Raw genomic sequence first — 57,671 nt, 5'->3', positions numbered from 1 at the left:
ATTATTAGTGACGAAATTACAGTTGATTCGATTGTGGAGGAGAACGATACGACAGTGCAGGCGCAATTACCAACGACAGCAGCTGCTCAGTCAGTTGTCTACGCTCCACCAAGTATTGATGAAGTGCCAGAAGGACCTATGAAAGAGGCAATATTAAACGGCTATGAGCTTGTTAATAATACGCATGTTGCGGCGGACGAATATGTTGGGAATCAATTATCATGCACAAGCTGCCATGCTGGTGCTGGCTATGACGAGCAAGCATCTTCATTAGTAGGAGTAATGGCCAATTATCCACAATATATTGGACGCTCGGGTGGTGTAGTTACAATTGAAGAGCGCATTAACGGCTGTATGGTTCGTAGTATGAATGGTAAAAAATTTGAAATGAATAGTGATGAGCTAGAGGCTATGGTCGCTTATTTTGCATATATTTCTGAAGGTGTTCCAATTGGAGCAAAACGAGAATGGGCAGGTACTAGTGATATGAAGAATGTACCAATTCCAAATGTTGATAATGGTGAGGAGCTTTATGGTCAGTCCTGTATAGCTTGTCATGCGGCTGATGGCTCTGGAACTGGTGCTAATACTGGTCCAGCATTATGGGGAGATAATTCCTTTAACGACGGTGCGGGCATGGCACGTATGTCAAAAATGGCTGGCTATATTCAAAATAATATGCCAGTAGGTGCAGCAGGGACGTTAACAGATCAAGAAGCAGCTGATTTAGCAGCGTTTATTTTATCTCAAGATCGCCCTGAATGGCCAAATCACGATAAAGACTGGCCAAAAGGCGGAAAACCAAATGATATTATGAGTAAAGAAAAACGTGAGCAAGTTAAAAATGGTACTATTGATTGGGAAAAGGTACTATCTACAAAATAACTTAAAAGGGATGCCGTTTTATGGGCATCCCTTTTAAGTTATTTAAAATTATAAGCAGTAACAATTTTATCTCTGTTTGTTGTGATATCTGTAAAATATTCATATAGGCTAATACCGAGAAATGACCCACTTACGTTAAAGACATTAGAGAAACCGCTATTCTGAAGGGCCATAACGGCATTATAGCTACGTTGACCGGATCGGCAATGTACATACACAGGTTGATCCTGCGGTATCTCATGCATTCTTTCTCGAAGTTCACTTAGAGGAATATTGTGTGCATGAAGGAGATGTCCAGATTCAAATTCATTCTTTTCACGTACGTCTAAGAAGTAGGCTTGATTTTCAATAAGTGGTCTCACTTCATCTACTTTTATTTGTTTGAAGTGTCCGTGTAATAGATTTTGAGCTACAAGAGCTGCCAAATTGACAATATCACGGGCAGTGCTAAACATTGGAGAATAGGATAGCTCTAGCTCCTTCAAATCTTCTAAAGTACCACCCATGGAGATGAGGGTTGCTATCACATCAATCCTTTTATCTGCATTGCCTTTACCTATAGCTTGGGCTCCAAGGATTTTACCTGTGGGTGTTTCATAAACGAGCTTAAAATGAAGAGAATGACTATTTGGCATTAAGCCTACTTTATCTGGAGCTATCAAATAAACGCTTTTAGACTGAAAGCCATTTGCTCGAGCTGTTTTTTCGTTCAAACCAGTTGATGCACATACGAGGTCGAAAATTTGTACACTTGAAGATCCAATAACCCCTTTATTGTGTTGAGCGATGTTAAACATATGATTAGCTGCAGCACGTGCCTGTCGCTGAGCGGGACCAGCCAAAGCGAGGCGCGTCTGTTTATGGGTAAGTTGATGGAATACTTCAATCGCATCTCCCACAGCGTATATGGAAGGATCAGATGTCACATAATTAGCATCAACCAGAATGCCCCCTAGTTCACCGATAGTTAGCCCAGCCTCTTTAGCTAAGTGGATTTCAGGACGAACGCCAATCGCTAACACTACTGCTTGTGCTGTCAATTGTTTTCCAGAATTTAGCGTCACATAATCTGGAGTAACCTTTGCAAGACCGTCATTGACAATGACTTGAACCCCCTTATCAATCATTTCCTTGTGCAATATTTGAGCCATATCAACATCAAAAGGAGCCATAATTTGTTGGCCGAATTCAACTAAAGAGACATTATAGCCTGCTAGCTTCAAATTTTCTGCTACCTCTACACCAATGAAGCCCCCGCCGACCACTGCAATGTCCTGTACATGATCTGTTTGTAGATATCGATTTAACCGCTCAATATCAGTCACGTTTCTAATGGTAAAGACGTGCTCAGAATGAATACCCTCTAAGTCGGGGACGATAGGACTTGCTCCTGGAGATAAAATTAACGTATCGTAACTTTCCTCATACTCTCTATTTATTGTTAAATCCTTAATAGTGATGGTTTTTTGCTCTCTGTTAATACGTACAACTTCTTGCTGAACACGAGCCTCGATATTGTATTTTGCTTGAAAGCCTTGAGGCGTCATTAAAATTAATTTGTCACTATTTTCAACAATCCCGCTTAAATGGAAGGGGAGAGAACAATTAGAGAATGAAACATTTGGCCCTTTTTCAAACATAATTATTTCTGCCCTTTCATCGAGACGACGGATACGAGCAGCAGTGGATGCCCCGCCTGCAACGCCACCAACTATTAAAAATTTTTTACTCAATTGTAAACACTCCTTTTAAAATTAATACATAATAGGGTATATAAGTGCTTTTAAATAAAGGTTGAAGTTCTCTAAATAGATAAATTATGCAGTATAAACACTACAATTAAATGATATACCCCTAAAGGTATTTTATCAAGTTAATAACTTAACAAATTTCCTTAGGTGTACCTTGTGACAGCAAGTTGATGTATAAATTTGCTATACTTACAGTAGTAGGAAATGGAACTGATATGGGAGGTGACGCTGTTGATTTTTTTGAAGTTTTTGTTCCAAATCATGATAGTATCGGGTTTGATTTATATTGTGAGCGGACGATTAATTGGCTCAAATATCAATTTTGTGCGAAGAGTGCTTTCAGTCGTTATTAGTGTGACATTAACCTCTTTTGTTTACTGGTACTCTTATTTGCGTCATACAGATTTTTTGTCTGAAACAATGATGCAAACAGTGACAGAGGTCAGCACATTAATTTGGATAGGGAGTATGCTACTCATTTCTATGTTGCTGTATTTGGTTTTTGAGCTCTTTGATCCAAGTGGCATAACAACGGGAGATCGCAGAAATGGCCAAAAATCTTTGCTATTACGACTGCGTAGCTATTGGCGACAGCAGAAACGATTGCGACAAGTTTTAAAAATTGCTGTTACAAACGGTGTCGTACAAACGATTAAATATGCAAGGCAACGTGAAAACGAAAAAGAGCTGGCGATTGCATTGCGAGCAACATTAGAGCAATGTGGTGGGATATTCATTAAATTTGGACAAGTACTATCTACGCGTAAAGAATTATTTTCACCCATCTTTATAGATGAGCTAGAAAGGCTACAGCATCGTGTGAAGCCTTTACCAGTAGAGCAAGTAACAGATATTTTAGAGGGCTCACTTCCTCAACCTATGGATGAAGTATTTAGTCAATTTCAAATGGAGCCCATTGCAGCGGCCTCAATCGGTCAGGTGCACAAGGCCCGACTAAAAAATTATGAAGATGTTGTCGTCAAGCTTCTGCGTCCTGAAGTAAAAGGGATTATGCGCGATGATCTTGAAATATTAGAGGAATTTGCAAATTGGCTTTCATCTAAATCTACATGGGCAGAGTCACTAGGCTTTCGTGAGCTTGCTGGTGGATTTGCAGATGGGCTACGTGAGGAGATTCATTTAGATATTGAGGTACGTAATACGCTACAGGTAAAGAACGCATTAGCTAAAAGTGATTATAAGGTCCGGATTCCAAAAATTTATACAGCTTACAGTAATGAAAATATTATTGTGATGGAATATATTCGTGGACATAGTGTGGCGGATGGGGGAGCTGAATTCAATCGTCTGTCCATTGATCGCAGACAATTTGCTAGAACGGTATTATATTCTTTTTTCGAACAGATGCTTTTTTCAGGTATTTTTCATGCTGATCCTCATCCTGGAAATATTCACATTGATGAGAAGGATGGTACACCCGTATTGCTCGATTTTGGAGCAGTTGGAAGATTGGGGGCCACACAACAAGAGGGTTTAAAGCTATTCTTGATGGGTATTCAGCTCAACGACTCCAGCGTTTTGTACGATGGCTTAACACTATTAGTGGAAAATGCGGATCATGCGGAACGCGCAAGAATGGAACAAGCAATTGATCAAATTTTGCTAAAAATCTCATATGTAGATCGCATACCAACAGAAGAATTAATACATGCTTTATTTACCGTGGTGCGGGATTTTGGACTTGCCTTTTACCCTGCGGTAGGTTTAGCACTCCGCTCATTGGTGACATTAGATGGAACATTAAGGGTAATTGATCCACGTTTTGATATTTTTACGGAAGCTAAAGATTTTTCTGCTACATATATGCGTGCTTCTTTCCTAAAGCCATTTAAAGAACCTATGGCTACAAAAGAACGGTTGCAAGAGGAATTATCCATGCTGATACCAACTTTGCGTAAAATGCCAAGAAGAGTGGATCAACTAATTCAGCGTGTAGAAAGTGGGAAAATTATTTTACATCACGATATATTTTCTGATGAACATAATGCCCGATTCATCACCCATTTGTTTTCACGATTTGTACTGCTTTTAGTAGGGATTACATTTGGAATTATATCTGTTGCCCTTTTGGCAATCTCACAATTTATTCATGATTCTTATGCAGTGTACCTAAACACTGCTGCTTATTTAGGGTTATTTTTATGTGCAATTTTGTTAGTAAGGTTATCAATACAGGCATTGCGTTCCATGAAACAGTAGGTAGGGATCAATTCCCTGCCTCTTTTTTTTTGAAACATTTCTGAGTAATATTACAAAAACATTACAAAGTAGATCGTGGGACTAATGTCGAATTAGCTAAAAACAGATGTATGTAGAATAAATAAGTGCGTTGTAGAATAATTGGTATTTTACGCGAATGTTACAGAAATGTTTCGAGTTTTACTAATGTATTAAATAGATAGGAAATAGTATAAAAGTTATGCTGGAAATGCTAAACTTTAAAAGGCTAAAACAAATATATAAGAACAAATGATTAAATTTAGAATCGTTCAACAGATTACATAGAGTATTCAGAGCGAAATTGATAAATGAAGGGAAATGAAGGTACGTGGGTAAGCGCAATAAATGGCGTAAGTCGATGGTGCTAGCTTTAGCACTAGCAGGCGGCTTATTATTTAATACAATTCAACCAACAGAAGTACATGCTGAAGAAACTTCTCAACAAATGATTGAGAAAAAGGCTGAAATAGATGCACAGGTTAAAAAATTACAAGAAGAACTAACGAAATTACAACAAGAGATCGACGAAAAAGTAAAAGTATTTAAACAAGTACAAGCGGAAATTAAAGAAGTGGATGCTAGTATTGTTGAAACAAAAAAACGTATTGAGCAACGTTCTAAAATCTTAAGTGAACGTATGGCTGCATACCAAGCACAAGACAACACAGTCGGTGTTTATTTAAATGTAGTTCTTGAAGCAAAAAGCTTTGCCGATTTAATGGACCGTGTCGTAGCGGTTAAAACATTAATGGATGCGGACCAAGAATTAGTGGATCAACAAGAAGCTGACAAAGCGAGCTTAGAGCAACAAAAAGCTACATTAGATGAAAAACAAAAAGAGCTTCAAAAACAATTCCAAGAGCTTCAACAAAAAGAAAGCGAAATGGAAGTGAAAAAGGCTGAAAATGAAGCAAAATCATTAGCCTTAAAAGCTCAAATTGCTACAAAACAGGAAGAAGAGCGTTTAGAAGCAGAACGTAAGGCAGCAGAAGAGGAGGCGGCTCGTTTACGTGCTCTTCAAGCAGCAACACCAGTAGTACAAGCTACTCAAAATAACGGTGATGGTGAACAACCACAAAAAATTATCGTTGGTTCAGGCGCTGGTACTGCCTCTTCAGGTGATGCAATTTCTACAGCAAAACAATTCCTTGGTCGTCCATATGTATGGGGTGGTAATAATCCAACTTCAGGGTTTGACTGTTCTGGTCTTGTACAATGGTCTTACAAACAAGCAGGCGTTTCTTTACCACGTACTGCATCTCAACAATATTTAGCAACACAACGTATTTCTGCTGGTGAAGCACGTGTTGGTGACTTAGTATTCTTTAGCTATGGCTCAGGTGTAGCGCATGTAGGTATCTACTTAGGTAACAACACAATGATTGATGCTCAAAATAATGGTGTTGTCATTGAATCACTTGATTGGTGGAATCAATATTTAGTAGGCTTTGGTCGAATTCAATAAGCCACCATATTATATAGACGATTAACTTGATAAAAAGGTCATCTTTGTAAAGAAAAAATACAAAGATGACCTTTTTTATTGGGATTAAATTTTAAAGTTCACTTTAATGATGCCTGTTTCCTTCAAGGCGATAAAGAAAATAATGACAAAGGGTCCAATAAGCAAACCGATAATTCCAAATAACTGTAGACCAATAAACATAGCAATTAATGTTGGTAAAGTTGATAAACCGATATGTTCTCCCATCAGTTTAGGCTCGACTACACGACGAATAATGAGTAAAATAGCAGCTAAGATGAATAATTTTACAGCAATAGCTGTGTTTCCCATTAAAAGGTGATAAAACCCCCACGGTGCTAGAATAATGATGGAGCCTAAAAAAGGGACTATATCTATCAGCCAAATAATAATAGTCATCGTTATGGCGTATTTCGGCTGGATTAATAAAAGTCCAACAAGTGTAACGCCTCCAATAATGAAGCTTACAAATAAATGTGCTTTCATATAGCCTAATGTTGCATCCTTTAAACGGTTTAAAATAATTTTTATTTTCTTTGCTGTATTAGGCTTTAAATACTTATAAGTAATGCGCTTCAATTTTGGCAGATCAAGCATAAATAGGAATAGGGCAATCATATAGACGAGAAGACTGATAAATAGCCTTGGAATCTCTGAAAAGAAGGCTGAAACTTTGCTATAATTAAAGAAACTTAAAAAAGTTTCTTCAATTTTCTTTATGAAATCCATTGTGGTTTTTTGAAGCGAAGTACTAACTTCAGGTGGAAAGTCTTCAGTGTATTTAGAAATATTTTCTTGCATATGAAGCCACATATCTGATAGCTTGGAAATATAATAGGGAGCTTGCTTAGACAATAAAATTATTTGCGTCATGATCTGTGTAATTGAAATATAGCAAATAATAGAAATTATAATGACACTCACTATGTATATAAAGGCAACTGCAATTTTTCGAGACATTTTCCAGCGCCTTTTAAAGAACATGACGATCGGTTCAAGGAAAAATGCGCTAATAGCTGCTAATATTAACGGCATAGATACAGGAATAATAAAATAAGCAGCTATAATTAGTGACAGAATCACTAGCAATCGAAAAATCAATTTCCTAGCATTAAATTTATTCATAAACTCACCTTCTTTGCGAAAAAAATTAAGTTAAGTGTACCATAAATAAAGTTTAATGACGTTCTGAAACAATAAAGGTAGGGATAAATTATGGAAAAAGAGATTTTGCAACTTTTTAATAATCTAACAGAGCGTAATCGAGATATACAATATGAATCTTACGAGGAACTGATGAAAATTCTGCAGGAGCCCGTAGATTGGACATATGCAGTGTGGGAACAGCTTGTACAAGCACTTACATATAAAAATGGCCATGCCCGTGCACTTGCCGCGCAAATTTTATGTGCTTTAGCTGCAAACAGTGATCCCGAAGAAAGAGTATTGGAAGATTTTTTAAAGATTTGGGCTGTGACCTATGATGATAAGCCTGTCACGGCAAGGCATACATTACAAGCTATTTGGAAAATTGGTTTAGCAGGCCAAGTACAAAGCGATTTAGTTGTATCTTTTTTAGCCAAGAGATTTCAAACTTGTTTAGATGAGAAGCATCCTACTCTCATTCGCTATGATATTATTGTATCCTTAAAAAAATTATATGATCATACGAGTGATTCTAAATTATTAGACATAGCACATCGATTAATTAATGAAGAGCAAAATGTTAAATATAAAAAGAAATATAAGTCAGCCATCCGTTCCTAGTAACGAGATGGTGTTTTTTGTGCAAACTCTTTGGTTATTGGAGAATAGTCAATTATAATATATGAAAAAAACAAAAGGGGTTAGGGAATGAGCATTTATAATTATTTAGTACGAAAGCCGAATGGTGAAATTTTATCAATGGAAACATTTCGCGGAAAAACATTGCTAATAGTTAATACAGCTAATCAGTGCCGATTTACATATCAATTTGAAGACTTACAAAAAATGTACGATAAATATGGAAAAAATAATTTTGTCGTTCTAGGTTTTCCTTGTGATCAATTTGGCCACCAAAATCCAGAAGATGGAGAGGAAACTGCGCATCTTTGTAAAGTAAACTACGGAGTTACGTTCCCCATTTTTGAGCTTATCCAAGTAAATGGTGAGACGACACATCCTTTATTTAATTATTTAAAACATGAAGTCGATTTCCGTGAATTCGGGAAAGCAAGCATGCAGGAGAAAATGCTGGCTGAGGCGATCGTTCAATTTGCTCCAAGTTTTTTAGATGGTCGAAATATTCGCTGGAATTTTACTAAATTTTTAGTAGATGCAAGCGGAAAAACCGTAGCTCGCTTTGAGCCTACAGACTCACAGCTTGATATTGAGCAAGCAATTGAAAAAGTATTATAGTCGAGTAACTTTAATGCTATGATATCGCCTATAAAACGAGTATACTTTTTGTACGTAACTATTTTTTCCTATCAATCTATGATAAACTGCATTACAAGTGAATTATTCTTGCAGAATAAAGGTGCTTGCTAGCATAATCGGGAATTCGGTAAAAGCCGAAGCTGTTTCCGCAACTGTAAGTACAGCCATTATAAAGATTAGCCACTGTTTCGTAGGAAATGGGAAGGTTCTTTATAGCTATTATATATTTCATATAATAGCATTGTACAAGCCAGGAGACCGACCTTTATTTGAACGTATAACAACTCTTCGGAAGCTAGGAGGATATACGGCAAATACATAGGCAGTGTCGTGTTTGTATGACAATCATTATGTTATTTTCGTCGTTCCTTTGCGTGAGGAGCGACGTTTTTTTATGTACTGAACAAGCGAGAATTTTCATTTGGAAAAATGGGGGGATAGTAGATTGAAAAAAGATGCACGTTATTCTTGTTATCCTTTTATGCGTGAGAGGGCTTCAACTGTCGATTTTGAGATTCGCACAGATAGTTTAACAACGCATATAGGGGTTGCACTAGCTGTAGTGAAGAAAGAGGATGTCCAGGCTGTTGCAGATGATTTAATGCAGATTTTACCTATGGCTTATCATGTTAATGGCTCTGTTCGTGGAAAGCTAGCAGTTACAGATGAAGATCTATCCTGGTTAAGTGCGCGCTATGATTTTTATGTTCGTCATGTGAAGGATGAGATTCAAAATTTTGTTTTACCTCAAGGAACAGAGGCGGCGGCTGCTCTACATCTTTGCCGTAGTGAGGCGAAAAAATCGTATCGAACTTTACACAAGGTTTCAGAAGAACAAGAGGTGCCGTCTATTCTCTTTGATTATTTAGGCTTATTAGCCAATGTATGTTTTGTAATGGCTGTCTATATGAATCAACAAGCCGGAATAGCTGAAATTCCGTTTATGAGTAAATCCTATCCAATGAAAAAGAAAAAGGTGAATAATAATGAAGAAACTATTTAATTTACACTGGCTATCGGTCTTATTGCTAGCGCTCGTTTTAGCAGGTTGTGGTACCGCGGGAGATACAAAAAATAAGGATGTGTCTCAAGATGAACAAAAGATTGAGCAAACAAGTTATAAAGTAACCGATGATCGTGGTGTGGAAATAGAGTTTAAGGAAGTGCCAAAAACAGTTGTGTCTTTACAACCTAGTAACACAGAAATTCTATTTGCACTAGGGGTTGGCGATAAAATTGTAGGTGCCACTGAATATGATACTTATCCAGAAGCAGCTCAAAAAATCGAACGTGTTTCTGATACTGTGAATTATAACAGTGAGCGAATTATAGCGTTAAAGCCAGATGTTGTGATTGCGTATACGATTGGTAAGAAGGATGCACTTAAGCCACTCGAAGATGCAGGAATTAAAGTGTTTGTTATTCAATCAGCGGCTACATTCGATGATGTATATGGAGATATCGAACAAATTGCTGCCGTTATGGATGTGAAGGAAAAAGGAAAGGCATTAAACGAAGAAATTAAAGCAAAAATCGCTGATGTGAAAACAAAGGTTAAAGAAGTAAAAACACCCAAAAATGTTTATTTAGAGATTAGTCCAAAGCCTGAAATATATACAGCAGGCTCTAGCACTTTCCAACAAGAAATATTAAATACGGCAAATGTAAAGAATGTGTTTGCAGATTTAAATGGCTGGAAGCTAGTATCTGAGGAAGATGTTATTGCGAGAAATCCAGACGTCATTTTAACAACAGTCAACTATACAGAAAATCCAATTGGAGAAATCCTTGCTCGTGATGGGTGGAATACGGTATCAGCTATTCAAAATAAGGCAGTTCAACCCCTTGACACAGATATCTCAAATCGCCCAGGTCCGCGTATCGGTGAAGCAGTTGAGCTAGTTGCTAAAGCTGTGTATCCAGAGTTATATAAATAAGATCGTAGAAAATGCTAGTTGTTTATTACAGCTAGCATTTTTTATTTTATTACCTAGTGTGAAAATTGGTATTCATGTAGTTTGTTCGATAGAATAAAGATAAGAACACTTATTAATATAGGGAGGTGTAGTTCAGTGAAGCAAGTACAAAAAAATATTTCGTTTGAGGCCGTTTATAATTTCCGAGATATGGGGGGGTATCAAACGAGAGATGGGCGTGTTATAAGGGAGGGCTTATTTTATCGCTCCGCCGCACTTGGTAAAATGACATCTACAGATAAAGAATTATTTGAAACATTAGGTATTAAAACAATTTTTGATTATCGTGACACGAATGAAGTACAACATAACCCTAATCCTGTATTTCCACAAACTCGATATATTCAAATCCCGGCGAAGGGAAAGCATGCTTTTGAAATGCCAACAAATACAGGTGGTAGAGAGTTTTATAAAGTAGTTAACGCTGATATGTTCAAGGACTTTTATGCACAAATGCCTTTCCATAATCCCTCTTTTAAGGAATTAATGTTGACGATACAAAACCCTGATAATTTAGGACTAGTCCATCATTGCGCAGTTGGAAAAGACCGAACAGGAATTGGCGGAGCTCTTATTCTATTGGCTTTAGATGTACCTGAGGAAACCATTATGGAAGACTATTTAGATACGAATATCCATTTGCGTCCCATGGTAGAAAGAATGGCTCAAACGATTGAGCACCAATATAACGAACAAGAATTACAGCAATTTTATGCTTTAATGTCTGCTCGTGAAGACTACTTACAGGCAGCACTTGACGCTATGGATCATCGTTATGGCTCAAAGACAGCCTTTTTGGAGCAGGAGTTTGGCCTAACAGCCGATAAGCGTGAGCAATTACAGTCCTTTTGCTTAATTTAAATAAAAACCCTTTCACAAATTTAGTGAGAGGGATTTTTTATGTGGAAGCGCTGTCTTCCTATAAATCTCTTTACAGTCTGAAATTTTATGATAAGATACAATAGATTTTTAAGAAAAGTGTAGGAGAAGTGAAGGTATTGGCAGACACAATGAAAGGAACGAATAAGTTAAGTCTATTCCATTTAACATGGCCTATCTTTTTAGAAGTATTTTTATTTATGTTAATGGGACTAGCCGATACTTTTATGCTTAGTGCTCTATCAGATAATGCTGTATCAGGGGTTGGTGCAGCAAATCAATATATTCATATCGCTATTTTAATTCTTGAGGTAGTCGGCAATGGTGCGTCCATCGTTGTATCACAATATTTAGGTTCAAAACGTTTTTTTGAGGCAGCGAAAATATCCGCTCTAGCAGTCACAATGAATTTGGCAGTTGGACTTATAATGAGTGTTCTATTTTTCTTCTTTGCTAGTCATTTAATGTCGATGATGAACTTGCAAGGTGAAGTACTCCATTATGCTCAAAGTTATTTAGTTATTATTGGGAGTTTTATTTTCCTTCAAGCAATCATTAATGCCCTTGCAGCAATTATTCGTGTTCATGGTTGGACGAAGCAGACGATGTATGTATCACTTGGCATGAATGTACTGCATGTTGTACTTAATTACGGCTTAATCTTTGGAAATTTCGGATTACCAGAGCTTGGTGTAAAAGGTGCAGCCATATCCTCAGTGATTAGTAGAGGATTAGCGATGCTCGTATTTTTCTGGTTGCTTTATCAAGTGATGGAAGTACGAGTAAAGCTACATTACTACTTCGAATATTCTAAGGAATATGTAAGAAAAATTTTAAACATTGGTTTACCGTCTGCCTTTGAGCAGGTTCTTTATCAGTTTTGCCAGATCATATTTTTATATTATGCCACATATTTAGGGGCAGAAACTTTGGCGGCGAGACAATATGCTATGAACATATCTATGTTCACCTATTTATTCGCTATTGCCATTGGGACAGGAACGGCCATCATTATCGGCAGGCATGTAGGTGCTGGAGAAAAGGACGAGGCTTATCATCAACTATGGAAAAGTGTCCGAGCAGCATTTATTTTTACCATTATTATGGTTGGTGTAGTGACCATTTTCCGCAAGCAGCTTATGCATATTTTTACAGATAACCCTGAGGTCATAGCTATCGGAGCATCTGTTTTGGCGTTAAGTATAGTGCTAGAGACTGGTCGAACGATGAATATAGTCGTCATTAACTCCTTACGTGCCTCAGGAGACGCAAGGTTCCCTGTTAAAATCGGTTTTTTGTCGATGGTTTGCATGAGCCTCCCATTAGGTTACTTTTTTGTATTCGTCCTCGATTGGGGTTTGGTAGGTATTTGGTTAGCTATCTCTGCAGATGAATGGGTAAGGGCAATTATTGTATACTTTAGATGGAAAAGCCGAAAATGGGAGCGTTTCGCCCTCATTTCACCGAATGAACAGAAGGAGGAGTAGCAATGGGAGCACTATCAAAACGTGCAATAGGAGCAGCATTGATAGATCAACATATCACACTTTTTGCATGCCCTTTATGTCAGCAATCCATGCACGTCTATGAGCAGGGGAGACTCGTTTGTTCTGCCAATCACTCGTTTGATATTGCCAAGCAGGGCTATATCAACATGCTGACACAGGGCTCTACTTCTAAATATAGTAAGGATCTTTTTGAATCTCGTAAGGCTGTTATTGATAGCGGGGTTTATGATATTGTAGAAGCAAAGATTGGGGAGCTTATTAATTCTGCGAATACAGTGCTCGATACAGGTTGTGGAGAGGGATCGCATTTAGCCCGTATTATGAATGAGAAAAAGAATGGAGTAGGCATTGGTATTGATATAGCTAAAGAGGGAATTTTGGCTGCGGCACGTCATTATCCACAGCAAATTTGGTCTGTTGGCGATTTAGCGAAGAGTCCTTTTTCGCAAGGCAGCTTTGACGCTATTTTAAATATTTTATCGCCAGCAAATTATCAAGAATTTAAAAGGCTTCTTGCGCCTAATGGCTGTATTGTAAAGGTGGTGCCACAAAGCGGCTATTTACAGGAGCTGCGTGCTCAATTATATGCAGATTCGAGCAAGGAAACATATTCTAATGAACAAATTGTTGCTCGTTTCCAAGATAGTTTTGGAGAAGTGAATGTAGAACGTGTCACCTACACGTTGCCACTTGCTAAGGAGCTTGTACCTGCACTACTGGAGATGACACCGATGGGCTGGCATAAAAAAAATGAGACAGATATAGTTTTAAATGAAATTACGATTGATGTAGATCTATTGGTTGGAAAGATGTAAGATGGTCACCTACAATTGCAGTATACGGATCTTTTCGATTACAATGGGAATAACTATTGAATAAGGTAGGAATGTAACAGTGTATAAATTAGTAGCAAATATTGTTAAAGTAATATTAAAACTAATGGGTTCGAAAGCTCGTGTATATGGAGAAGAAAACTTGCCAAAAGAAGGTGGATATATTATAGCTTGTACGCATACAGGCTATGTAGATATTTTAAACCTCGGCGTTGCCATGTACCCTCAGGAAATTCACTTTATGGCAAAGAAGCAATTATTTGAAATGAAGGGTCTTGGTTGGCTTATTGAACATTTAAATGCCTTCCCAGTGGACCGTGATAATCCTGGTCCAAGTGTTATTAAAATTCCTTCACAGTTATTGAAGGAGGGAAAAGTAGTTGGGATATTCCCATCTGGAACACGAAATGCGGAGGGAACGGACTTAAAGCAAGGAGCCATTACAATTGCTCAACTGGCAAAGGCGCAAATTGTTCCAGCTGCTTACGTTGGTGCACGTAATATAGGAGATGTCATGAAGCGTAATAAAGGCTATTTAATTTATGGCGAGCCGTTTTATGTAACAGGTAAAGGAAAAGAAGGGCGCGAGCAATTCACTCAACACCTGGAACGTGAACTGGTCGCTTTAACAGAAGAATTACAAAATCGTATTGCAGTAAAATAAAATGAAATGGCACTCAGAATCACATTGATTTTGGGTGCTTTGTTGTAGGAGGATAATCGTAATGATACAAGTACTTTTTGTTTGCTTAGGCAATATTTGTCGTTCGCCAATGGCGGAGGCAGTTATGCGAGAGCTAGTGAGGAAAGAATGTTTAGACGATATAATCGTTGTGGACTCTGCGGCTACAAGCTCATGGCATATTGATGAACCTCCTCACCAAGGCACACAGGATAAGCTTAGAGAATACGGTATTTCTACAACGGGAATGCTAGGTAGACAGCTACAAAAGTCTGATTTAGAAAAATTCACATACATTATTGGTATGGATGAAAGTAATATTCGTAATATCTGGACGATATTGGGGAATCCGTCTTCACCAAAGGTTTTTCGTTTTTTAGATTTAACAGAACATCGAAAAGATGTTCCTGATCCTTATTACACAGGGGATTTTCAAGAAACCTATGATTTAGTGCTAGAAGGCTGTACGGCATTGCTAGAAAAAATTAAAGAGGAATTGTTATAGAAGGATGCTAAATAGCGTAAATTTTTACAGCAATTGCTACAGAAAAAATAAGCATAAACATTGGTATATCTAGCTTTGTAAGCATCATTATGTTATTATTTGCAGAGTAAAGATACGATAAGTATTTAATTACCATTTTAAGATGTGCAACTGCATATCTATCATTTTTATAAATCTATCCTTTGAAAGAGAGTGGAAACAATGGGTCGTAAGTGGAATAACATTAAAGAAAAGAAAGCGTCTAAAGATCAAAGCACTAGCCGTATCAATGCTAAATTCGGGCGAGAAATTTATGTGGCAGCTAAATCAGGCGAACCAGATCCAGAGTCAAACCGTGCACTTAAAGTGGTGCTTGAACGTGCAAAAACATATAGTGTTCCTAAACATATTATAGAAAAAGCCATCGATAAAGCAAAAGGTGGCGGTGACGAAAATTTTGATGAATTACGTTATGAAGGTTTTGGTCCAGCCGGCACAATGATTATCGTAGATGCTTTAACAAACAATGTAAATCGTACAGCATCTGATGTACGCGCAGCATTTGGTAAGAATAACGGGAATATGGGTGTTAGTGGATCTGTCGCTTATATGTTCGATTCTACTGCAGTTATCGGTTTAGAAGGTAAAACAGCTGATGAAGTACTAGAAATTTTAATGGAAGCAGATGTAGATGCTCGTGATATTCTGGAAGAAGAGGAAGCGGTTATTATTTATGCAGAACCGGACCAATTTTTTGCCACACAAGAAGCATTAAAGGCTGCTGGCATACAAGAATTCACTGTAGCTGAGCTTTCTATGCTACCACAAACGGAAGTAACATTAACTGGCGATGATGTTGCAAAATTTGAAAAACTAATCGATGCATTAGAAGATTTAGAAGATGTACAAAATGTCTTCCATAATGCTGATTTAGGCGAATAATCCAATATATTTATTTATCGAGTAAACCAGTAGCACATAAAGCTACTGGTTTTTATTTAGGGGGTAAAACCATGCAGACTGCATTAGCGATTATTTTGTTTTTAGTGACTTTATTTTTTGTTATTGTACAGCCACGTAAAATATCAATTGGTTGGTCAGCCTGTATAGGAGCTGCCATTGCACTGATAATTGGGGTAGTTACATGGCAGGATGTTCTAGAAGTAACAGGAATTGTTTGGAATGCAACATTATCATTCATTGGTATTATTTTAATTTCACTTATTTTAGATGAAATTGGCTTTTTTGAATGGGCTGCACTTCATATGGCACAACTTGCTAAAGGGAGTGGTTTACGTTTATTTGTTTATATTGCTTGCTTAGGTGCAATAGTATCAGCGCTATTCGCGAACGATGGGGCGGCATTAATATTAACACCCATTGTTTTAGCGATGGTTAGAAAACTGAATTTGACTGAAAAAATGATTTTTCCATTTATTATTGCTAGTGGCTTTATAGCAGATACAACATCCTTACCTTTTGTTATTAGTAATTTAACAAATATTGTATCAGCAGATTTTTTTGAGATAGGCTTTAAGGATTATGCAATTCATATGGTGGTACCTAATTTCATTTCTTTAATAGCAAGTATAGCTGTACTTTATTTAGTTTTTCGTCGTTCTATACCACAGTTCTATTCTCTTGAGGCAGTTGAACAACCAAAACAGGCGATTAGAGACACGAAATTATTTTCGATATCTTGGTATGTAATAGTAATTTTACTAGTGGGATTTGTAATCGGCGAAATGTTCCACGTTCCAGTGTCATTTATTTTATGTAGTGTAGCAGCTGTTTTTTTATGGTTGGCAAACCGTAGTGCTTTTGTAGATACAAAGAGAGTTATCAAAGGGGCGCCGTGGAATATAGTGTTCTTTTCCATTGGCATGTATGTGGTAGTCTATGGCCTGAAAAATGTGGGGATGACAGGTATGCTAGCTAGTTTACTAGAACATGCTGTACAGCAAGGATTTGTACTAGCGACCATTACTATGGGTTTTGTAGCAGCCGTTTTATCAGCAGTCATGAACAATCTTCCAACTGTCATGATTAATGCACTAGCGATTTCTGAAACTAGCGCAACAGGCATGATGAAGGAGGGACTCATTTATGCCAATATAATTGGCACTAATTTAGGCCCAAAGATGACGCCAATCGGCTCACTTGCGACATTAATATGGCTTCATATTTTAGCTCAAAAAGGGATTAAAATTAGCTGGGGGCAGTATTTTAAATTCGGCATGATTCTTACCATTCCAACATTATTCGCTGCTTTAATTGCTTTAGTCATTTGGTTATCGTTATTAGCATAGTTTTATTGTCGAAATAGTGAAAATAATAGTACAATAGTAAATAGATTAACTTAGTAGTATGTTAAAGGAGGTAACTATGCGAGCAACAGGTAAATTAAGTAATAGAATTGTGTTAATGTCATTTGTGATGTTAGTAGCTTTGTTAGCATTTTTTATTGTCACAACAATCTATACAGCGAAATCATCTGTCAATAAAACAATGGGGGCACAGGCTGTCGCAGTAGCAGAAAACATTGCGAAACATTTAAACCCAGAGGAGTACGAACAATTATCTAAGGACCCAAGGGAATCCAAATTATATTGGCAGCTAAGAGAAGAACTAAATGAATTACGTGAAGTAAATGGGGTCCTGTATGCCTATACTTTCGCTGTTCCACAGGAAGATAAAAAAGTTCGATTTTTAGTCGATGGTATGCCAGCGGACGACGAAGAAAATGCGGGGGTTATAGGAGAGGAGTCTGCTTCGACATTATATAAAGATATTGAAAAAGTAATGGATGCAGGGAGTTATTATTCTGATATTTTACATAGCGGTTTTGGGGATTATTTGTCTGGTACAGTACCATTAAAGGATGCATCAGGAAACATTGTGGCGTTTATAGGGGTAGATATAGAGGCTAACGAGGTAAGTGGTGTAGCAAATGCTGTACTGACAGCCATTTTGCCAGCATTAATTATAGTAATTTTAATTTTAACCGGAATTGTCATGCTTATAATGTACCGTTACATAAATCGAGCGCTTAAGCCATTAGCGAAATTAGGAGACGCAGTGACAAGTTTTGCACAAGGAGATATAGCGAAGGCAACAATGGAGGTTGAAAAAATCCAACTCAAAGGGAAAAATGAAATCTCTATTTTTGCCCAAGCCTTTCAGGAGGCCCTGCAAAAATTAAAAGAAACATTCCAAACCATTCAGCAACAAACATTCACCTTACAAAATGTGGTGAAAAAGATTGATGAAACTACACAACATGTTGAAACATCAAATGCTCAAATTGCTGATCGTATTGTTGAAATCGCTGCTGGCAGTGAGCAACAACAGCAAAATAATCAAGAAGTTGTATTAACGATGAATGAAATGTCGATTGGTATACAACGACTGGCCGATACAACTTCTGAGATTGCTGAGTCATCTTCAACAATGACAGGTCTAGTGGAAACAAGCGTGAATCATTCTCAAGAGGTCGTATCTCAAATTCAAAATGTGGAATCCTCTGTTTTACGAACGGCTAAACATGTTGAGGAAATGGGGGATAGATTCGGTTCAATTGAAGAGATGGTAACGATTATTACGAGCATTGCAGACCAAACCAACTTATTGGCATTAAATGCGGCGATAGAAGCGGCAAGAGCTGGAGAAGCGGGTAAGGGGTTTGCAGTTGTTGCAGATGAAGTGCGTAAGCTAGCTGAACTGTCTAAAGCATCTGCGGATGAAATACATACACATTTGAACAGCTTTAAGACCATTACAGAACGAGCATTACATGAAATGTCTGGAAGTTCCATAGATGTACAAGCAGGTAATAGGGCTGTACAACGTATCGGTGAAAGCCTAGAAAAAATATTAAAATCAGTTGTTGAGGTAAACAATAAAATTCAAGATGATTCTGCTGTTATTGAAGAAATGTCGGCAGGCTCTGAAGAAATATTAGCTACTACAGAGCAGATGAATGATATCGCTCAGCATAGTGTGCAAGGAACAAAAGAAGTAGCAATGGCTTCCGACTTACAAGTAACAATGGTTTCCGAACTAAATGAGGTTGTAGCAATGTTAGATCAAACATTTAAAGAGGTTACTAAAACAATTAATACGTTCAAATTATGATTATTATAAACTATTTTTCTATGAGGAAAAGTCTTGTAGATAAATAGTTTTTTTATGGTATTTAATAGAAGAATAAAAAAATATAAAGACGAAATAAACCAAATAAGAAGAATTAATTTGCGTTTTATCCATTGCGGAAACTTCCAAATCATAACATAATATAAGTTAATATACTCTTTGGAGGAGAAGAATTTGGGGGTCTAAAGTATGAAGTTTTTACGTTCAATACAGGGGAAACTAGTCGCTATTTCATTGGCACTACTAATTATTCCAAGTTTAATAATTGGCGTTGTTAGTTATAGTAAGGCGAAGAATGGTATGGAGGATATTGGGGAGCAGGTCATTTATAATAGTGTTCAATCTGCTTTGCAAATAATCGAACTCGCCAATGAAAGTGTTGAAAAGGGAGATATACCTTTAGATGTAGCACAGGAACGGGTACGCGAGGCTTTCTTGGGCCCGAAGGATAGTGAAGGAAAGCGGCCCATCAATTATCCAGGTGACTTGGGGGAATATGGTTATATCTATGTATTAGATAATAAGGGAACACTAACAACACACCCTACTCGGGAAGGTGATAATCTGTGGAACGATCAAGATAGTAGTGGAAATTACTTTATTCGAGAAGTAACTGATAGAGCATTGGATGGTGGTGGTTTTACGGAATACGAATTTGAGCTACCAGGTCAGAATGTATTGGCGGATAAAATAATTTATTCAGCAAAAGATCCACATTGGGGATGGATTATTGCATCAGGTACATATATGCAGGATTTTAATGCCGAGGCAAACTCGTTACTATTAGTCATTGGATTGACGTTAGCGGGTGCCGTTATCATAGGTGTCATTGTTGTCATCTTAGTATCTAGGCATTTGGCATTACCAGTCAAAAAATTATCGCAGCGCGTTCGCGAAGTAGCCAAAGGGAATTTAACTGTAGATATTGAACATTTACAGCGTTCGGATGAAATTGGTCAGTTAAATGAGGGCTTCAATGAAATGGTTGATCAACTAAAAACACTAATTTCAGATGTAGAAGAAGCAATAGTAGAAATTCAATCGACATCTGCGAATTTAACAGCAGTTGCTGAAGAAACAAATGCTTATGGCGATGAAATCGTTAAAGCTATTAATGAAGTTTCGATTGGCGCCGTAAAACAAGCATCAGAGGCGGAAGATACAAATCGAACAGCTACTGAGTTTGCTCAGCAAATTGAAGGATTACATGATAAAAATGAATTAATATTAGATGCATCACAACATATGCAAAAGTCAAATGAAGAGGGTATCGTTAATATTGCTAGCTTAAAAGATAAATCACAGGAATCTTCAATGCTTATTCAGAATATTCGATCTGTTTTTGCGAGTTTAATAGTGAAGGTACGAGAAATTGAAGGGATTGTAGGGACCATTACGGAGATTTCTGAACAAACCAATCTACTGGCTTTAAATGCATCTATTGAGGCCGCTCGAGCAGGTGAACATGGCAAAGGATTTGCTGTGGTTGCCGAGGAAGTACGAAAGCTAGCTGATCAAACATCCGTAGCAACAGAGCTAGTTCGTACTACCCTGAAGGGGATTGAAAGTGAAACAAACTTAGTCAATGATGAAATGCAAAAAACTCACGTCATTGTAGGTCAACAAAATGATTCTGTCATGGTAACAGAATCATCCTTCAAAGAAATCAAATTGGCTGTCGAAAAAATCATTTCAATTATTGGAGACATGACTGATGGCGTAGAATATGTAAACAGCGCTAAGAATGATATGATGAAATCCATTGAGAGTATTGCTATGATCAGTGAAAAAAATGCGGCTGCTTCTGAAGAGGTGACAGCGTCGGTAGATGAGCAGCAACGCGCGATTCAGCTTGTTAGTGAATCTTCCAATGATTTAACAGATGAGATTACTGCGCTGCAGGAATCTATTAAACGCTTTATTTTAAGATAAAATTATGGAGGGTGCTTGATATGCGAGCATCCTTTTTTCTGTATTCACGTTAATAAAAGGTAAGGGAGGGTTTATTTGTGAAGAAATGGATAATTAGAGTGAGTGTTGTTCTAATCGTGATAGCCATTGTCCTCTATATTTGGTTGGGGAAAGAAATCGAACGTGGAGTGGAAGCAAATGCAGATGGCTCTGCGAATTATATGATTATACTGGGAGCAAAAGTAAAACCAGGAGGTATACCATCACTTTCATTAAAAAGTAGACTAGAGGTAGCTGTTCAATATTTAACAAAGTATCCGCAAGTGAAGGTCGTTGTGTCAGGGGGACAAGGACCAGATGAAGATCGAACGGAGGCATCTGTTATGAGGGATTATCTCGAGCAAAATGGCATTGATGCTTCGAGAATCATCATGGAGGATCAATCTACTTCCACTTATGAAAATTTAGTATTCTCTAAAGAACTTTTACCAAAGGAAACAAAGAAGATTACGATTGTTTCTAATGACTTCCATTTAAAACGTGCGAAATATCTAGCTGAATCTTTAGATTTTGAGGTAGATGTAGTGTCAGCTAAGACACCAAAGTCAGTAGAAGCTAAACTAAAAATAAGAGAGCGAGCGGCATTGCTAAAAACATATATTATAGGTTATTAAAAAATTGTTTCTTAATAGCTAAGATTTGACATATAATAGAAATATCACGGGGTATATGACAGAAAGAGGGGACTTCAATGAAAACATTTAAAGACTATGAGTACAACCGTCCAAATGTTGCAGGGATGAAAGAGCAACAATTAGCACTCGTCGACCAATTTCAGAAGGCGCAATCGATGGACGAACAAAGTAGCATCATTGAAAAATTAAATGGTATCAGTAATGACTTTGCTACAATGGCTAACCTAGTGTATATTAGGGCATCTATCGATACAAACGATGAATTTTATCAAGCAGAGCGCGACTATTTTGATGAAGTTAGTCCTGAGCTAGAAGAAGTAACAACAGAATATTATAAAGCATTGATTGCCTCACCTTTCCGTGAGCAACTAGAAGACAAATGGGGTCAACAATTATTCGATCTAGCTAACTATCAAATTAAAGGGTTCTCACCAGAAGTCATTGATTTGATGCAAAAGGAAAATAAGCTAGCTTCTGAGTATAATAAGCTTGTAGCATCTGCACAAATTGAATTTAATGGTGAGACTTTAACACTTGCTCAGCTTGGACCATTTGCGGAATCTACTGATAGAGCTACGCGTAAAGAAGCAACAAATGCACGATTTGGTTTCTTTGCCGAGCATGAAGGTGAATTTGATCGCTTATATGATGAACTTGTAAAAGTACGTCATGAAATTGCTGTAAAACTTGGCTATAAAAACTATGTTGAGCTTGGTTATATTCGAATGAATCGTATTGATTACAACGCAGAAATGGTAAAGAAATTCCGTGATCAAGTTCGCGATTTAATTGTTCCTGTTGCGACAAAGCTTTATGAGCGTCAGGCGAAGCGTATTGGGATTGACGATTTAAAATTCTATGATGAAGCGCTGAACTTTTTATCAGGTAATGCAACGCCAAAGGGTGATCCAGAATGGATTGTGGCGAATGGTAAAAAGATGTATGAGGAGCTATCGCCTGAAACGGGAGAATTTTTCAATTTCATGATCGATCATGACCTTATGGACCTAGTGGCGAAGAAAGGGAAAGAAAGTGGCGGGTATTGTACATTTATCGAAAACTATCATTCACCGTACATTTTCTCGAACTTTAACGGTACTTCAGGAGATATCGATGTGTTAACACATGAGGCTGGACATGCCTTCCAAGTGTATTCAAGCCGTAACATCGGCATTCCTGAATACTTATGGCCAACTTACGAATCTTGTGAAATCCACTCGATGAGTATGGAATTTTTCACATGGCCATGGATGGAGCTATTCTTTAAAGAAGATACAGAAAAATATAAATTTACACATTTAAGTAGTGGTCTTTTATTCTTACCATATGGTGTTGCAGTTGATGAATTCCAACATGTTATTTATGAAAATCCTACAATGACACCAGCAGAGCGTAAGGCAGCATGGAAGAAAATTGAGGAAACATATCTGCCACATCGTGACTATGATCACAATAGCTACCTCGAAGCAGGGGGCATTTGGCAACGTCAGGGTCATATTTATGCTAGTCCGTTCTACTATATTGATTACACGCTAGCACAAATTTGTGCCTTCCAGTTCTGGAAGCGTTCACGTGAAGAGTTTGAAGCGGCTTGGAAAGACTATATTCATCTATGTGGTTTAGGTGGCTCCATGTCATTTACAAAGCTTGTGAAAGAGGCAGGCTTAATTTCACCATTTGAAGATGGCTGTGTTGAATCAGTTATTGGGGAGATTGAGGCATACCTCAATTCTGTAGATGATTCGTCGTTATAACAGATACTGAAATTCGCTACACTTCCACGATTAGTATAGTGGAAGTGAGCGAATTTTTTAGTTTGTCTGAAGGCGGCTTTTTAAGTAAACGCAAAAAATCTGATGATAAATTCGCTCAGAGAAAATTGATTGAGTCAAAACATACTAGGATACTTGCGAAATGGTTAATATATCAGTAGTATCTTGAGTAACGGCGATAAAAGGAAGTGAATGAAAGTGACGAGAAAGGTTTGGTTTCAGGTAGGTGTAGGGATACTGCTTACACTATTAATCATTAAATATTTTATAGAGATTCATTGGATTTTTTCACCACTAGTCATCATATTAAAAGCCATTTTTATCCCTTTATTACTGGGAGGGGTCTTTTATTATGTGACTGAACCGATTCAGAGATTTTTAGAAAAACGTAAATTTCCTAGATGGGCAAGTATATTGACAATTGTGTTTGGCCTAATAGGAATTGCAGGGATTTTTGGCTGGATTATTGGCAACCCGATTGCTGAACAGGTCAATAAATTAGTGAAGAATGCCCCGATGATTAGTTCTAGTATTAGTACGAGTATTCAGCAATTAACCGACTATGTACTGCTCAATAAAGATAACTTCCCACAGCAGGTAAATGATGTAATCGAAAAAATGGCGAATTCAGTGCAAGATGTTGCGATGGTGGCGAGTAAAGGGTTTATATCCTTTTTACAATCCATTGTATCAGTATCATTATTAGCTGTTTTAATACCATTCTTCTTTATTTTTATGTTGAAGGACCATGAGAAATTTGCACCATCTATTTATAAATATTTCAGTGGCGAACGTCAGCAATGGGTAAAGAAAACATTAAGTGAAATTGATGATGTATTACGTAGTTATATTCAGGGTCAACTGCAAATTAGCTTTTTATTAGCACTTATTATGTATGTTGGTTATTTAATTATTGGATTAGAGTATTCATTACTATTAGTAATCTTTGCGTTCTTTATGAATATGATTCCATTTATTGGGCCTTGGATTGCATTTACGCCAGCCCTAATCGTAGCGGTTATTCAGGATCCTATTTTAGTTGTTTGGGTATCCGTCGTGACGCTTGTTGCGCAGCAAATTGATAGTAATTTTATTACACCTAATGTTATGGGGAAATCGCTCGATATCCATCCACTAACTGTTATTACAATTATTCTAGCAGCAGGTAATATAGCAGGCTTTATAGGAATTATTATTGCTGTACCATTTTATGCAGTATTGAAAGTTATCGTATCCAATATTTATGATCAACGTAATGCGATTAAGAAAAAAGCAACGAAATCAGTATAGGAGTCGAAACAATGGAACAAGAAATTGTAAAGGTATTTAATGAACGGCATGAGGAAATTGGGACAGCTACAAGGTCGGAGGTGCATGAAAAAGGTCTTTGGCATGAGACATTTCATTGCTGGCTAGTTAACGAGGACTATATTTATTTTCAAGTACGAAGCTCTCAGAAAAAGGATTATCCAGGTTTACTCGATATTACAGCAGCAGGCCATCTTTTAGCTGTTGAAACAGTGGAGTCAGGTATACGGGAAGTAAAAGAAGAATTAGGGCTCCAAATAGATGTTGAAGATGTTGTCAAAATGGGCATGACCTCTTGCAGTATTGTTTCTGAAAATATGATTGATAATGAATTTTGCCATGTCTACATATATCCTTTCGAGCACGATTGGAATTCCTTTACTTTACAATATGAGGAAGTATCAGGTGTAGTGAGAGCAAGACTAAATGAGGCCGAAGCTTTCTTCTTGGGTAAAACGACGACACTTAATATTGAAGGATACGAATATTTCCCTGATGGTCAACGTGTCAAAATCGTCAGACCAGTTGGAACGGCACAATTTGTTCCTTATCGAGAACTATATGTCGCACATGTTATCAAATTTGCACGTGAAAAAATATTTAATCAAACATCCTAATTTGGGTAGGATAAGCTAGAACATAGCTTATCCTATTTTCTTTGTAAAAATGATGAGAATGTACACAATATAACAGGAAAAAATAAGTTATACTGTTAGATAGATTGTAAAGAAAAGGAGCATTTTTTATATGCTAACATTTGAACAAAAACAAGCAATTATTGAATCATTTTCTGAACTAACGAAAAAGGAAATATCATTAAAACGCTTAAATTATCACTTTATGGACAGTCTTTATGAAAAGACAATTGTAGTTGAAAAGCTCCATCCGAATGGCAATGGCTTTATCTTTGTTGGAGATTTATTGCGCTATGAGCAAGAGGCTAACAAAGGATTAGTAAATATCCGTGATTATGATGAGCAACAACTTCGTGAGATTATTGCGGATGCTATTCAATATCTATCTGAAGAGATAGAGACGGAAGAACCGATTATCGAGATTTGGCATAGTCGAGAGGGTGATCAATTACAGCTAGTATTTGAACAACGTTCTTGGAATGTCTACCATGGGGAAAATCTTGAAGAGGCGTTTGGTACGTATGATACAGCAAAAGAATATTTGCTAGAAGAAGGCTTTCGTAAAAAGAAATAATAAATACGGGGGATTATCATAAAATGAACGGGAAAAAACTAGTGGGAATTGTTATTGTTGTTGTGATTGTGGCGTGTTTACTATCAGTTTTTACTATAACTAATTTTTATAAAAACCATGAGGAACAACCAAATCGTGAAAATCGCGAAATTAATAAGTCGAAGAGCTTGAATTTAATTTTGCCACAGGCTACAATTATCTCGAATTCAAGATAATTGAGAGGTGGACTGTTAATGAAGCATATTTTTTATAAAGGTACGGATGAAACTAAACCCACTCTATTGTTGTTACACGGCACGGGCGGTAATGAAGAAAGCTTAATTGGACTTGCCAAGGAAATTGATGATACAGCCAATATATTAAGTGTACGAGGCAATGTACTAGAGCATGGAATGCCAAGGTTTTTCCGCCGATTAGCGGAAGGTGTCTTTGATATAGAGGATTTAATCATTCGTACAAAGGAACTGAACGATTTTTTGCACGAGGCATCACAGCAATATGGCTTTGATCGTCAACGAATTGTAGCTATCGGTTATTCAAATGGTGCTAATATTGCGGCTAGCCTATTATTCCACTACGAGGATGTTTTAGCAGGGGCAATATTACACCATCCAATGGTGCCAAGACGTGGGATTGAGCTACCGAAGCTTTCTGCAACCCCTGTTTTTATAGGGGCAGGTACGAATGATCCGATGTGTACAGCACAAGAATCAGAGGAGTTAGAGGTCCTTTTAAGTTCGGCCGGTGCGATGGTGACGACGAAGTGGTTTGATTTTGGACATCAGCTAACGATTCCTGAAGTACACGCAGCGAAAGAGTGGTATAACAGTATTTATGCATAGTGGAAAAATCCGCTTCCTTAAACAAGGAGGCGGATTTTTTTTATTATTTATTTTTCTTTCTTTGAGAAAGGAAGCCACCAATTCCAATCACCAAATAGTTTCATGAGACTTGGTACAAGCATAAGACGAATGATAGTGGCATCAATAGCAACAGCAATGGCTATACCTACACCAATTTGTTTTACAGGCATAACATCTGTGAAGGCAAAAGCTCCTGTAATAACAATCATAATGAGCGCTGCTGATGTAATAATCCTACTTGTGGATGTCAGTCCTTCTATTGTAGCGTGAGTATTGTTGGCACCTTTTAAATATTCCTCTTGGATACGAGAAATTAAAAATACTTCGTAATCCATACTCAAACCAAAAACAAGACAGAAAACAATAACTGGGATAATCAAGACAATGGATCCTGCTTCAATTCCAAAATGTCCATATTGGAAAATATAGACGAGTATTCCGAAGGCAGAGGAAAGTCCAATAATGTTCATAATAATGGCTTTTAACGGAATTAAAACTGAACGGAATGCCAGCATTAAAATAAAGAATGTAGACACGATGATAATGGCTATCGCTAAAACAATTTTATTAGCGATTTCATCAAATATCTCTTGGTTAAATTTTGCTGGTCCTCCGAGTGCAAAGTTAACACCTAAATCTTTATCCATCCAAGTTCTTGCAAATTTTTGAGCAATAGTGGAAGAGCCTGCTGCATCAATGGTTATGGGGATGAATAGCTTTGTATCTTTTGAAAAAGTTTGAATAACCGGTTTTAATTGTTCTGCCACCTGTGGGATTGCTAAAGAAGCAGAGAGTTCCTTAGGTGTTGGAATGTTTGCGGCTGTGTATATAGTTGAAACATTCGTAACGAGTGGATCCTTTAATAGTTTTTCTTGCATAGTGTAAATCAGTTCTCTAGCCTCAGCATCCTCCCAGCCTTCTTTCCGCTCAGCCAATAAATATAAAGTAGATGTTTCACCGAGTCCAAAGGTGTCATCTAATTTATCGTACGCTACACGTGCATCATATTTTGCTGGTAGGGAATCTACCTGAGGAATTTTTAATTGGATATCCTTTAATGGGAGCATGCCAATACCAAGTAATAATAATGCAGCAATGACGATAGCTACAGGATGTTTCATGACAAAACCTGCAAAGCTACGCCAGCGATTTGCTCCACCTGGTTTAACGCGTAGTAGACGCCATTTATTGAGTCGATCGCCTAAAAGCATCATGGTAGCAGGGAGTAAGGTTAAGCCGGAAAGAACAGCCAACAGGACTACTATTGTGCCTCCTAGGGCGATATTATGGAATATTTCAACATTAATAACGATCATTGCACCTAAACCAATCATGACACATACGGCAGAAAAAACGATGGAACGTCCTGCTGTCTGGATAGCAATCTGAATAGCTTCTGCAATAGATGTTTGAGCACGCTCTTCACGGTAACGATTAATAAACAATAGTGCAAAATCAATACTTAAAGCAAGACCAAGCATTGGAACAATATTTAAAACGAAAATGGATAAATTTACACTACCGCTGAGTAATGTCATAATACCGAAGGCAGTTACGACTGTAACAACCCCGATGATAATTGGCAAAATAGAAGCAATGACTGTACCAAAAGCCAATAATAGGACGATAATGGCGATAGGTAATCCAATGGCCTCAGCAGATGCCAAATCCTTTTGACTGGCTGTATTAATGTCAGCAGAAATAACTGGGCCACCTGTAATATGAACGCCGTCTTCTTCAATTAATAAACGGACATCCTCAACGATTTCTGATAGGTTATCAGCATCATTTCTTAGATGGACCATCGCATAGGCAATCCCGTCTTTACGCAAAGAAGAGTCATCTAATGGTGACTGGATAGAATGTATGTCTTTGATATCATTCAGCTTATTTAAAGTTTCTTCAATTTTCTTATCCTGAGCAGGATCGAAAACAACCAAGATTGTATTGGTTGGAATATCGAATGTTTTTGCTAGCTCTTTTGTGACATAGTTATGATCCGCTTCAACAAAAAATCCATCTCCCTGAAGTTTATCGGGAAGTTGTAAAGCAAAATAAGCCATTGCTAGAAAAATAATAATCCACAGGGCTACGATTGCTTTTGCATGTGTGGTAATAAAAGTTGAAAAAGTTTTCATAGTTATTTATGTATCCCCCTTTTTCAATTAGTTTAAAGGATGCGTCACATTTTGTCGTGTGACAAAGTAAAGACTCCTGTCCATTTATTAGACAGGAGCCTTTGTTATTAGAAGAATAATGATAGGACAAAATAAATAACGGATGCCATTACAGCTGAAATAGGCATTGTAATAACCCAAGTAGTAACAATCTTACGGGCCATTCCCCAGTTAACGCCACGTACACGCTGTGCAGAACCAACACCCATAATAGATGAAGAAATAACATGTGTGGTAGATACAGGCAGGTGGATTAGCGTTGCACCAAAAATAACTGTTGCTGACGCTAAATCCGCCGCTACACCATTAACAGGACGGATTTTCATGATCTTACCGCCGACGGTTTTAATAATTTTGTAACCACCAATAGATGTACCTAGACCCATAGCTGCGGCTGCTGCAGCACGTACCCAGAAAGGTATGTCATCACCGCTATGCAACCCTCCAGCAATTAATGCCATTGTCATAATCCCCATTGCTTTTTGTGCATCGTTTGTACCATGCGTGAACGATTGAATGGCTGCGGTGAAAATTTGCATCGTACGGAACCCTTTATTGGTACGATATAAATTAAGATTTTTAAACCATAATTTAAAAAGTGTCATCATAATAAAACCAGCACAAATAGCCAATATTGGTGAAAACACTAACGCCATAATGATTTTAGTAAAGCCACCATAATTTAACACATTAAAGCCAGCAGATGCGACAGCAGCACCTGCGATAGAGCCAATCAACGTGTGGGAAGAACTTGATGGAATACCGAAATACCATGTAAGTAAATTCCAAATGATAGCTGAAATAAGTGCGGCCAAAATAACGACTGAGCCAGTTGTATCTCCTTCAAAAGCATTTAAAGAAAACGGATCTACAATGTCTTTTGTTAAAGCTTTAGCAACCCCTACAAAAGTGATAGCACCGATAAAATTCATGGTTGCGGCCATGATGATCGCTACACGAGGTGGCAATGCTCGAGTGGAAACCGAAGTTGCAATAGCATTTGCTGTATCATGAAAGCCATTGATAAAGTCAAATGTTAGGGCAAAGATGACGACCAGTACGGTTAGTATAATGATTGTATTCATTGTAAAGTGCCCATCTCCTAATTATGCGTTACGCATGATGATTGTTTCCATAGTATTAGCTACGTTTTGACAATGATCAGCGATATCTTCAAGTTGTTCATATATATCTTTAAATTTAATGAGGCGAATCGGATCTTTTTCGTTTAGAAACAGTTGTTTAATGGAAGAACGTTGTACTTCATCACATTCACGTTCATAGTCTTTAATTAGAATGGCGTGTGGACGCATACCAATTAGATTCTTTTTCTTTAACTCTTCAGTTGCTTTAACAATTTCATCAGCACTTTTAGAAATATAGCCTAGAAAAGTGCGCATGGATTCATCAATCTCTGTGAGTGAAAACATTTCAAAATGGGCAATACAATGTTCAGTACCATCTAAAATATCATCCATACGAATGGCAAACTCTAAAATATCTTCACGCTCTATAGGTGTCATAAATGATTTGTTTAGCATTACGATCAGTTCGTGAATGAGCTTATCGCCAGCAGTTTCGTAATTTTTCATTGTAATGCTAATCTCTTTTAGGTCAGCTACACTGTTAATACGAAAATCATTTGCGTAATGCACAGCCTCTCTCATATTTTCAGCAATTTTATGCAATGCAATAAAGAAAGGGTCTTGTTTTTTTGAGTTAAGCATGTAAATCGAATCCTCCTGGATATAAATAAATTAATCGACCTCTAAACTTTACTATCATAACAAAATCTTTAATTTATCTACATAAAAATTTTATATTCGACATAAAAATTTACATTGCTGTAATATACAATTCGTTCACAAAATAAAGGGAGAACAAACTGTATTTGTTTTTAATAGTACAGATAAATTCCTTTATTCCTCAATTTATGTCATATCGTTAACAGTGTTTAGCACAGATATACGTGTGATTTACAATGAAAATGAGTAATAAAGCTACTTGAATTGTAAAGGGAATGTAAATTCAAATTGTTTGAGCAGGAGTCTCTCCTTATTCTTAAGAATATCTTCATTTTTATCCTTCCTCTTTATTAAGAATTGTTTTCTATAATGGGCAATGAGTGAGAAAGGAGTGTTTATTATCAAATGATTCAAGTTGAAAACTTACAACATACATTTTTAATCGGAAAAAAAGGGAAGGAAAAGAAGGTTCCTGTTTTAAAAGGTGTGAACTTTGAGGTTAATAAAGGAGAAATCGTTGCCATTGTCGGAAAAAGTGGCTCTGGAAAGTCAACTTTATTACAAGTTTTAGCTGGATTTATGAAGGTTGAGCATGGATCTATTAGGGTGAATGGTAAAGAAACGGCACAACTAAATGAAACAGAAAGTGCAGCATTTCGTTTGAGACAATTCGGTTTTATCTTTCAAAACTTTCAACTAATGCCTGGCTTGACAGCATTCGAAAATATTGAATTACCTTTAAAGCTACAGGGGCTGCGCAAAGCAATGAGAAAAGAAAAAGTAAAAAAAATAATGGACAAGGTTGGTCTAACAGAAGTGGCCGATCACTATCCAAATGAATTATCAGGTGGGCAGCAACAGCGTGTCAGTATTGCACGAGCGCTCATCACGAATCCTCCTATTTTGCTGGCAGATGAGCCTACAGGAAGTTTGGATTCAGAAACAGAGCAAGATATTTTGATGCTTATTCAAAGTTTAAACCGTGAGTTTGGGTTAACCTTTGTCATTATTACTCATGATGAAGAAGTGGCGACAATCGCACATAGGCGCTTCCGTATGTATGATGGCGAACTGGTAAAGGAGGAAGCTTAATATGTTATTTAAGGATCAATTAGACTTTGTCACACAGCACATAAAGAAAAATAAATTGCGTGTTTTTATGACGGTTCTAGCTGCTACAATGGGTTGTGCTTTCCTCATCGTACTAGCATCCGTAGGTTTTGGATTACAGGAATCATTACGTAATGAAATCCTTTCCAATGAAACAGTTACGAAAATTCAAGTATATGGGGATAAACAATTTACAGAGGATCAGATTCAAGAAATTAAAAAGATAGATCATGTGGAAACAGTACTTGAAACGGTAAGCGTGAATGCCTCTGCACATTCTTTTTTAGGTGATCGAGATACAACTTCTAGTTTAGTTTTAAATGATATGAAGGATTTTGAACAGGTGAATGGCAAGCTTGCAGAAGGTGCTTATCCAGCAAAGCCAAATGAAATAGTGGTAGGCTATCATTTTGCACAAACACTATTGAATGAGGCCGACCGCAATGTAATTAAAGAAAAAAGTAAAAAGGCTGAGGCAGAAGGCACCTATTATAATGGAAGCGATGAAGGCTATAAAAAATCATTAATAGGACAAACCATTGACATGTCACTATTGCCTAACACTGGTAACAATGAAGAATCGGCAAAAATGATCTATACAATTGTTGGCGTAATGGAGAAACCATCGTATGATTGGATGATTGATAATACGATTCATATGGACACAGCACAAAAACCAGCATTAGTTAAGAATCTGTCCGCTCTCGAAGATACAACCGCAGAGGAAATGTTTTACTCAGAATTTAATATTTTTGCTGATACATTGGAAAACGTAAAGCCCATTTTAGAGAAACTAAAAGATAGTGGTTACAGTGTCTATTCGGTGACGGAGCAATTAGATCAAATGAATGTATTTTTCTTAGTCTTAAAGATTGGTTTGATTTTTGTTGGTACAATTGCTGTGCTCATTGCTTCCATCGGTATTTTCAATACGATGACAATGGCTGTGACAGAACGAACTCGTGAAATAGGTGTCTTAAAAGCGATTGGTGCAAGTCCAAAATTAATCCAACGCTTATTTTTAATGGAAAGTACGTTTATTGGGCTTTTAGGTACCTTCATTGCGGTAATCATTTCATATGCCATTAGTTTTGCTGCCAATGCAGTGCTGCCTCTGATTCTAAAAGCAGCCACGGGAGAAGATGCATTTGCAACAAATGATATTACATTTTCTCTTATTCCATGGCAGTTAGTCGTTATTGCAGCAGCTATTAGTATTGGAGTAGCGATGATCTCCGGTTATCGTCCTGCTCGTAAGGCGACGAAAATTGATGTCATCCATGCTTTACGACAAGAGCTATAATGAAAGAGATTCAATAAGGATTGAATCGTCTTTGACTGTAGACAAAACCATCGAGACGTTTTCGCGCTCGATGGTTTATTGTATTGTAAAGAGATGGTTCGGATTGCCTTTTTAGTCTGTTATAAATACTCGTTTAACTCTGTTTGTAAAAATGGTGTTGCATGTAATAAATTTAAGAAAGCATCATAGTTGGCACGTTGCTCTGTACTTGCTTTTTTGCCTGTTCGGTATGCTCGAATTAAAATATTTTTGGGCGTATTTTCCATATCAATAAATTCAAGAAGCTGTGCCTCATAGCCAACAAGGGACAAGATTTCAGCCCGAATGGAATCTGTAGCAAGGGCGGCGAAACGCTCTCGTACAAGACCGTGTTGTAACATTATCTCCAATGATGGCGTATTTAGTTGACGATTTAATTCATGTTGACAACAAGGAACACTTAATATGACGCTTGCGCCCCATTTCACGGCACGCGCTAAAGCCATATCTGTGGCAACATCGCAAGCATGCAGTGTTACGACCATATCTACAGAGGTTTCCTCATTATAATCATTAATATCTCCTACAAGAAATTCAAGCTGGTCATAGCCTAAATCTTGTGCTATTCTTGAACACTCTTCAATAATCTCCTTTTTCAAATCTAAGCCTGTTACACGTATATCTAAACCTTTTTCAATTTTTAAATAGTGGTATAAAGCAAAAGTTAAATAGGATTTGCCTGATCCAAAATCTAATATACGAACTTGCCGGTTTTTTGGTAAGTAGGATAAAGCATCGTCAATAAATTCAATAAAGCGGTTAATTTGCTTAAATTTATCGTATTTTTGTTTTTTAACTTTTCCATCCTCTGTTTGCACCCCAAGTCGGATTAAAAATGGGTAAGGTTGATCGTCCGAGAGTAAATAATTTTTTTTACGATTATGTGCTAGATTTACCTGCTTTGGTGTAGACGATTGATCGGATTTCCAAAGTACTTTATTCTTTTTTGATAATTGCACTTGTACTTTTTCATCAATAAAATCAACATGGGCTTGACGATAATCTTCGAAAATATCCTCCAGCTTAGCGGGAAATTCGGTCAATTGAATATTTTCATGTTTTAAAATTCGTTCATATTGGTATTCAATTTGTATATGATAACTATTCTTTAACATTAATGGCTTTAACTTAATGCGTTTAACTTCATTAGATTTCATGCGGGGTTGACTGATTGTAGCAGTAACTAGCTGTTGCTGTAAAATTCTTTCAATGAGATGAGCTTTCATTTCTTCAAATATCATACATTTTCGCCTACTTTGTTGTGTAATAGATGGCACTAGTTTAACACATTTTATAACGAACAATGTTTTTGAAAAAATTTTCACAAAAATTCTGAGTAATTATAGGTGGAGTTGTATATTCATGGTATCTTTATGTATAGTAATTCTTTATGAATTGGTGATACTAAAGACTGAATAGGAGGAAAAAGTATGTCAGATAATATGTATCAATTATTAGCAATTATTATTTATATGGTCGCCATGCTGGTGATCGGCTGGTATGCATTCGTTAAAACTTCCAATTTAACGGACTATATGCTTGGTGGTCGTTCCTTAGGTCCGGCTGTAACGGCACTAAGTGCGGGTGCGGCGGATATGTCTGGCTGGCTTTTAATGGGCTTACCTGGTGCTATTTTTTTATCAGGTCTTGTGGAAGCCTGGATTGCCATTGGGTTAACGGTAGGCGCATATTTAAACTGGTTATTGGTAGCTCCACGGTTACGTGTTTATACACAGGTTACCAATGATTCCATTACCATACCGAGTTATTTGGATAATCGATTACGTGATCATACGAAGTTGATCAGAATTGCTTCAGGTATTATTATTTTAATATTTTTTACATTTTATGTATCTTCTGGGATGGTAGCAGGAGGAAAATTTTTCGATAGTTCGTTTGGTTATGAGTATCATACAGGTTTGTTAATCGTTTCGGCAGTAGTGGTAGCCTATACATTGTTCGGCGGATTTTTAGCAGTAAGTTATACTGATTTTTTACAAGGACTTATCATGTTTCTAGCACTTATTGCTGTACCACTATTTGGTCTTTTTGTAACAGGTGGAATAGGGGAAACAATTACTTCTATTAAAGCGGTTAGCCCAGATCTTTTAAACATGTTACCTGCCACTGCAACAGCAGCCGGTATTATCTCCTCACTTGCCTGGGGATTAGGCTATTTTGGGCAGCCACATATTATTGTGCGCTTTATGGCCATCAGCTCTGTAAAAGAAACAAAGCAGGCCCGTCGTATTGGTATTGGGTGGATGATGTTAAGTTTATTTGGTGCAATTGGGACGGCGTTGGTAGGGGTAGCCTATTATGAACAAAATGCAGGTGAGCTAAAAGACGCTGAAACAGTATTTATTGTTCTGGGACAAATTTTATTCCATCCATTTATAGCTGGAGTTATGCTAGCAGCAATTTTAGCTGCTGTAATGAGTACTATTTCATCGCAATTAATCGTTACCTCTTCGGCGCTTGTAGAGGATATTTATAAAGCGTTGTTTAACAAAACAGCAACTGATAAACATTATGTTTTTGTAGGACGTATCGCTGTTCTAGTTGTTGCGATTATTGCAGCGGTTTTAGCTTGGAATCCAGATAGCTCCATCTTAAGTCTAGTTGGTTTTGCATGGGCAGGATTTGGTGCAGCATTTGGACCAGTCATTTTGCTTTCTTTATATTGGAGGAAGTTAACGAATTACGGTGCTTTAAGCGGAATGGTAACTGGTGCTGCAACAGCATTTATTTGGGGGAAAGTTGAATCGTTATCAAGTGCCTTATATGAAATTGTGCCAGGCTTCTTTGTATGTTTAATTGTTGCGGTTGTCGTTAGTATATTGACGTATAGACCTAATGAAGAAATTGAAGAAGAGTTTAGCCGTTCGGAAGAATTATTAAAAGAAGAAAGAAAATAAGGGAAATGCGCCTTTACAGAGAGGCGCATTTTTTGAAATGTTTTTCGTAAAGTTCTGAACATACGTAAAGCTGTAATTTATGGTAAGATGAAGAAAATTTGTCGTAGGGACACCGAGGTTTTGGTGGGAGGTTTCTAATGGATAGAATTAAGGAAGTTGATGTATTAATTGAAAAGGCCATACTCGTTGGCGTAAATTTACGTAATGATGCGCACTTTAATTACTCGATGGAAGAGCTTCGAAATTTAGCAGAGGCACTAAATGTGGAGGTCGTAGGGGTAGTTACGCAAAATTTAGAGCGTGTGACACCTTCCCATTATGTTGGTACAGGTAAAATAGAAGAAATCAAAAATTTCTATGAAGAAGCACAAGCAAATCTCATCATTTTTAATGATGAGCTGTCTCCTTCGCAAATCCGTAATTTAGAGCGTGATCTAGCAACGAAAGTTATTGATCGAACAATGCTTATTTTGGATATTTTTGGCAGAAGGGCAAAAACACGAGAGGCGCAAATGCAGGTAGAATTAGCACAGCTACAATATATGCTCCCGCGCTTAGTGGGCTTACATGCTTCTTTAAGCCGTCAGGGTGGAGGGACAGGCGGTGGCTTCAAAAACCGAGGTGCTGGGGAAACAAAGCTTGAATTGGATCGTCGGAAAATAGAAGATCAAATAGCGAAAATCAAAAAGGATCTAGAGCAGGTCAAGGATCAACGTGAAACGCAGCGTAAACAGCGTCGAAAAAATGCCCTTCCGGTAGTGTCTATAGTTGGCTACACTAATGCTGGCAAGTCAACGATTATGAATCAATTGTTGGCTGAGATAGGCCAAGAGGAGCATAAACAAGTCTTTGAGAAGGATATGCTTTTTGCTACACTTGAAACATCAGTTCGACAGATTGAGCTACCTGATAACAAGACATTTTTATTAACAGATACAGTTGGGTTTGTCAGCAAATTGCCCCACCATTTAGTAAAGGCGTTCCGCTCCACATTGGAAGAAGCAAGAGATGCAGATCTTTTATTACACGTCGTAGATGTTTCCAATTCAGAGCATGGTTTTATGATGGATGTTACAAATGAAACGTTAAAAGCGGTTGGTGTTGAAGGTATTCCAACCATTTATGTTTACAATAAAGCTGATCTTGCTCAAGTGCCTTACCCTGTTGTAAGTGGCGATAATATATGGGTATCAGCAAAGGAAGCGGTAGGGCTAGAAGAGTTAATTCAATTAATTCGTCAACATATTTTCTCCAATTATGTGACATGTGAAATGCTCATACCTTATGACCAAGGAAATATTGTTTCTTATTTAAATGAACATGCCTCTGTTTCTAATACAGCATACGAAGAGGGTGGTACATTATTATCCCTTGAAGTTAAAGAAGCGGATTATGCAAAATATCAGCAATACGTCGTAAATTAAAAAATGAAAAAATAACCTGAAGCATGCCAAAAGATTTTGGCATGCTTTTTGTGATTAAGGGGAATATAGAATCTAGATCAACAGCCTGTAGCATTTTAATAATTGTTAGAAAAAATAGTTTAAAATTGTATAAAAAGTTATAAATCTGAATTATAAATATTTTAGAATAATTTAATGTTCAGAAAACAAGTGTGGGCTATTGAAGTGTGAGAAAACTTAGATATATCAAAGGATTTAATAATTATCGAAATAAACAATCAGAATTTAAAGAAAAATGATAAATTTTCAACATTTTTTAAAACTCTTGCTAAAGTTAAAAAAACGCTTTAGTATGATGAAACACAGTTTTTTAATCCTTATTTTAGGGTAATAATGTTTTTTAAAGAGAATATTTTTAATTGGGAGAGGGTATTGTATGTCTAGTAAAGATGAAGTTGTAAAATCTGTCCCTCAAAATGGTTTTGTTGGACACCCTAAAGGGCTCTTTACTTTGTTTTTCACAGAATTTTGGGAACGTTTCTCATATTATGGTATGCGAGCAATTCTCATTTTCTTTATGTATTACGAATTGAATCAGGGTGGATTAGGTCTAGACCGCGGAACAGCGAACTCTATTATGGCCATTTATGGTTCACTCGTTTATATGTCAGGTATTATAGGTGGATGGATTGCTGACCGAGTATTAGGAACACGTAGAACTATTTTTTACGGTGGCGTGTTAATAATGATTGGCCATTTATTACTAGCACTGCCTGGCGGTGTAACGATGCTATTTGCTTCAATGGCATTTATCGTAATGGGAACTGGGTTATTAAAACCAAACGTTTCAAGTATTGTTGGGGATATTTATGCTGAAACAGATAGCCGCCGTGATGCAGGCTTCTCTATTTTCTATATGGGTATTAATATGGGGGCATTCATTGCACCATTTATTGTCGGAACAATTGGACAAAAGTATAGCTTCCACTTAGGCTTTGGTTTAGCCGGTTTAGGGATGCTTGTTGGGTTAATTGTTTATAAATTGACGGAGAAAAAATACTTAGGCCTAGCGGGTTTACAAGTTAATAACCCATTAAAGCCTGAAGAACGCAAAAAAGTCTTTGCGCAATTTGGTATTGTTGCTTTACTTATTATCATTCTAGGTGCCATTGGTATTAAAACTGGTACTTTAACGATGAATGTATTCAGTTTAATCATTACAGCTCTTGGTGTATTAATTCCAACAGTCTTCTTTATTTATATGTATCGTAGTAAAAAGACAACAAAAGATGAAAAATCTCGACTTCTTGCATATATTCCATTATTTTTGTCAGCCGTTATGTTCTGGGCAATTCAAGAACAAGGGGCAACAATTCTGGCTACGTATGCAGATGAGCGTACACAATTAAGTATTGGTAGCATTCAGCTTCAATCTTCTTGGTTCCAGTCATTAAACCCGTTATTTGTTATAACAATGGCACCATTATTTGCGATGTTATGGCTTAAATGGGGAGACAAGCAGCCTACTACACCACGTAAATTTTCATACGCCTTATTCTTTGCAGGTTTATCATTCCTTGTCATGATGATTCCAGCACACTTATCTGGCGGAGAAACATTAGTTAGTCCTTGGTGGTTAGTACTGTCATTCTTTTTAGTAGTTGTAGGTGAATTATTATTATCACCTGTTGGTTTATCGGCTACGACGAAATTGGCACCACAAGCATTTGCGGCACAAACCATGTCTTTATGGTTTTTAACAAGTGCGGCAGCACAAGCAATTAATGCACAGTTAGTAAAGGTTTATGAAGTTGTAAGCGAATTCACATACTTCGGCTTCTTGGGGTCGCTTTCAATCGTCATTGGTATATTATTGTTAATTTTATCGCCGATTATTTCAAAGGCAATGAAAGGTATTAACTAATTGGAAGATGTAAGTACAGTCCGGCTAATGGGCTGTATTTACATCTTTTTTTGTTATCTAAATAAATGTCTATTTATGAAGTCTAGCGCGAAATATATTATCTTAAGTAGTAATTTTATAAGTTTCTATGTGGAAGATCATTATTTTCGCTATAATAATCATAATTATAAGAAAATTTTAAGGGGTTGGATGGTATGAAAGAAGAATTGGACCGTTTGAGGTCAAGATTAATGGAGATTTTTACGTATTTACACGCCAATCCAGAAATTAGCTGGCATGAGATAGAAACAACTAATTATATAGTAGATTTATTAACGGAAGAAGGGTTTTCGCCAATTCGCTTTAAAAATTCTACAGGTCTTTATGTTGATGTGGGTCATGGTAGTCCTAAAGTGGGTTTACGAACAGATATAGACGCATTATGGCAGGAGGTTGATGGCCATTTCCGTGCAAACCACTCCTGTGGGCATGATGGACATATGACAATGGCTATTGGTACTCTCTTACTATTAAAAGAACAACAGCCATCATTTAATGGTACAATCCGTGTCATTTTCCAGCCTGCTGAAGAAAAAGGGACGGGAGCATTAGCAGTCTTAGAAGAAGGTGTAATTGATGAGCTTGACTATTTATTTGGTGTGCATGTAAGACCCGTTCATGAGCTAGAGGATGGTACATACTGTGCAGCCTTGTATCACGGAGCCTCTCGTTTACTAGAAGGGGAGATTATTGGAGAGGATGCCCATGCTGCAAGGCCACATCTGGGCGTTAATGCAATCGAAGTAGGGGCTACCATCATTGAAGATTTACGAACCATTCATACCGATCCAATGGTACCTGTATCAGTTAAGATGACAAAGTTCCATGCAGGGGGAGAATCAGGCAATATCATACCTGGTAATGCCTCATTTACGATAGACATTCGTGCTCAGCAAAATAATGTTATGGATGATTTAGCGCAAGGGGTCAAACGTGTTATTGATTCCACTAAGCTATTGCATAAGGTGCAGATTGAATTACGTACTGTTGCCAATATTGTAGCTGCGGAAGTTGATACAAGTGCACAATATATTATGGAACAAGCAATTATACAGGCTGCCGGATTATCAAATTTAAGAAAGCCGGTACACACACCTGGTGGAGAGGATTTTCATCATTATGCGGTAAAAAGGCCACACTTAAAAACAACCATGTTGGGCTTAGGATGTGGATTAACACCAGGATTACACCATCCGAAAATGAAGTTTAAACAAGCACGACTTGTTACTGGCGTGGAGATTCTTACGAGAGCAGTCTTATTAGCATTGGAGTCAACAGATACAAAGGAGGCGTCAGCATAATGTTAGAGCAAGTGCAAATTCACAAAGTCATGACACCTATAGAACTGGCAGAGGTCCAAAAGTTGAATGCTGAAATATGGGGAAGCCAAGCAATTCCCACTCACCAATTACTAGCAGTTGTACAAAATGGCGGATTAGTTTTAGGTGCTTATTTAGAAGAAAGGCTAATTGGCTTTAACTATTGCTTTGTGGGCTATCATGATAGAGAAATATACTTACATTCACACATGATTGGCGTAAAGAAAGCATATCGTGAACAAGGTGTAGGTGAGTTATTAAAGCACGCTCAGCAAGAAGAGGTGAGCTTAGCTAATTTGGCATTTTTAAAGCTAAATGCTATTAGTTATCGATACGAAAATGATTATTACGGCGCTCTTGAAGATGACTTTAATGAAGGATTACCTTCAGACAGGCTGATTGTTGAGTGGTGGATAGAACGTGAACAAATGGCTGATAGCATTGATGAACTAGAAGAAATCGCACAGGAAATCGTACCATGGACATTAACTGTCGATGGCTTGCCTGTCCTAGACGTAGATAATACATTTCAAATGGAACATTCCTTTCATCAGGAGGCCTATCTATTACCGATTCCTCAATATTTGCAGAAAGTGAAAGTTGAAAGTCCTAAACTTGCAGAGGACTGGCGCTATAAAATTAGAAAGATCTTAACAGCATTATTCAATCAAGGCTATGCAATTGTACGTGTCAAGAAGCACCCAGAATATGTCCATAGCTATCTGTTAGTCAGACGCTCCTTATTAGCCTTATAATAATTAGAGGGAGTGAAGTTTGTGAAAGTAGAAAAGATTACTTTAAGACATATTAAAATGCCGATGAAAGCACCGTTTTCAACGAGCTTTGGTACAGTCGACGAAAAAGAACTGTTATTAATAGAAGCAAAAGATGAATCTGGGATTACTGGATGGGGAGAGACGGTTGCTTTTGTAGCGCCTTGGTATACAGAGGAAACTTTAAAGACGACATGGCATATGCTGAAAGATTTTCTAATACCCATCTTGCTAAATAAAGAGATCGGGCATCCTGATGAGGTGACTACATTGTTTGCTTCTATTCGCAGAAATTGCATGGCGAAAGCTTCGATAGAAGGTGCTATATGGGATATTTATTCCCAACAAACAAAACAATCTCTCGCACGGGCTTTAGGTGGGCAAAAAACACGTATTGAAGTTGGGGTCAGTGTAGGTATTCAAGCTACAATAGCTCAATTAATAGAAGTAATAAAAAGCCATTTGGAAAAGGGTTACAAAAGGGTAAAAGTGAAAATTAAGCCTGGTTATGATGTAGAAGTGGTACGTGCAATCCGTGCAGAGCTACCAAATTTACCTTTAATGGTCGATGCGAACTCAGCTTATACATTAAATGATATCGCCATATTACAGCAGCTTGATGATTACAACTTACTAATGATCGAACAACCTTTGGCTCCTGATGATATTGTGGATCATGCAACCTTGCAGAAAAACATAAAAACGCCAATATGTTTAGATGAAAGTATCACATCGTATGAAGATGCTCGAAAAGCAATTGAGCTAGGAAGCTGTGGTGTAATCAATATTAAAATTGGACGAGTTGGCGGTCTAACCGAAGCTAAACGAATTCATGACCTCTGCAAGGAGAATCAAATTCCTGTTTGGTGTGGAGGAATGTTAGAGGCAGGAATCGGACGAGCACATAATATTGCCTTAACCTCGCTTAGTCATTTTGTATTGCCTGGAGATACCGCGGGCTCTAGTCATTATTGGTATGAGGATATTATTAATCCAGAAGTCATCGTCAAAGATGGATATATTGATGTACCACAAGAAATCGGTATTGGCTATACACCGAATATGGCAGTTATCGATAAGCTGACAATAAGCAAAGAGGTCTATCAATAAAAATGGAATGAAAATCATTTGCTCTAAAGGAAAAAACGAGGAGAGAACTGATTGAAAAAGAGCTTGCAAATCGGCGGTGCCTATGTAGGAATTATCGTTGGTGCAGGATTTGCATCTGGACAGGAAATTGTCCTCTATTTTACAAGCTATGGCTTTAAAGGGGTTTATGGTGCCCTCTTAGCTATGGTTGGTTTTTCTATTGTTGGTATGTGTGTAGCCCAGGTTAGCTCAAGATTACGCACTGCATCCCACAAGGATTTGATTTATCAGATTTCTGGTCATTCTGTCGGTCTTGTATTGGATTATTTATTATCGCTGTTTTTATTTGGCGTGGCTGTTATTATGTTTGCGGGTGCAGGTGCAACATTACAGCAAATGTTTGGGCTACCTATTTGGCTAGGGAGTATATGTATGATTCTGCTAACCATAGCCACTGTGATGATGGATGTTAAAAGCATTATTAATATTATTGCATTAGCAACTCCTTACTTATTAGCAATTGTTTCTATTATTGCTATCTATGCCATTGCAACAATGGATCTTACCTTTGTTGAACAAGCAGTAATTGCGCAGCAGGCACAAATAAGCTCAAAAAGCTGGTGGTTGACTGCATTGTTATATATGTCATTCAATATTGGGGTAAGTTTCTCATTATTAACGGTGATGTGCGGCTCGGTGCGCAATGATAAAGTAGCTGGAATGGGGGGCATTATTGGCGGAATTCTATTAGGTGCTTTAATTTTGCTTATTAATTTTTCTCTTCTTGCAAAAATGAACGTTGTAATAGGACTAGATATTCCTATGCTAGCATTAGCAAATGAAATTCATCCATTGATCGGGCTATTAATGACATTCTCTTTATTAGGGATGATTTATAATACTGCAGTAGGGATGCTTTATTCTTTTATGGTAAGATTCTTTAAGCCTGATAGACCTAGCTTTAAGGTAGCGGTTGTTTTTATAGGAAGCTTAGGCTTTTTAGCCAGTCTAGCTGGATTTACGACGCTTGTAGCTAAGCTCTATGCAGTAATGGGATATGTAGGTTTAGTCTTAATCATATTTATTATTTCAGCATGGTTAAGAAAAGTAAGACGAATAATATAATGAATAAGAATGGTAATTGAGACGAAGGGATGTTCTCAATTACCATTTTGTTTGGATAAAAAAGTTGTAGAAATAGTGAATTATGTAAGGTAGAAAGTTTGGCGAAAATACTAATATTTCGTTAATTAGACACGTTTTTTAGTTCCTTTTAAATAAAACGAGAATAATTCTCATTTACAGGTTGACTGAGAATAAAAACATGACTATAATGGAAATCGTGAGTAATGATAATCATTTTCACTAAACGTAACATTACACACAAAATTGAAATCTACCGGGGATTACTATGAAAATAAGATATCTTTTAACAGCAACTGTTGTGTTGTCTATAGTATCGCTATTTATCGGAGTAGTAGATATTAAACCAAGTGATCTATTAGACTTCCAATCAGAAGAAACTAGACTATTTTTAATTAGTCGTGTACCCAGACTTGTTGCCATTTTGCTAGCAGGCGCAGGTATGAGTATTGCTGGTTTAATTATGCAAAGCTTAAGTAGGAATAAGTTCGTATCACCAACGACAGCAGGTACTTTAGATGCCACTCGACTGGGTATATTGATTTCCATGATGTTTTTCACAAATGTCACGTATTTCCAAAAAATTTCCTTCGCTTTCATATTTGCTCTAGCCGGCACATTATTATTTATGCAAATATTAAATCGAATTAAGTTTAAAGATGCGATTTTTATACCGCTTATTGGCTTAATGTATGGTAATATCTTGTCTTCCGTGACAACGTTCTTTGCCTATAAGGCAAATATTATCCAAAACATTTCTGCATGGTTACAAGGAGATTTCTCGTTAATCATGAAAGGCCGTTATGAACTGTTATACATAAGTGTACCAGTACTTATCTTAGCTTATATTTATGCCAATCGTTTTACAGTAGCCGGTATGGGTGAGGATTTTGCTAAAAATCTTGGCCTATCCTATAAGTTTGTGGTGAATTTAGGCTTAGTATTGGTGGCTCTTATCTCCACAACAGTGGTGCTAACAGTAGGTGTCATTCCATTCCTTGGTTTGATTATACCGAATATTATTTCACTGTTTAAAGGTGATAATTTGGCAAAAACATTGCCACATACAGCATTACTTGGTATGTCCTTCTTATTATTCTGCGATATTTTAGGACGCGTACTGATATTCCCTTATGAGATACCAATTAGTATGACTGTTGGTGTAATTGGAAGTGCTATCTTCCTAGTTATGTTGTTTAGGGGGAGAGCATATGCGTAATCGTACAAGAATGTTCATTTTACTAGGACTTGCCGTGTTAGCTATCTTATTGTATCTATTTTGGGGATTAAATGGTAATTATCATTATGCTTTTCCGAGACGTGTCATAAAAGTTATAGCGATGGCATTAACGGGTATAGCTATTGCCTATTCAACAGTTGTTTTCCAAACCATTACCCATAATCGGATTTTAACGCCAAGTGTTATGGGGTTAGATGCTTTGTATATGTTGATTCAAACATTCATCTACTTTTTCTTTGGCTCTACATCTATTTTAGTTATCAATATTTACTATAATTTTACTCTTGCTATCGTATCAATGATTGTTTTCGCTTTAGTTTTTTATCGAGTATTGTTTAAAGAAGGAAAGCGACCTATTTATTTTTTACTACTAGTGGGTATGATTGTTGGTACGTTTTTAGGGAGCATTACAACATTCTTCCAAGTATTAATCGATCCTAATGAATTTTTAGGTTTACAAAGTAAAATGTTTGCAAGTTTTAATAATGTTAATTCAGATTTAGTTTGGCTAGCTGGTGTAATCATTTTGATAACATTTATGTATGGTTGGCGTCATATGAATAAATTAGACGTCATGTCGTTAGGACGTGATACAGCAATTAATTTAGGTGTACCATACGATAAGCTGGTACAACGTATGTTAATTTTAGCTTCTATCTTGATTTCCATTTCAACAGCATTAGTTGGGCCTATTACATTCTTTGGTTTAATTGTTGCGAATTTATCGTATCAGTATTTTAAAACATACAAGCATTCCATCTTAATTGCTGGTTCTTGTGTAATGAGTATTATTGCTTTAATCGGTGGGCAGTGGATGGTTGAGCGAGTATTCACTTTCAGTACTACACTAAGTGTCATTATTAATTTTGTGGGTGGGGTATACTTCATCTACTTATTATTAAGAGAAAGTAGGTCAGCAGGATGATACAAGTGAAAGAAATTACGAAGTTTTTCGGAAAAAAACCTGTCGTTCAAGATGTAAGTGTCGATATTGTTTCAGGGAAAATTACGTCTTTTATTGGACCAAATGGTGCAGGGAAGTCCACGCTACTTTCAATGGTAAGCCGTTTACTGAATGCAGATACTGGAGAAGTTCTACTCGATAAAGCAGATGTAAGGCGCTGGAAATCGGATGATTTTGCCAAGCGAGTATCCATATTAAAACAGTCTAACTTTATGAATGTCCGCTTAACGATTCGTGAGCTTGTATCCTTTGGACGTTTCCCTTATTCAAAAGGAAATTTAAAACCAGAAGATGAAGAAAAAGTGGATGAAGCTATTCAATATATGAATTTAGAAGATATTCAACATAATTACTTAGATGAATTATCAGGTGGTCAACGTCAGCGTGCTTTTATCGCAATGGTTATTGCTCAGGATACAGAATATATCCTATTGGACGAGCCATTGAATAATCTAGATATGAAACATTCTGTTCAGATTATGAAGATTTTGCGTAAGCTAGTGGATGAGTTAGGGAAAACAGTTGTAATTGTACTACATGACATTAATTTTGCTTCCGTTTACTCAGATAATATTGTTGCATTAAAAGATGGTCGTGTTGTGAAAAATGGTTCTACCAACGATATCATTAACTCAGACGCACTCAAGGAAATCTATGATATGGATATTCCTGTTCAAGAGCAGGATGGCTGCAGAATTTGTGTTTATTTTAATTCTTAGAAATAGTAGCAGATGGTTTAACCATCCATTAACTATAAAATAAATTTAAAGGAGAAATTTCAAAATGAAAAAATGGAAATTACTAACAATATTAATGGCGATGATGCTATTAGTTTTAGCTGCTTGCGGTTCAAAAGACGAAGCAAAGGAAGAAGATAAAGGTAAGTCAACTGACAAACCAGCAGAAGAACAAAACGAGGCATCTGCAGCATACCCAATAACAATTCCAGGTAGCACAATCGAAGGTCGCGATGGTAAGACTACATTTGAAGAAGTAAAGCTTGATAAGATCCCAGAAAAGGTTGTTGTTTTTGATAATGGTTTCCTAGATACTTTAGATGCATTAGGGGTTAATCCTACTGCAGTAGTACAAGATTCATTACCATCTTACTTAAGCAAATATAAAGATAGCACTTATGTAAATGCTGGTACTTTATTTGAGCCTGATTATGAAAAATTATCTGAAATCAACCCAGATATTATTTTCATCTCTGGTCGTGCGTCAGCAGCTTATGCTGAGTTATCTAAAATTGCTCCAACAGTTTACATTGGAGTAGATAATAAAAACTTCCTAGAGTCATTCAAAGCTAATACAGAATTAGCTGGTAAAATTTTCGGTAAAGAAAAAGAAGCGGCAGATGCAATCGCTGCATATGAAGCTAAAGTTGAAGAAGTAAAAGGCAAAGCAACAGCATCAGAAGAGAAAGCTTTGATCGTATTAGGTAGTGAAGGCGCATTATCAGCGTATGGTTCAGGTTCACGTTTCGGTGTTATCCACGATGTATTTGGTGTGAAAGCTGCTGATGAGAATGTTAAAGTTGGAACACATGGTGATAATGTAAGTTTTGAATATGTACGTGATACAAATCCTGATATTCTATTTGTAGTTGACCGTGACGCAGTTGTAAACGAAAACGGCGAGTCTGGTACTAAAGGCGCGATTGAAAACGAAATCGTAAGTGCAACGAATGCTGTGAAGAACGGTAAAGTGTTCTACTTAGACCCAGAAGTTTGGTATCTTTCAGGTGGCGGTTTACAATCTGAAACACTAAAAGTTGAAGATGTATTAAAGGCGTTTAACTAATATGTTTGTACAAATTAAACGTATCGTTGTGACGGAAGGGAATTCGGATAAAGTGGTGGAACGTTTTGGCGCAAAGCCAAACAGTCCATCATTACTTGAACAACAACCTGGTTTCATTGATAAGCAGGTGCTGGTCAAGAAAGTTCGCCGTGGTGATGAGGAAGTGCTAGTGATGGTTCGTTGGGAATCAGAAGAAGCATGGAAAAATTGGGAGAAGAGCCCTGAGCATATTGCGGGTCATAAGGCAAGTGCAGGTAAGCCAAAGCCTGAGCATATCGTTGAAAGCGGACAAGAAGTTTATTATGTAAAAGGTTAATAGCCTAGAGGTGTCTCAAGCGATTGAGGCACCTTTTTGTTGTAAATAAAAGCAGATAACGATGGAATCAGAGAAGGGACACCAATGCTATCTGCTTATTTATATTAATGGGTAATCGGTGTTTTTATGGAACTACAAAATGTAGCATCCATATTAAAGGAAATAGTGCTTTCATTAATGGACAATCCCGAGATATTTATATTTTCATCTAATTTATGAGTAATAGATGAGTCTGTCACTGCTGCTAGCCCTCTAGCATTAATAATCGTGTAATTCGCTGTCATGTAAGTGGTAGGTGATTCTATATTTAATCCAAAGGTTAATGGATTGACGGATGGCATACTAAATAAATTGTCATTCGGTACTTTTATAATGCCATATTGCTGAATATAGTAATCTCTTTTTTGCTGAAAAGAATCTTCAAATCCAGGAACATCACTAATTAAGTTTGAAAAGGTTGAAAGCTTTTTATAGACCGTTAAAGTTTCTTGATAAGCTTTTAATTCAGATTGAGTAATAATCCTTTCAATTCGTAGTTGCTCCTCTGTAGGCTTTTTAATTATAATCTCTTCAGCTGAGACAGAGATATTACATGAAAAAGTAGCCGTAAGTATGAAAACAGTTTCGTTAAATCCATTTTTCATTTTTAAAACACTCCCAGTACATAAAAATTCATGTTCATCAATCTATCAGGACAATGAGAAAATCAAATGTTATTACTATAAGCGTAACATCTGTCATAACGCCATTTCAATGGTGAGTTTACGCCAATTTTATGGCGGTACATCGTTCTCTACCGCCATTTTATCCTTATCAATTAGGTAAAAAATGGCGTGGTTTAAGTAATTAACGCCACTTTTTGGCGCTCTTCAACTTTATATAGTGATTTATGGAATTATATGTATATATTATTGGTGCTGCTAGTATTAATTCCCACTAATCTATATAATATCTATTAATATATCGGAGAGGAGAGAGGACTATTGAACGGGTTGGATGAGTGTATTAATAAATCATTGGACATTCTCATTGAAAGTGAAACATTTCTTAGTCATGAGCTAAAACATTTGTTTAAAAGCTTTAAAGAAGAAAAAATAGATGCAGGTTTTTCTTTTGGTAAATTATGCTGTTTGCATTTTGAGGCGTTTTCAAATAGTAGAAATAACGACATATACAAAATTGCTGCAGCAGTTGAACTCTTAATATTGTCATTTGATATTATCGATGATCTTCAAGATAAGGATTCAGATAATAGTTGGAGCAGGACACCAGAGCTTTCTTTAAATGTTGCTCTAGCTATGCTGATTATGGCTTCAAAAACAATTGATGAAACGTCTTTTGAGCATAAAAGAGCTGCTATAAAAATACTTGAAGAATGCGCATTAAAAAGTATAAGTGGTCAACAATTAGACTTATTAAATAATTGCCGCGATGAAGATTCTTATGTACAAATGATTACGCTTAAATCAGGTTCCTTAACAGCGATGAGTTGCTTAATTGGAGAGGTTCTTGCCAAAGGGGAAGTATCCCAAGAAGTAGAGGCTTATGGAAAGTACATAGGCATTATTCAGCAAATTAAAAACGATATCCAAAGTTTGAAAGCATGGGGACCGAAAAATGACCTACTAAACAAAAGATTCTCCCTGCCGATTATTTATCTTTTATCCCAGAAAAATGATGTTTCAAAATCTGTAGCTGACTATTATAATGATGATATAGTTACAATTTTGGATCATAAAGAAGCAGAAAATGAGTTGACAAATGGCGGGGCAATACGCTATGCACTTACTGTGAAAAATGTCTATAAATTGAAGGCAATAAGTTATCTTGAAAATGTAGAATTAAATGATTTAGCTAAAGACTACCTACAAAAATTAATAAAATGATGAGGAGCGATAGGATGATTAATGTAATTCAGTACTTAGAACAAAACCCAAGCCTAGTTGCATTATTAAAAGAACAGAGAGCCTCATTAATTGGAATTTCATCTATAGAACAAGTAGCAATTTTAGAAGCTTTTATTGATGAAATGCAAATGCCTATAGAAAGTGATATTTGGAACTAAATACGTTGCGTTCAAATTTTTTTTGGCCCGCTATAGTCCTTTATTTAGCGTTAGGTTTATATTTAAATTTTGTGAATTATAGCGCGCCATATATTCAAATTGGGGTAGAAGAAAAAGATGGTAAATGGCTAGTATCTCAACTATATTATAAAGATTGGGCTAAGGGGCAGAATATAACCATTGGTGATGCAGTTTTAAACGTAGATAATGGCCCGATTGCCGAGCTAAATCAATTGAAATATAAATCAAAAATATTATCTGCCAATGATCTTACAATTATGAAGCCAGATGGAAAAATAATAAATATACATATTAAACATTTAGATATTCCTCAGCAGTTCTTTTATGTATTAATTGTTCCGGCTTGCTATTATTTATTAACGTTATTTGTTGCTTTTTATTTATATTACAAACAAAGAAATACTAGGTTAACAGATTTACTAATTCTTTTTATATTAACTGTTTCGCTAGCTTATGTAAGTAGTGGAGTCTCCGGTAGGCTGGATGGGATAGGAATTATTGTAAATCGTACTACTATGTTATTATGTTTAGTGATTTTATTACATTTTTTAAGAAATTATTTTTCATTTATGAAAACAACATGGATGTTTACGAATAATATCCGGTTCTTTTATTTAATGCCTTTCATTGGTTTTGTATTGGCTTGTATTGGAACTGCTTTCCCTGCTTCAAATGATGGACTTTCAAATATTGTATTATTGTTATTTCTTATTCTGCTTATAATTATCTTAGGTATTTTATTAGTAAGCTATTTCAAATATAACTCACCTCAGTTGAAGATTTTATTGAGTAGTATAATGATTCCATTTTTACCATTTCTATTTTTGTATGTACTTCCAAAAATCCTTTTTCATACGTATATCCTTTCATCTGAGATTAGCTCCTTATTTTTATTACTGATACCTTTTAGCTTTATCTTTACACAATTAGCAGAACGACTATTTGACATCGAGTATCATATTACTAGATTGCGCTACTATATTATTTTTTCTTTAATATTTACCCTATGGTTCACAGTTGGATTGTACTTCATTGCGGGTCAATATTTAAAAATCAGTGTTATGTCAGGTGTGTCCTTCTTTACATTTTCTTCGTTAGTCATACTCTTTTATGTAAAAGAAAAAGTTGATTATCGTAAGCGGAAAATACTATTTTCAACAAAAGGTGATTATATTCATCAGCTGTACACGGCTGTAGATAAAATTGGGAAAACCGTTAAAATTGATGAGCTTTTAGAGAAATTCGCTTATGAGGTTTCTGTTCATCTGGAGCTAGAGGATGTTTTTGTCTTAACGTATAGCTATTGTACGAATGAATTCCTTACAAATAGTGGGGAAAGAATTTTGTTACAAGCTGACACAATGGATGATATTAGATTAGGAGAAATACGTAAGATTGATAAAATTTATTTAGCATTTCTCCATCAGGATGCACATTATAAAAGAGCTTTAGTGCTGGGACATAACAATACCATTCATTTAAAAGACGAGGAGCTACTATGGCTCGAATTGCTCCTATTGTATGTAAATAATTTTATTGAAAATACAAAGATGGTGGAAGAACTATTAGATGAATTAAAGCATATGAAACAAGCTGACGACGGTCAATTGCCGTGGCTTAATAAGCTATTATGGTTGAGATTTGAAGAAGAAAAATATCAGTTAGCTCAAGAGTTACACGACACTAATTTGCAGGAACAACTTCATATTGCCAGAGAGGTAGATGTCCTTGTTAACGCAAAGGATACATCAGACATGCAGGAGAAGCTTGCTCAAATTCATAAGCAAATGGTTGACTCTCTATATGAATTACGAGCATACTGTGAGAATTTAAAGCCTCCATTACTGGATACATTAGGTTTAAATGCGGCATTAGAAAAGTTAATTCGGAAGGTTCAAGAGAGAGCTAACTTTGTGTTAATCTATTCAATAGACCGTTTATATTTAGAAGATGAGCGTATGAATTTAATGATTTATCGATTATTCCAAGAGCTATTTAATAATGCCTTAAAACATTCCTATGCAACAGCTGTTGAAATCCATCTAAAGGAAATGAATGATGGTTTTGAAATTATTTATTATGACGATGGTGTAGGGTGTAATGTAGAGGATATTATCGTAGCAGAGTCAATGGGTATCCGAGGTATGCAGGAGCGAGTAAAAGCCTTTAATGGTTATTTTTATGTTGACTCACAACTAAACCAAGGGATGTCTATTAGAATAGCAGTTAAAGAAGGGAGTGAAACACATGATTACCATGCTCATAGTGGATGATCACCCTATAGTTTTAGAGGGAACTAAAAACTTATTTCAAGAAAATGAAGATATCATTATTGATACGGAAAGTGATGCCACTTGTGTCATTCAAAGAATAAAAAATAAGCCATATGCTATTTACTTGATTGATATTAACATGCCGTTGGAAAATGGCATTAATTTAGCCCGTAATATTAAAGCCATTCAGTCGGATGCTTCCGTTATCCTTTATACAGGAGACGATATAACAGATTATTATCCCCTAATTTTAGAGAGAAAAATAGAAGGTATTTTAGCAAAAACAGCCTCTAAGGAGCAGATCATACGAACAGTTAGGGCGATTGCAAATGGTGAATTTGTTTTACCGAAAAATTTCTTAGATTTTCTCGATGATAAATTTAAACTTCAAAATGCTAAAGATATTCATTTAAATGAAAAAGAAAAGAAAATTTTAAGACTTATTGCAGAAGGTCATACAAATAAAGCAATTGCGATTGAACTCAATATTCCTCAGCGAACTACTGAGAGATATTTAACACAGCTGTTTTCTTTGCTAAATGTAGATTCAAGAACAGAGGCTGTCAATCTTGCTGAAAGAATGAATTTACTCTAAGGAATTTCCATGTTATACTTTTGATGTATTTTCCTACAAAAGGTACTTTCTTACAAAAATTCTTCTCTTATAATACTGTGTAAAAAAATACCTTATTTATATGCTGAAGTTACTATAATCTTTTTAAAACACCGCCAAAAAAATGGCGGTGTTTTTTGAGAACCGCCAAATCACGCCATAATTTTGCATGAATCACGCCAAAAAATTGGCGTAAACCCGAAGTTGAAATATCGGTATAAGTACTGGTACGCTTAAATTACCGTGGTTAAGTAGATTTGCTATAGTGAGTAGTAATACAAATGATTTTCTTCAACAAAAAGTAACCCTAACTATGTATGTAAACGGTAGATTATAGAATGGTAACTAGCAGTCAATATACTTCACCATAAAACTTTATAAAGGTAGGCGTGTATTGTGAAAGTAGAACTCGAAAATTTGTTTTCTATAGATGAATCTAGTCAAGATCAAGTGATTAACGTTTATAATCGTCATGGTATTGCTATTGGTGCGCCTGAAATTAGAAAGAGAAATTTAAAAACAAAATTTAATCCTATTTTTACATTAAACGAAGATGTAACATACGAGAAAGTAGCTGCTTTATATGAGTCATTAGAACGTGAATTTGGTATTGTCTCAATTGGAGAACGATTCTACTTTGAATTTTCTGATTTGGAGTATGAACGAGCACCGTTGTTTACTTTAAATTCAACAGGAAATTCACCTGAAATGTTTCTAGAGGATAAAGGGACATTATTTACTTTAAGTACTCATTGTAAGAATTGCGGACTTATGGATAAAGAGCAATTATCTCCTATAGTTATTGACACTTCACACATGAATGGACGTCATTTAGTGCATGTAAGTGGATATTGGGTAGCTTCTGAGGAACTGGTAGCACTACTGAAAAGGGAAAAACTAGAAGGGTTTGAATTTTTAGAGGTAATCCATCAGGGACCTGAGCAAGGAAAACAGCCAGCTTATCAAATTATTCCTACACAAATCCTACCCGCATGTAGTCATGATAGAGTAAAATTATACTTTGCAACTGAACAACCTCCATGTAGCTGTGGTTTGAATGGAGTTATCAAAGGGCCAGATATGTATTATCAGGAAGATTTAGCAGCGTTGAAAGGCGACGTCTTTTACTCAGCTGAATGGAGTCATGATGGAAGATATCTTTATAAAAAAACCTTATTTAGTAAAAGGTTTAGAGAAGTTATTATCAAACATGGAATCTCCCGTGAAGTAAGAGGAGAAAAAGATCCAAACTTTGGTCCAACGGATTGGCTATTTGATCCAGTGCTCATCAAATAATAGCTGTAGAACAGGAGTGTGTGGATGATATTTAGAAAAATACTACCTATCGTGGCTATTTTATTCATTGTTGCATTGGTTGTCTCTAATTACTTTAACAAACCTAATGAACAGTCCACGATGATCACTCAAGAATGCAACGATGTATTTAATAAAATTAATGCTTCTCTCCCTCTAGTTCGGACATAATTATGTTATGATGTGAAGATCATAGCAATATGTTTTTGAGGTGAAAGTATGAAAAAATGGGCCTATCCTTTGGCAATCATTACACTAATTATATTTATTTTTTTAAGTTTAACTTTTCAAAGTGATTGGATGAATAAGTTTGATACAAAAATGGCACATGTCTTTTTTGGGAATCAATTTCTTGAAGTCTTTCATTATATAGGAGAACCTATATTTGTTGTTATTGTAGCAGTAATTTTGATTGTGTATTTAGCGTGGAAGACAAAAAATTATCGAGGTATGCTATTTATTGTTTTAACATTTGCGGCAGGGAATGTGTTAAATCAAGTATTAAAAAAATGGATTCAACGAGCACGACCTGAAATTGAAGATCAATTAACATCTTATAGCTTTCCATCGGGACATGCGATGACCGGTATTCTGTATTTATTTGCAACCGCATATATATTAGCTGAAAATAATAGTAAAGGTCGTAAAATCCTATTGTGGCTTGGAGCTACGATCCTGATGGTGCTTATAGGATTATCCCGTATAGCTGGCGCAAGACATTTTGCTACTGATGTACTCGCAGGCTGGAGTATGGGATATACTTGGTTCATTATTTGTGTCATCTGGTATGAACGTCGTAAAAGAATATTCCAATCGGATCATAAATAGATAGTGAGAGCAGTATCAAAATTCATATGAATTGATACTGCTTTTTTGTGCGCAAACGGATGAAGCAAGGTCAATGGACCAAATTTACCTTGTAAAAAAGAATTGCTCTTAGGAAACTTCTGCGTTAAGATGAGTACAATAAAAAAAAGGGAAAAGGAAGAAGGGTATGGACGGAAACGTTTTACTAGCATTTGGACTGACTCTATTTGCAGGGCTTGCAACTGGAGTAGGTAGTTTAATAGCTTTTTTTACATCAAGAACAAATACAAAATTTCTATCGCTAGCATTGGGTTTTTCAGCAGGCGTTATGATTTATGTCTCACTTGTTGAGATTTTCGTTAAGGCTAAAGATGCTTTAACGAATGCATTAGGTAATACGAATGGTTATTGGATGACAATTGCCGGATTTTTCGGTGGTATGTTATTCATTGCCTTAATCGATAAATTCATTCCAAAATCAACAAATCCTCATGAAGTAAAGCTAGTAGAAGATGTGAATGCAATAAAGCCACAGGTGAATGAAGATCATTTGATGAAGATGGGTATTTTTACAGCTCTGGCTATTGGAATCCATAACTTTCCTGAGGGTATCGCTACGTTTATGTCAGCTATTAACGATCCCAATGTAGGAATTGCCATTGCCATAGCAGTAGCGATTCATAATATTCCTGAGGGGATAGCAGTGTCTGTTCCAATTTTCTTTGCAACGGGCAACCGTCGAAAGGCTTTTAAATTATCATTTTTATCAGGGTTAGCAGAGCCAGTTGGTGCATTAGTTGCCTTCTTGCTGCTTATGCCATTTTTAACAGACGTTATGTTTGGCATCATTTTTGCTGGAGTTGCAGGTATAATGGTCTTTATTTCATTGGACGAATTATTACCGGCAGCGCAGAGGTATGATGAAACCCATTTATCAATGTATGGCTTGGTAGGGGGAATGGCTGTTATGGCCATCAGCCTAGTATTATTAGTATAAGTCAATATGAAAAGGGAGCCATTTATAAAATGGTTCCCTTTTTTTAGGCATGCATTAAGTTGTTGGTACAGCATGGTTGGTTTCCATAAGTTCTTGCACAATTTTTAGACAGTCATGGAATGTGATAAATGGTTTATATGAAACATGAAGCTCTTCACAGCGCTGAATGAGATGGTCTCTAGCCAGAACAATATCAGCTTGTTTAGCAGCTTCAAAATCTGAAAGAGAATCACCGATAACAATTTTAAAATGCTCTTCTTTTGCGACTTTCCGCATAACGCTAGGCTTACAGCAGCCGCATCCTTGAGTACTATATTTTGCACATTCCTCATCACAGCTATTTGAATAAATTAGTTTAATTTGTTCACCAGAAAAATCCGCTTTATTGCAGTAGATACCTGAGAAAGGGCCGTATTTTTCTACTAAAGGCTCAATAAAAAAATCGACTCCTCCACTTACAATATAAAACGGAATGTCATGATTTTGGGCATATCGAACAAAATCTTCGAATCCTTCACGTATGACGGCTGTATCCATAAGATATTGAATGACTTCATCTTTTTGTTCAGTAGAAAGTAAATGAAACATAGCAGAGAGTCCATCTTTAAATGAAATTGTTTGCTCCATCATAGCTTTCGCAATCTTCTCAGATTCTTGCGGAACAAATTCTGTCATCAGGGAAAAAATATTATCAGTTTCTGTTATCGTGCCATCGAAATCACAGAATATAATTGGCTTCAAGATAGTTCCTCCTTAGAAAAGCGCGTATCTCAATAATAGGTGTTTCAGGTCATACCCTATACTTCTATAATATTAGTTTTATCCTCCCTTGCTTTCAAGAAAAAACGCCTACTATTAAAGTAGACGTTTCATATATTCACGTACTTGTATACCTTGCTCATCAGCTTTTGTTACAATCACTTGATGTTCAGGAAATTGTTTTTTCATAGTTTGAACAAAATCACCAGCAATAGTAGAAGGAATAATAGAAATCAATGTAGGACCAGCCCCGCTTAAAGCAGTCCCGTAAGCACCATTCTTCTTAGCGGCTGTACGAATTTCACTATACTCGGGAATTAACTTTGCACGAAACGGTTCATGAAATAAATCTTCTTCCATATAACGGCCCGCACGCTGGAAATCACGTGCCATTAGTGAAGCAGCTAGCATATTAGCATTTGCTGAAGCATGAACAGCATAAGCTCTGTCAAATTGCTCTGGTA

Annotated in this window: 54 protein-coding genes and 1 riboswitch (2 of these 55 cut by a window edge); of the genes, 45 read left to right on the top strand and 9 right to left on the bottom strand. The window is 36.6% G+C overall.

Translation table 11 applies throughout. From position 1 onward, the window contains the following. Nucleotides 1-885, top strand: the 3' portion of a protein-coding gene (locus ACP3VS_RS09350) for a c-type cytochrome (RefSeq protein ID WP_325882047.1). The gene continues 66 nt to the left of window position 1, outside the view; only the last 885 of its 951 coding nucleotides appear in the window; the start codon falls outside the window, past its left edge; its stop codon occupies nt 883-885. Nucleotides 886-923: 38 nt separating this feature from the next. Here ACP3VS_RS09350 and ACP3VS_RS09345 read toward each other — a convergent pair whose 3' ends face one another. Beyond that, complete coding sequence (locus ACP3VS_RS09345; protein WP_325882048.1) at nt 924-2,618, bottom strand: FAD-dependent oxidoreductase; 1,695 nt, start codon at nt 2,616-2,618, stop codon at nt 924-926. Nucleotides 2,619-2,867: 249 nt separating this feature from the next. Between ACP3VS_RS09345 and ACP3VS_RS09340 the strand changes: the two genes are divergently transcribed. Both ACP3VS_RS09340 and ACP3VS_RS09335 read left to right on the top strand, forming a co-directional pair. Beyond that, on the top strand, nt 2,868-4,856 hold the full coding sequence (locus ACP3VS_RS09340; protein WP_031416574.1) for an ABC1 kinase family protein: 1,989 nt from the start codon (nt 2,868-2,870) through the stop codon (nt 4,854-4,856). 349 nt (nt 4,857-5,205) lie between these two features. Then, complete coding sequence (locus ACP3VS_RS09335; RefSeq protein WP_012295877.1) at nt 5,206-6,342, top strand: C40 family peptidase; 1,137 nt, start codon at nt 5,206-5,208, stop codon at nt 6,340-6,342. An 84-nt stretch (nt 6,343-6,426) separates the two neighbouring features. Here ACP3VS_RS09335 and ytvI read toward each other — a convergent pair whose 3' ends face one another. Further along, nucleotides 6,427-7,485 carry a sporulation integral membrane protein YtvI gene (gene ytvI / locus ACP3VS_RS09330; protein WP_325882049.1) on the bottom strand — a complete coding sequence of 353 codons (1,059 nt, stop codon included), beginning with the start codon at nt 7,483-7,485 and terminating at the stop codon, nt 6,427-6,429. A 90-nt stretch (nt 7,486-7,575) separates the two neighbouring features. Here ytvI and ACP3VS_RS09325 point away from each other — a divergent pair, with 90 nt between their 5' ends. From ACP3VS_RS09325 to ACP3VS_RS09230, 20 genes are all read left to right on the top strand, one after another. Further along, nucleotides 7,576-8,127 carry a hypothetical protein gene (locus tag ACP3VS_RS09325; protein ID WP_012295875.1) on the top strand — a complete coding sequence of 184 codons (552 nt, stop codon included), beginning with the start codon at nt 7,576-7,578 and terminating at the stop codon, nt 8,125-8,127. Between the two features lie 87 nt (nt 8,128-8,214). Continuing rightward, nucleotides 8,215-8,760 carry a glutathione peroxidase gene (locus ACP3VS_RS09320; RefSeq protein ID WP_012295874.1) on the top strand — a complete coding sequence of 182 codons (546 nt, stop codon included), beginning with the start codon at nt 8,215-8,217 and terminating at the stop codon, nt 8,758-8,760. 102 nt (nt 8,761-8,862) lie between these two features. Next, a riboswitch (cobalamin riboswitch) is annotated at nt 8,863-9,062 on the top strand. Between the two features lie 164 nt (nt 9,063-9,226). After that, nucleotides 9,227-9,784, top strand: coding sequence for a hypothetical protein (locus ACP3VS_RS09315; RefSeq protein ID WP_031416569.1), 558 nt, complete (start codon nt 9,227-9,229; stop codon nt 9,782-9,784). Further along, the gene (locus ACP3VS_RS09310) at nt 9,768-10,718 is read left to right on the top strand and encodes an ABC transporter substrate-binding protein (protein ID WP_036217649.1); all 951 of its coding nucleotides are present in this window, start codon (nt 9,768-9,770) and stop codon (nt 10,716-10,718) included. Before ACP3VS_RS09315 ends, ACP3VS_RS09310 begins: the two co-directional genes overlap by 17 nt. A 135-nt stretch (nt 10,719-10,853) precedes the next feature. Then, nucleotides 10,854-11,618, top strand: coding sequence for a tyrosine-protein phosphatase (locus ACP3VS_RS09305; RefSeq protein WP_031416567.1), 765 nt, complete (start codon nt 10,854-10,856; stop codon nt 11,616-11,618). Between the two features lie 149 nt (nt 11,619-11,767). Then, nucleotides 11,768-13,123: an MATE family efflux transporter gene (locus ACP3VS_RS09300; RefSeq protein WP_012295870.1), complete on the top strand. Its 1,356-nt coding sequence runs from the start codon at nt 11,768-11,770 to the stop codon at nt 13,121-13,123. Between the two features lie 2 nt (nt 13,124-13,125). After that, nucleotides 13,126-13,959, top strand: coding sequence for a putative RNA methyltransferase (locus ACP3VS_RS09295; RefSeq protein WP_099805364.1), 834 nt, complete (start codon nt 13,126-13,128; stop codon nt 13,957-13,959). A gap of 79 nt (nt 13,960-14,038) precedes the next feature. Next, on the top strand, nt 14,039-14,641 hold the full coding sequence (locus tag ACP3VS_RS09290; RefSeq protein ID WP_031416562.1) for a lysophospholipid acyltransferase family protein: 603 nt from the start codon (nt 14,039-14,041) through the stop codon (nt 14,639-14,641). A gap of 61 nt (nt 14,642-14,702) precedes the next feature. Further along, the gene (locus ACP3VS_RS09285) at nt 14,703-15,164 is read left to right on the top strand and encodes a low molecular weight protein-tyrosine-phosphatase (protein WP_416277835.1); all 462 of its coding nucleotides are present in this window, start codon (nt 14,703-14,705) and stop codon (nt 15,162-15,164) included. A gap of 201 nt (nt 15,165-15,365) precedes the next feature. Beyond that, complete coding sequence (locus ACP3VS_RS09280; RefSeq protein ID WP_008175214.1) at nt 15,366-16,085, top strand: YebC/PmpR family DNA-binding transcriptional regulator; 720 nt, start codon at nt 15,366-15,368, stop codon at nt 16,083-16,085. A 71-nt stretch (nt 16,086-16,156) separates the two neighbouring features. Continuing rightward, complete coding sequence (locus ACP3VS_RS09275) at nt 16,157-17,452, top strand: arsenic transporter (RefSeq protein ID WP_036162377.1); 1,296 nt, start codon at nt 16,157-16,159, stop codon at nt 17,450-17,452. A 76-nt stretch (nt 17,453-17,528) separates the two neighbouring features. After that, entirely contained in the window at nt 17,529-19,277 is a 1,749-nt protein-coding gene (locus tag ACP3VS_RS09270; protein WP_099805363.1) for a methyl-accepting chemotaxis protein, read from the top strand. Nucleotides 19,278-19,484: 207 nt separating this feature from the next. After that, entirely contained in the window at nt 19,485-21,227 is a 1,743-nt protein-coding gene (locus ACP3VS_RS09265) for a methyl-accepting chemotaxis protein (RefSeq protein ID WP_332291026.1), read from the top strand. A 77-nt stretch (nt 21,228-21,304) separates the two neighbouring features. Continuing rightward, a complete protein-coding gene (locus ACP3VS_RS09260) occupies nt 21,305-21,880 on the top strand; it encodes a YdcF family protein (protein ID WP_036162374.1) in 576 nt (191 codons plus the stop codon). Nucleotides 21,881-21,957: 77 nt separating this feature from the next. Then, nucleotides 21,958-23,655 (top strand): M3 family oligoendopeptidase, encoded by a 1,698-nt coding sequence (locus tag ACP3VS_RS09255; protein WP_036162372.1) that lies wholly within the window; start codon nt 21,958-21,960, stop codon nt 23,653-23,655. Between the two features lie 210 nt (nt 23,656-23,865). Continuing rightward, nucleotides 23,866-24,963 (top strand): AI-2E family transporter, encoded by a 1,098-nt coding sequence (locus tag ACP3VS_RS09250; RefSeq protein ID WP_012295859.1) that lies wholly within the window; start codon nt 23,866-23,868, stop codon nt 24,961-24,963. An 11-nt stretch (nt 24,964-24,974) separates the two neighbouring features. Continuing rightward, the gene (locus ACP3VS_RS09245; RefSeq protein ID WP_012295858.1) at nt 24,975-25,598 is read left to right on the top strand and encodes an NUDIX hydrolase; all 624 of its coding nucleotides are present in this window, start codon (nt 24,975-24,977) and stop codon (nt 25,596-25,598) included. A gap of 130 nt (nt 25,599-25,728) precedes the next feature. Next, a complete protein-coding gene (locus ACP3VS_RS09240) occupies nt 25,729-26,190 on the top strand; it encodes a hypothetical protein (protein ID WP_012295857.1) in 462 nt (153 codons plus the stop codon). Nucleotides 26,191-26,213: 23 nt separating this feature from the next. Next, nucleotides 26,214-26,405, top strand: a complete 192-nt coding sequence (locus ACP3VS_RS09235; RefSeq protein WP_012295856.1) for a hypothetical protein — start codon at nt 26,214-26,216, stop codon at nt 26,403-26,405. 18 nt (nt 26,406-26,423) lie between these two features. Beyond that, on the top strand, nt 26,424-27,032 hold the full coding sequence (locus ACP3VS_RS09230; protein WP_036217643.1) for an alpha/beta hydrolase: 609 nt from the start codon (nt 26,424-26,426) through the stop codon (nt 27,030-27,032). A 47-nt stretch (nt 27,033-27,079) separates the two neighbouring features. Here the strand turns inward: ACP3VS_RS09230 and ACP3VS_RS09225 are convergent, their stop codons facing one another. The 3 genes from ACP3VS_RS09225 to ACP3VS_RS09215 form a co-directional block, all read right to left on the bottom strand. After that, complete coding sequence (locus tag ACP3VS_RS09225; protein WP_036164811.1) at nt 27,080-29,191, bottom strand: MMPL family transporter; 2,112 nt, start codon at nt 29,189-29,191, stop codon at nt 27,080-27,082. Between the two features lie 107 nt (nt 29,192-29,298). Further along, a complete protein-coding gene (locus tag ACP3VS_RS09220) occupies nt 29,299-30,315 on the bottom strand; it encodes an inorganic phosphate transporter (RefSeq protein ID WP_012295853.1) in 1,017 nt (338 codons plus the stop codon). Between the two features lie 21 nt (nt 30,316-30,336). Further along, complete coding sequence (locus ACP3VS_RS09215; protein WP_012295852.1) at nt 30,337-30,957, bottom strand: DUF47 domain-containing protein; 621 nt, start codon at nt 30,955-30,957, stop codon at nt 30,337-30,339. 423 nt (nt 30,958-31,380) lie between these two features. On the opposite strand from ACP3VS_RS09215, the gene ACP3VS_RS09210 reads away from it, so the two are divergent. Together ACP3VS_RS09210 and ACP3VS_RS09205 are read left to right on the top strand one after the other, a co-directional pair. After that, a complete protein-coding gene (locus ACP3VS_RS09210) occupies nt 31,381-32,067 on the top strand; it encodes an ABC transporter ATP-binding protein (RefSeq protein WP_012295851.1) in 687 nt (228 codons plus the stop codon). A gap of 1 nt (nt 32,068) precedes the next feature. Next, nucleotides 32,069-33,388: an ABC transporter permease gene (locus tag ACP3VS_RS09205; RefSeq protein WP_197150624.1), complete on the top strand. Its 1,320-nt coding sequence runs from the start codon at nt 32,069-32,071 to the stop codon at nt 33,386-33,388. Nucleotides 33,389-33,507: 119 nt separating this feature from the next. Here the strand turns inward: ACP3VS_RS09205 and ACP3VS_RS09200 are convergent, their stop codons facing one another. Continuing rightward, nucleotides 33,508-34,668: a class I SAM-dependent methyltransferase gene (locus ACP3VS_RS09200; protein ID WP_325882055.1), complete on the bottom strand. Its 1,161-nt coding sequence runs from the start codon at nt 34,666-34,668 to the stop codon at nt 33,508-33,510. A 189-nt stretch (nt 34,669-34,857) separates the two neighbouring features. Between ACP3VS_RS09200 and putP the strand changes: the two genes are divergently transcribed. From putP to ACP3VS_RS09140, 12 genes are all read left to right on the top strand, one after another. Further along, nucleotides 34,858-36,345, top strand: a complete 1,488-nt coding sequence (gene putP, locus ACP3VS_RS09195) for a sodium/proline symporter PutP (RefSeq protein WP_012295848.1) — start codon at nt 34,858-34,860, stop codon at nt 36,343-36,345. A gap of 137 nt (nt 36,346-36,482) precedes the next feature. After that, on the top strand, nt 36,483-37,769 hold the full coding sequence (gene hflX, locus ACP3VS_RS09190) for a GTPase HflX (protein ID WP_031416550.1): 1,287 nt from the start codon (nt 36,483-36,485) through the stop codon (nt 37,767-37,769). A gap of 415 nt (nt 37,770-38,184) precedes the next feature. Then, nucleotides 38,185-39,672, top strand: coding sequence for a peptide MFS transporter (locus tag ACP3VS_RS09185; RefSeq protein WP_031416549.1), 1,488 nt, complete (start codon nt 38,185-38,187; stop codon nt 39,670-39,672). Nucleotides 39,673-39,866: 194 nt separating this feature from the next. Then, complete coding sequence (locus ACP3VS_RS09180; RefSeq protein WP_031416547.1) at nt 39,867-41,012, top strand: M20 peptidase aminoacylase family protein; 1,146 nt, start codon at nt 39,867-39,869, stop codon at nt 41,010-41,012. Beyond that, complete coding sequence (locus tag ACP3VS_RS09175; protein ID WP_426388567.1) at nt 41,012-41,785, top strand: GNAT family N-acetyltransferase; 774 nt, start codon at nt 41,012-41,014, stop codon at nt 41,783-41,785. The genes ACP3VS_RS09180 and ACP3VS_RS09175 overlap by 1 nt, the downstream gene beginning before the upstream one ends. A gap of 21 nt (nt 41,786-41,806) precedes the next feature. Continuing rightward, nucleotides 41,807-42,913: an o-succinylbenzoate synthase gene (menC, locus tag ACP3VS_RS09170; protein WP_031416545.1), complete on the top strand. Its 1,107-nt coding sequence runs from the start codon at nt 41,807-41,809 to the stop codon at nt 42,911-42,913. 51 nt (nt 42,914-42,964) lie between these two features. Further along, nucleotides 42,965-44,017 carry a YkvI family membrane protein gene (locus ACP3VS_RS09165; protein WP_031416543.1) on the top strand — a complete coding sequence of 351 codons (1,053 nt, stop codon included), beginning with the start codon at nt 42,965-42,967 and terminating at the stop codon, nt 44,015-44,017. A gap of 286 nt (nt 44,018-44,303) precedes the next feature. Next, on the top strand, nt 44,304-45,254 hold the full coding sequence (locus tag ACP3VS_RS09160; RefSeq protein WP_031416542.1) for an ABC transporter permease: 951 nt from the start codon (nt 44,304-44,306) through the stop codon (nt 45,252-45,254). Continuing rightward, complete coding sequence (locus tag ACP3VS_RS09155; RefSeq protein ID WP_422762527.1) at nt 45,247-46,200, top strand: iron chelate uptake ABC transporter family permease subunit; 954 nt, start codon at nt 45,247-45,249, stop codon at nt 46,198-46,200. The genes ACP3VS_RS09160 and ACP3VS_RS09155 overlap by 8 nt, the downstream gene beginning before the upstream one ends. Next, nucleotides 46,197-46,958 carry an ABC transporter ATP-binding protein gene (locus ACP3VS_RS09150; protein ID WP_008175175.1) on the top strand — a complete coding sequence of 254 codons (762 nt, stop codon included), beginning with the start codon at nt 46,197-46,199 and terminating at the stop codon, nt 46,956-46,958. Before ACP3VS_RS09155 ends, ACP3VS_RS09150 begins: the two co-directional genes overlap by 4 nt. Before the next feature lie 64 nt (nt 46,959-47,022). Beyond that, complete coding sequence (locus ACP3VS_RS09145) at nt 47,023-48,042, top strand: siderophore ABC transporter substrate-binding protein (protein ID WP_099805357.1); 1,020 nt, start codon at nt 47,023-47,025, stop codon at nt 48,040-48,042. Between the two features lies 1 nt (nt 48,043). Then, nucleotides 48,044-48,358 (top strand): antibiotic biosynthesis monooxygenase family protein, encoded by a 315-nt coding sequence (locus tag ACP3VS_RS09140; protein WP_012295839.1) that lies wholly within the window; start codon nt 48,044-48,046, stop codon nt 48,356-48,358. 104 nt (nt 48,359-48,462) lie between these two features. Here ACP3VS_RS09140 and ACP3VS_RS09135 read toward each other — a convergent pair whose 3' ends face one another. Then, nucleotides 48,463-49,002, bottom strand: coding sequence for a hypothetical protein (locus tag ACP3VS_RS09135; protein ID WP_012295838.1), 540 nt, complete (start codon nt 49,000-49,002; stop codon nt 48,463-48,465). Between the two features lie 339 nt (nt 49,003-49,341). Here ACP3VS_RS09135 and ACP3VS_RS09130 point away from each other — a divergent pair, with 339 nt between their 5' ends. From ACP3VS_RS09130 to zupT, 8 genes are all read left to right on the top strand, one after another. Next, on the top strand, nt 49,342-50,244 hold the full coding sequence (locus tag ACP3VS_RS09130) for a polyprenyl synthetase family protein (protein ID WP_099805356.1): 903 nt from the start codon (nt 49,342-49,344) through the stop codon (nt 50,242-50,244). Between the two features lie 14 nt (nt 50,245-50,258). After that, a complete protein-coding gene (gene comX / locus ACP3VS_RS09125; RefSeq protein WP_012295836.1) occupies nt 50,259-50,423 on the top strand; it encodes a competence pheromone ComX in 165 nt (54 codons plus the stop codon). A gap of 5 nt (nt 50,424-50,428) precedes the next feature. After that, entirely contained in the window at nt 50,429-52,717 is a 2,289-nt protein-coding gene (locus tag ACP3VS_RS09120) for a sensor histidine kinase (protein ID WP_426388566.1), read from the top strand. After that, nucleotides 52,692-53,312 (top strand): response regulator transcription factor, encoded by a 621-nt coding sequence (locus ACP3VS_RS09115; protein ID WP_031416532.1) that lies wholly within the window; start codon nt 52,692-52,694, stop codon nt 53,310-53,312. The genes ACP3VS_RS09120 and ACP3VS_RS09115 overlap by 26 nt, the downstream gene beginning before the upstream one ends. A gap of 414 nt (nt 53,313-53,726) precedes the next feature. Continuing rightward, the gene (locus tag ACP3VS_RS09110) at nt 53,727-54,626 is read left to right on the top strand and encodes a hypothetical protein (RefSeq protein WP_012295833.1); all 900 of its coding nucleotides are present in this window, start codon (nt 53,727-53,729) and stop codon (nt 54,624-54,626) included. Between the two features lie 24 nt (nt 54,627-54,650). Next, nucleotides 54,651-54,815: a hypothetical protein gene (locus ACP3VS_RS09105; protein ID WP_155726279.1), complete on the top strand. Its 165-nt coding sequence runs from the start codon at nt 54,651-54,653 to the stop codon at nt 54,813-54,815. A gap of 48 nt (nt 54,816-54,863) precedes the next feature. Continuing rightward, complete coding sequence (locus ACP3VS_RS09100; protein ID WP_012295832.1) at nt 54,864-55,472, top strand: phosphatase PAP2 family protein; 609 nt, start codon at nt 54,864-54,866, stop codon at nt 55,470-55,472. A 166-nt stretch (nt 55,473-55,638) separates the two neighbouring features. Then, complete coding sequence (gene zupT, locus ACP3VS_RS09095; protein ID WP_036162366.1) at nt 55,639-56,448, top strand: zinc transporter ZupT; 810 nt, start codon at nt 55,639-55,641, stop codon at nt 56,446-56,448. A 54-nt stretch (nt 56,449-56,502) separates the two neighbouring features. Here zupT and ACP3VS_RS09090 read toward each other — a convergent pair whose 3' ends face one another. Then, the gene (locus ACP3VS_RS09090; protein WP_031416525.1) at nt 56,503-57,189 is read right to left on the bottom strand and encodes an MtnX-like HAD-IB family phosphatase; all 687 of its coding nucleotides are present in this window, start codon (nt 57,187-57,189) and stop codon (nt 56,503-56,505) included. Between the two features lie 114 nt (nt 57,190-57,303). Then, on the bottom strand, nt 57,304-57,671 hold the final stretch of the coding sequence (gene thrB / locus ACP3VS_RS09085) for a homoserine kinase (RefSeq protein ID WP_200990698.1). It continues 547 nt past the right edge of the window; the window shows 368 of its 915 coding nt (coding positions 548-915); its start codon lies beyond the right edge, outside the window — the gene reads right to left on this strand; its stop codon occupies nt 57,304-57,306.

Origin of the sequence: Lysinibacillus sp. VIII_CA (assembly GCF_049943995.1) — a bacterium.
GTDB lineage: Bacteria > Bacillota > Bacilli > Bacillales_A > Planococcaceae > Lysinibacillus > Lysinibacillus pinottii.
The sequence above is the reverse complement of the archived record's forward strand: the minus strand, read 5'-3'. Positions and strand labels throughout refer to the sequence as shown.

What these genes read in the sequence shown, in the direction of transcription:
- ytvI (WP_325882049.1), bottom strand. Translation starts at nt 7,485, where the DNA reads ATGAATAAATTTAATGCTAGGAAATTGATTTTTCGATTGCTAGTGATT.
- ACP3VS_RS09325 (WP_012295875.1), top strand. Translation starts at nt 7,576, where the DNA reads ATGGAAAAAGAGATTTTGCAACTTTTTAATAATCTAACAGAGCGTAAT.
- ACP3VS_RS09320 (WP_012295874.1), top strand. Translation starts at nt 8,215, where the DNA reads ATGAGCATTTATAATTATTTAGTACGAAAGCCGAATGGTGAAATTTTA.
- ACP3VS_RS09310 (WP_036217649.1), top strand. Translation starts at nt 9,768, where the DNA reads ATGAAGAAACTATTTAATTTACACTGGCTATCGGTCTTATTGCTAGCG.
- ACP3VS_RS09300 (WP_012295870.1), top strand. Translation starts at nt 11,768, where the DNA reads ATGAAAGGAACGAATAAGTTAAGTCTATTCCATTTAACATGGCCTATC.
- ACP3VS_RS09295 (WP_099805364.1), top strand. Translation starts at nt 13,126, where the DNA reads ATGGGAGCACTATCAAAACGTGCAATAGGAGCAGCATTGATAGATCAA.
- ACP3VS_RS09285 (WP_416277835.1), top strand. Translation starts at nt 14,703, where the DNA reads ATGATACAAGTACTTTTTGTTTGCTTAGGCAATATTTGTCGTTCGCCA.
- ACP3VS_RS09280 (WP_008175214.1), top strand. Translation starts at nt 15,366, where the DNA reads ATGGGTCGTAAGTGGAATAACATTAAAGAAAAGAAAGCGTCTAAAGAT.
- ACP3VS_RS09275 (WP_036162377.1), top strand. Translation starts at nt 16,157, where the DNA reads ATGCAGACTGCATTAGCGATTATTTTGTTTTTAGTGACTTTATTTTTT.
- ACP3VS_RS09270 (WP_099805363.1), top strand. Translation starts at nt 17,529, where the DNA reads ATGCGAGCAACAGGTAAATTAAGTAATAGAATTGTGTTAATGTCATTT.
- ACP3VS_RS09265 (WP_332291026.1), top strand. Translation starts at nt 19,485, where the DNA reads ATGAAGTTTTTACGTTCAATACAGGGGAAACTAGTCGCTATTTCATTG.
- ACP3VS_RS09255 (WP_036162372.1), top strand. Translation starts at nt 21,958, where the DNA reads ATGAAAACATTTAAAGACTATGAGTACAACCGTCCAAATGTTGCAGGG.
- ACP3VS_RS09250 (WP_012295859.1), top strand. Translation starts at nt 23,866, where the DNA reads ATGAAAGTGACGAGAAAGGTTTGGTTTCAGGTAGGTGTAGGGATACTG.
- ACP3VS_RS09245 (WP_012295858.1), top strand. Translation starts at nt 24,975, where the DNA reads ATGGAACAAGAAATTGTAAAGGTATTTAATGAACGGCATGAGGAAATT.
- ACP3VS_RS09240 (WP_012295857.1), top strand. Translation starts at nt 25,729, where the DNA reads ATGCTAACATTTGAACAAAAACAAGCAATTATTGAATCATTTTCTGAA.
- ACP3VS_RS09235 (WP_012295856.1), top strand. Translation starts at nt 26,214, where the DNA reads ATGAACGGGAAAAAACTAGTGGGAATTGTTATTGTTGTTGTGATTGTG.
- ACP3VS_RS09230 (WP_036217643.1), top strand. Translation starts at nt 26,424, where the DNA reads ATGAAGCATATTTTTTATAAAGGTACGGATGAAACTAAACCCACTCTA.
- ACP3VS_RS09225 (WP_036164811.1), bottom strand. Translation starts at nt 29,191, where the DNA reads ATGAAAACTTTTTCAACTTTTATTACCACACATGCAAAAGCAATCGTA.
- ACP3VS_RS09220 (WP_012295853.1), bottom strand. Translation starts at nt 30,315, where the DNA reads ATGAATACAATCATTATACTAACCGTACTGGTCGTCATCTTTGCCCTA.
- ACP3VS_RS09215 (WP_012295852.1), bottom strand. Translation starts at nt 30,957, where the DNA reads ATGCTTAACTCAAAAAAACAAGACCCTTTCTTTATTGCATTGCATAAA.
- ACP3VS_RS09210 (WP_012295851.1), top strand. Translation starts at nt 31,381, where the DNA reads ATGATTCAAGTTGAAAACTTACAACATACATTTTTAATCGGAAAAAAA.
- ACP3VS_RS09205 (WP_197150624.1), top strand. Translation starts at nt 32,069, where the DNA reads ATGTTATTTAAGGATCAATTAGACTTTGTCACACAGCACATAAAGAAA.
- ACP3VS_RS09200 (WP_325882055.1), bottom strand. Translation starts at nt 34,668, where the DNA reads ATGATATTTGAAGAAATGAAAGCTCATCTCATTGAAAGAATTTTACAG.
- putP (WP_012295848.1), top strand. Translation starts at nt 34,858, where the DNA reads ATGTCAGATAATATGTATCAATTATTAGCAATTATTATTTATATGGTC.
- hflX (WP_031416550.1), top strand. Translation starts at nt 36,483, where the DNA reads ATGGATAGAATTAAGGAAGTTGATGTATTAATTGAAAAGGCCATACTC.
- ACP3VS_RS09185 (WP_031416549.1), top strand. Translation starts at nt 38,185, where the DNA reads ATGTCTAGTAAAGATGAAGTTGTAAAATCTGTCCCTCAAAATGGTTTT.
- ACP3VS_RS09180 (WP_031416547.1), top strand. Translation starts at nt 39,867, where the DNA reads ATGAAAGAAGAATTGGACCGTTTGAGGTCAAGATTAATGGAGATTTTT.
- ACP3VS_RS09175 (WP_426388567.1), top strand. Translation starts at nt 41,012, where the DNA reads ATGTTAGAGCAAGTGCAAATTCACAAAGTCATGACACCTATAGAACTG.
- ACP3VS_RS09160 (WP_031416542.1), top strand. Translation starts at nt 44,304, where the DNA reads ATGAAAATAAGATATCTTTTAACAGCAACTGTTGTGTTGTCTATAGTA.
- ACP3VS_RS09155 (WP_422762527.1), top strand. Translation starts at nt 45,247, where the DNA reads ATGCGTAATCGTACAAGAATGTTCATTTTACTAGGACTTGCCGTGTTA.
- ACP3VS_RS09150 (WP_008175175.1), top strand. Translation starts at nt 46,197, where the DNA reads ATGATACAAGTGAAAGAAATTACGAAGTTTTTCGGAAAAAAACCTGTC.
- ACP3VS_RS09145 (WP_099805357.1), top strand. Translation starts at nt 47,023, where the DNA reads ATGAAAAAATGGAAATTACTAACAATATTAATGGCGATGATGCTATTA.
- ACP3VS_RS09140 (WP_012295839.1), top strand. Translation starts at nt 48,044, where the DNA reads ATGTTTGTACAAATTAAACGTATCGTTGTGACGGAAGGGAATTCGGAT.
- ACP3VS_RS09135 (WP_012295838.1), bottom strand. Translation starts at nt 49,002, where the DNA reads ATGAAAAATGGATTTAACGAAACTGTTTTCATACTTACGGCTACTTTT.
- comX (WP_012295836.1), top strand. Translation starts at nt 50,259, where the DNA reads ATGATTAATGTAATTCAGTACTTAGAACAAAACCCAAGCCTAGTTGCA.
- ACP3VS_RS09115 (WP_031416532.1), top strand. Translation starts at nt 52,692, where the DNA reads ATGATTACCATGCTCATAGTGGATGATCACCCTATAGTTTTAGAGGGA.
- ACP3VS_RS09105 (WP_155726279.1), top strand. Translation starts at nt 54,651, where the DNA reads ATGATATTTAGAAAAATACTACCTATCGTGGCTATTTTATTCATTGTT.
- ACP3VS_RS09100 (WP_012295832.1), top strand. Translation starts at nt 54,864, where the DNA reads ATGAAAAAATGGGCCTATCCTTTGGCAATCATTACACTAATTATATTT.
- zupT (WP_036162366.1), top strand. Translation starts at nt 55,639, where the DNA reads ATGGACGGAAACGTTTTACTAGCATTTGGACTGACTCTATTTGCAGGG.